Annotated in this window: 53 protein-coding genes (1 of these 53 cut by a window edge); 24 read left to right on the top strand and 29 right to left on the bottom strand. The window is 69.3% G+C overall.

The features are described 5' to 3' along the window. On the bottom strand, positions 1-626 hold the 5' portion of the coding sequence (locus ACT3SQ_RS11455) for a GNAT family N-acetyltransferase (protein ID WP_444601143.1). Its footprint begins 4 nt before the window's first position; the window shows 626 of its 630 coding nt (coding positions 1-626); the start codon lies at positions 624-626; its stop codon lies beyond the left edge, outside the window. 167 nt (positions 627-793) lie between these two features. Here ACT3SQ_RS11455 and ACT3SQ_RS11450 point away from each other — a divergent pair, with 167 nt between their 5' ends. From ACT3SQ_RS11450 to ACT3SQ_RS11430, 5 genes are all read left to right on the top strand, one after another. Next, complete coding sequence (locus ACT3SQ_RS11450) at positions 794-1,459, top strand: 5-formyltetrahydrofolate cyclo-ligase (protein ID WP_444601142.1); 666 nt, start codon at positions 794-796, stop codon at positions 1,457-1,459. Positions 1,460-1,537: 78 nt separating this feature from the next. Further along, positions 1,538-1,876 (top strand): FmdB family zinc ribbon protein, encoded by a 339-nt coding sequence (locus ACT3SQ_RS11445; protein ID WP_441445450.1) that lies wholly within the window; start codon positions 1,538-1,540, stop codon positions 1,874-1,876. Between the two features lie 140 nt (positions 1,877-2,016). Next, positions 2,017-2,649 carry an SAF domain-containing protein gene (locus ACT3SQ_RS11440; protein ID WP_444601141.1) on the top strand — a complete coding sequence of 211 codons (633 nt, stop codon included), beginning with the start codon at positions 2,017-2,019 and terminating at the stop codon, positions 2,647-2,649. A gap of 60 nt (positions 2,650-2,709) precedes the next feature. Then, on the top strand, positions 2,710-3,147 hold the full coding sequence (gene mscL, locus ACT3SQ_RS11435; RefSeq protein WP_441445452.1) for a large conductance mechanosensitive channel protein MscL: 438 nt from the start codon (positions 2,710-2,712) through the stop codon (positions 3,145-3,147). Between the two features lie 128 nt (positions 3,148-3,275). Next, positions 3,276-4,157 (top strand): A/G-specific adenine glycosylase, encoded by an 882-nt coding sequence (locus ACT3SQ_RS11430; RefSeq protein ID WP_441445453.1) that lies wholly within the window; start codon positions 3,276-3,278, stop codon positions 4,155-4,157. Between the two features lie 82 nt (positions 4,158-4,239). On the opposite strand, the gene ACT3SQ_RS11425 is transcribed toward ACT3SQ_RS11430, so the two are convergent. From ACT3SQ_RS11425 to ACT3SQ_RS11415, 3 genes are all read right to left on the bottom strand, one after another. Then, positions 4,240-4,749 (bottom strand): amino-acid N-acetyltransferase, encoded by a 510-nt coding sequence (locus tag ACT3SQ_RS11425; RefSeq protein ID WP_441445454.1) that lies wholly within the window; start codon positions 4,747-4,749, stop codon positions 4,240-4,242. Beyond that, entirely contained in the window at positions 4,746-5,690 is a 945-nt protein-coding gene (locus tag ACT3SQ_RS11420; protein ID WP_441445455.1) for a VTT domain-containing protein, read from the bottom strand. The genes ACT3SQ_RS11425 and ACT3SQ_RS11420 overlap by 4 nt, the downstream gene beginning before the upstream one ends. 218 nt (positions 5,691-5,908) lie before the next feature. Then, positions 5,909-8,488 carry an ATP-dependent Clp protease ATP-binding subunit gene (locus tag ACT3SQ_RS11415; protein ID WP_441445456.1) on the bottom strand — a complete coding sequence of 860 codons (2,580 nt, stop codon included), beginning with the start codon at positions 8,486-8,488 and terminating at the stop codon, positions 5,909-5,911. A 278-nt stretch (positions 8,489-8,766) separates the two neighbouring features. Between ACT3SQ_RS11415 and ACT3SQ_RS11410 the strand changes: the two genes are divergently transcribed. The 9 genes from ACT3SQ_RS11410 to ACT3SQ_RS11370 all read left to right on the top strand — a co-directional run bounded on the left by ACT3SQ_RS11410 (position 8,767) and on the right by ACT3SQ_RS11370 (position 19,026). After that, the gene (locus ACT3SQ_RS11410; protein WP_441445457.1) at positions 8,767-9,009 is read left to right on the top strand and encodes a DUF6458 family protein; all 243 of its coding nucleotides are present in this window, start codon (positions 8,767-8,769) and stop codon (positions 9,007-9,009) included. 330 nt (positions 9,010-9,339) lie between these two features. Beyond that, a complete protein-coding gene (locus ACT3SQ_RS11405) occupies positions 9,340-10,824 on the top strand; it encodes a malate:quinone oxidoreductase (RefSeq protein WP_442332121.1) in 1,485 nt (494 codons plus the stop codon). Between the two features lie 77 nt (positions 10,825-10,901). Further along, positions 10,902-11,687, top strand: coding sequence for a (Fe-S)-binding protein (locus ACT3SQ_RS11400; RefSeq protein ID WP_441445459.1), 786 nt, complete (start codon positions 10,902-10,904; stop codon positions 11,685-11,687). Next, on the top strand, positions 11,684-13,354 hold the full coding sequence (locus ACT3SQ_RS11395) for a lactate utilization protein B (RefSeq protein WP_444601140.1): 1,671 nt from the start codon (positions 11,684-11,686) through the stop codon (positions 13,352-13,354). Before ACT3SQ_RS11400 ends, ACT3SQ_RS11395 begins: the two co-directional genes overlap by 4 nt. Beyond that, positions 13,351-14,124, top strand: a complete 774-nt coding sequence (locus tag ACT3SQ_RS11390; protein ID WP_442332119.1) for a LutC/YkgG family protein — start codon at positions 13,351-13,353, stop codon at positions 14,122-14,124. Before ACT3SQ_RS11395 ends, ACT3SQ_RS11390 begins: the two co-directional genes overlap by 4 nt. Then, positions 14,121-15,086 carry an aldose 1-epimerase family protein gene (locus tag ACT3SQ_RS11385; protein WP_444502573.1) on the top strand — a complete coding sequence of 322 codons (966 nt, stop codon included), beginning with the start codon at positions 14,121-14,123 and terminating at the stop codon, positions 15,084-15,086. The genes ACT3SQ_RS11390 and ACT3SQ_RS11385 overlap by 4 nt, the downstream gene beginning before the upstream one ends. Before the next feature lie 155 nt (positions 15,087-15,241). Continuing rightward, positions 15,242-16,762 carry a sugar ABC transporter ATP-binding protein gene (locus tag ACT3SQ_RS11380; protein WP_444601139.1) on the top strand — a complete coding sequence of 507 codons (1,521 nt, stop codon included), beginning with the start codon at positions 15,242-15,244 and terminating at the stop codon, positions 16,760-16,762. Next, positions 16,755-17,834, top strand: a complete 1,080-nt coding sequence (locus tag ACT3SQ_RS11375) for an ABC transporter permease (RefSeq protein ID WP_444502575.1) — start codon at positions 16,755-16,757, stop codon at positions 17,832-17,834. The genes ACT3SQ_RS11380 and ACT3SQ_RS11375 overlap by 8 nt, the downstream gene beginning before the upstream one ends. A 133-nt stretch (positions 17,835-17,967) precedes the next feature. Continuing rightward, a complete protein-coding gene (locus tag ACT3SQ_RS11370) occupies positions 17,968-19,026 on the top strand; it encodes a substrate-binding domain-containing protein (RefSeq protein ID WP_442332116.1) in 1,059 nt (352 codons plus the stop codon). 125 nt (positions 19,027-19,151) lie between these two features. Here the strand turns inward: ACT3SQ_RS11370 and ACT3SQ_RS11365 are convergent, their stop codons facing one another. From ACT3SQ_RS11365 to ACT3SQ_RS11300, 14 genes are all read right to left on the bottom strand, one after another. Continuing rightward, positions 19,152-19,481 carry a histone-like nucleoid-structuring protein Lsr2 gene (locus ACT3SQ_RS11365; protein ID WP_441445465.1) on the bottom strand — a complete coding sequence of 110 codons (330 nt, stop codon included), beginning with the start codon at positions 19,479-19,481 and terminating at the stop codon, positions 19,152-19,154. A gap of 300 nt (positions 19,482-19,781) precedes the next feature. Beyond that, positions 19,782-21,290 (bottom strand): lysine--tRNA ligase, encoded by a 1,509-nt coding sequence (gene lysS, locus ACT3SQ_RS11360; protein ID WP_441445466.1) that lies wholly within the window; start codon positions 21,288-21,290, stop codon positions 19,782-19,784. Positions 21,291-21,333: 43 nt separating this feature from the next. After that, the gene (gene panC / locus ACT3SQ_RS11355) at positions 21,334-22,224 is read right to left on the bottom strand and encodes a pantoate--beta-alanine ligase (protein WP_442332115.1); all 891 of its coding nucleotides are present in this window, start codon (positions 22,222-22,224) and stop codon (positions 21,334-21,336) included. Next, positions 22,221-23,126: a Rossmann-like and DUF2520 domain-containing protein gene (locus ACT3SQ_RS11350; RefSeq protein WP_441445468.1), complete on the bottom strand. Its 906-nt coding sequence runs from the start codon at positions 23,124-23,126 to the stop codon at positions 22,221-22,223. The genes panC and ACT3SQ_RS11350 overlap by 4 nt, the downstream gene beginning before the upstream one ends. Further along, complete coding sequence (locus ACT3SQ_RS11345; RefSeq protein ID WP_441445469.1) at positions 23,123-24,841, bottom strand: PH domain-containing protein; 1,719 nt, start codon at positions 24,839-24,841, stop codon at positions 23,123-23,125. Before ACT3SQ_RS11345 ends, ACT3SQ_RS11350 begins: the two co-directional genes overlap by 4 nt. Further along, positions 24,838-25,539 (bottom strand): PH domain-containing protein, encoded by a 702-nt coding sequence (locus tag ACT3SQ_RS11340; RefSeq protein WP_444502576.1) that lies wholly within the window; start codon positions 25,537-25,539, stop codon positions 24,838-24,840. Before ACT3SQ_RS11340 ends, ACT3SQ_RS11345 begins: the two co-directional genes overlap by 4 nt. A 103-nt stretch (positions 25,540-25,642) precedes the next feature. After that, complete coding sequence (locus ACT3SQ_RS11335; RefSeq protein WP_441445471.1) at positions 25,643-26,152, bottom strand: DUF3180 domain-containing protein; 510 nt, start codon at positions 26,150-26,152, stop codon at positions 25,643-25,645. Then, positions 26,149-27,066, bottom strand: a complete 918-nt coding sequence (folK, locus tag ACT3SQ_RS11330; RefSeq protein WP_442332113.1) for a 2-amino-4-hydroxy-6-hydroxymethyldihydropteridine diphosphokinase — start codon at positions 27,064-27,066, stop codon at positions 26,149-26,151. Before folK ends, ACT3SQ_RS11335 begins: the two co-directional genes overlap by 4 nt. Next, positions 27,063-27,854 carry a dihydropteroate synthase gene (gene folP / locus ACT3SQ_RS11325; protein ID WP_441445482.1) on the bottom strand — a complete coding sequence of 264 codons (792 nt, stop codon included), beginning with the start codon at positions 27,852-27,854 and terminating at the stop codon, positions 27,063-27,065. Before folP ends, folK begins: the two co-directional genes overlap by 4 nt. Before the next feature lie 71 nt (positions 27,855-27,925). Further along, entirely contained in the window at positions 27,926-28,492 is a 567-nt protein-coding gene (gene folE / locus ACT3SQ_RS11320; RefSeq protein ID WP_441445473.1) for a GTP cyclohydrolase I FolE, read from the bottom strand. A 1-nt stretch (position 28,493) separates the two neighbouring features. Then, positions 28,494-30,626: an ATP-dependent zinc metalloprotease FtsH gene (ftsH, locus tag ACT3SQ_RS11315; RefSeq protein ID WP_441445474.1), complete on the bottom strand. Its 2,133-nt coding sequence runs from the start codon at positions 30,624-30,626 to the stop codon at positions 28,494-28,496. 4 nt (positions 30,627-30,630) lie between these two features. Further along, positions 30,631-31,185: a hypoxanthine phosphoribosyltransferase gene (gene hpt / locus ACT3SQ_RS11310; RefSeq protein ID WP_441445475.1), complete on the bottom strand. Its 555-nt coding sequence runs from the start codon at positions 31,183-31,185 to the stop codon at positions 30,631-30,633. Positions 31,186-31,229: 44 nt separating this feature from the next. Then, positions 31,230-32,327 carry a tRNA lysidine(34) synthetase TilS gene (gene tilS / locus ACT3SQ_RS11305; protein ID WP_441445476.1) on the bottom strand — a complete coding sequence of 366 codons (1,098 nt, stop codon included), beginning with the start codon at positions 32,325-32,327 and terminating at the stop codon, positions 31,230-31,232. Beyond that, entirely contained in the window at positions 32,327-33,736 is a 1,410-nt protein-coding gene (locus ACT3SQ_RS11300) for a D-alanyl-D-alanine carboxypeptidase/D-alanyl-D-alanine-endopeptidase (RefSeq protein ID WP_441445477.1), read from the bottom strand. Before ACT3SQ_RS11300 ends, tilS begins: the two co-directional genes overlap by 1 nt. A gap of 67 nt (positions 33,737-33,803) precedes the next feature. On the opposite strand from ACT3SQ_RS11300, the gene ACT3SQ_RS11295 reads away from it, so the two are divergent. Next, positions 33,804-34,316 (top strand): inorganic diphosphatase, encoded by a 513-nt coding sequence (locus tag ACT3SQ_RS11295; RefSeq protein WP_442332112.1) that lies wholly within the window; start codon positions 33,804-33,806, stop codon positions 34,314-34,316. 173 nt (positions 34,317-34,489) lie between these two features. On the opposite strand, the gene ACT3SQ_RS11290 is transcribed toward ACT3SQ_RS11295, so the two are convergent. Both ACT3SQ_RS11290 and ACT3SQ_RS11285 read right to left on the bottom strand, forming a co-directional pair. After that, positions 34,490-35,245, bottom strand: a complete 756-nt coding sequence (locus ACT3SQ_RS11290) for a hypothetical protein (protein WP_441445479.1) — start codon at positions 35,243-35,245, stop codon at positions 34,490-34,492. Between the two features lie 103 nt (positions 35,246-35,348). Then, a complete protein-coding gene (locus ACT3SQ_RS11285; RefSeq protein WP_441445480.1) occupies positions 35,349-36,032 on the bottom strand; it encodes a peptide deformylase in 684 nt (227 codons plus the stop codon). A gap of 338 nt (positions 36,033-36,370) precedes the next feature. On the opposite strand from ACT3SQ_RS11285, the gene ACT3SQ_RS11280 reads away from it, so the two are divergent. Genes ACT3SQ_RS11280 through yczE form a run of 3 tightly spaced genes read left to right on the top strand, consistent with a single transcriptional unit; the run spans position 36,371 to position 39,433 of the window. Beyond that, positions 36,371-37,405 (top strand): ABC transporter ATP-binding protein, encoded by a 1,035-nt coding sequence (locus ACT3SQ_RS11280; protein ID WP_444502577.1) that lies wholly within the window; start codon positions 36,371-36,373, stop codon positions 37,403-37,405. Between the two features lie 58 nt (positions 37,406-37,463). Further along, positions 37,464-38,702: a DUF4032 domain-containing protein gene (locus ACT3SQ_RS11275; protein ID WP_441444396.1), complete on the top strand. Its 1,239-nt coding sequence runs from the start codon at positions 37,464-37,466 to the stop codon at positions 38,700-38,702. Positions 38,703-38,722: 20 nt separating this feature from the next. After that, positions 38,723-39,433, top strand: a complete 711-nt coding sequence (gene yczE, locus ACT3SQ_RS11270; protein WP_441444395.1) for a membrane protein YczE — start codon at positions 38,723-38,725, stop codon at positions 39,431-39,433. A 55-nt stretch (positions 39,434-39,488) separates the two neighbouring features. Here the strand turns inward: yczE and rlmB are convergent, their stop codons facing one another. The 4 genes from rlmB to ACT3SQ_RS11250 all read right to left on the bottom strand — a co-directional run bounded on the left by rlmB (position 39,489) and on the right by ACT3SQ_RS11250 (position 43,745). Then, on the bottom strand, positions 39,489-40,460 hold the full coding sequence (gene rlmB / locus ACT3SQ_RS11265; RefSeq protein WP_441444394.1) for a 23S rRNA (guanosine(2251)-2'-O)-methyltransferase RlmB: 972 nt from the start codon (positions 40,458-40,460) through the stop codon (positions 39,489-39,491). A gap of 19 nt (positions 40,461-40,479) precedes the next feature. Beyond that, complete coding sequence (cysS, locus tag ACT3SQ_RS11260; RefSeq protein ID WP_441444393.1) at positions 40,480-41,919, bottom strand: cysteine--tRNA ligase; 1,440 nt, start codon at positions 41,917-41,919, stop codon at positions 40,480-40,482. Positions 41,920-42,015: 96 nt separating this feature from the next. Next, the gene (locus ACT3SQ_RS11255; RefSeq protein WP_441444392.1) at positions 42,016-42,498 is read right to left on the bottom strand and encodes a phage holin family protein; all 483 of its coding nucleotides are present in this window, start codon (positions 42,496-42,498) and stop codon (positions 42,016-42,018) included. Between the two features lie 59 nt (positions 42,499-42,557). Further along, positions 42,558-43,745: a LacI family DNA-binding transcriptional regulator gene (locus tag ACT3SQ_RS11250; protein WP_441444391.1), complete on the bottom strand. Its 1,188-nt coding sequence runs from the start codon at positions 43,743-43,745 to the stop codon at positions 42,558-42,560. 147 nt (positions 43,746-43,892) lie between these two features. Here ACT3SQ_RS11250 and ACT3SQ_RS11245 point away from each other — a divergent pair, with 147 nt between their 5' ends. From ACT3SQ_RS11245 to ACT3SQ_RS11235, 3 genes are read left to right on the top strand one after another with little or no spacing between them, the layout of a single operon-like run. Next, entirely contained in the window at positions 43,893-45,215 is a 1,323-nt protein-coding gene (locus ACT3SQ_RS11245; RefSeq protein WP_442331740.1) for a sensor histidine kinase, read from the top strand. Further along, a complete protein-coding gene (locus ACT3SQ_RS11240; protein ID WP_441444389.1) occupies positions 45,212-45,865 on the top strand; it encodes a response regulator in 654 nt (217 codons plus the stop codon). Before ACT3SQ_RS11245 ends, ACT3SQ_RS11240 begins: the two co-directional genes overlap by 4 nt. Further along, complete coding sequence (locus ACT3SQ_RS11235; RefSeq protein WP_441444388.1) at positions 45,865-46,851, top strand: hypothetical protein; 987 nt, start codon at positions 45,865-45,867, stop codon at positions 46,849-46,851. The genes ACT3SQ_RS11240 and ACT3SQ_RS11235 overlap by 1 nt, the downstream gene beginning before the upstream one ends. Before the next feature lie 98 nt (positions 46,852-46,949). Here the strand turns inward: ACT3SQ_RS11235 and acs are convergent, their stop codons facing one another. The 3 genes from acs to ACT3SQ_RS11220 form a co-directional block, all read right to left on the bottom strand. Then, the gene (gene acs / locus ACT3SQ_RS11230; protein WP_441444387.1) at positions 46,950-48,929 is read right to left on the bottom strand and encodes an acetate--CoA ligase; all 1,980 of its coding nucleotides are present in this window, start codon (positions 48,927-48,929) and stop codon (positions 46,950-46,952) included. 135 nt (positions 48,930-49,064) lie between these two features. Then, positions 49,065-49,883 carry a hypothetical protein gene (locus ACT3SQ_RS11225; RefSeq protein ID WP_441444386.1) on the bottom strand — a complete coding sequence of 273 codons (819 nt, stop codon included), beginning with the start codon at positions 49,881-49,883 and terminating at the stop codon, positions 49,065-49,067. A 70-nt stretch (positions 49,884-49,953) separates the two neighbouring features. After that, the gene (locus ACT3SQ_RS11220) at positions 49,954-50,130 is read right to left on the bottom strand and encodes a CopG family transcriptional regulator (protein ID WP_441444385.1); all 177 of its coding nucleotides are present in this window, start codon (positions 50,128-50,130) and stop codon (positions 49,954-49,956) included. 143 nt (positions 50,131-50,273) lie between these two features. On the opposite strand from ACT3SQ_RS11220, the gene ACT3SQ_RS11215 reads away from it, so the two are divergent. The 3 genes from ACT3SQ_RS11215 to ACT3SQ_RS11205 are packed head-to-tail and all read left to right on the top strand — an operon-like array spanning position 50,274 to position 53,393. Then, positions 50,274-51,380: an NADH:flavin oxidoreductase/NADH oxidase gene (locus ACT3SQ_RS11215; protein ID WP_441444384.1), complete on the top strand. Its 1,107-nt coding sequence runs from the start codon at positions 50,274-50,276 to the stop codon at positions 51,378-51,380. A 19-nt stretch (positions 51,381-51,399) separates the two neighbouring features. Then, entirely contained in the window at positions 51,400-52,263 is an 864-nt protein-coding gene (locus tag ACT3SQ_RS11210) for an SDR family NAD(P)-dependent oxidoreductase (protein ID WP_441444383.1), read from the top strand. Continuing rightward, the gene (locus tag ACT3SQ_RS11205; protein ID WP_441444382.1) at positions 52,260-53,393 is read left to right on the top strand and encodes an AMP-binding protein; all 1,134 of its coding nucleotides are present in this window, start codon (positions 52,260-52,262) and stop codon (positions 53,391-53,393) included. The genes ACT3SQ_RS11210 and ACT3SQ_RS11205 overlap by 4 nt, the downstream gene beginning before the upstream one ends. Here ACT3SQ_RS11205 and ACT3SQ_RS11200 read toward each other — a convergent pair. Next, positions 53,374-54,768, bottom strand: a complete 1,395-nt coding sequence (locus tag ACT3SQ_RS11200) for an L-serine ammonia-lyase (RefSeq protein ID WP_441444381.1) — start codon at positions 54,766-54,768, stop codon at positions 53,374-53,376. The genes ACT3SQ_RS11205 and ACT3SQ_RS11200 overlap by 20 nt on opposite strands. A gap of 53 nt (positions 54,769-54,821) precedes the next feature. Then, a partial coding sequence (locus tag ACT3SQ_RS11195) for a helicase-related protein (RefSeq protein WP_444601138.1) occupies positions 54,822-55,966 on the bottom strand: 1,145 nt, incomplete at its 5' end.

Raw genomic sequence — 55,966 nt, 5'->3', positions numbered from 1 at the left:
GTCGTGGGCGTGTCGGGAGGAAACTCTCGTTGAAGTCGTCTCAGCACTCCGCGGCCGTCATCACCCGTGACCACTTCCTCCGCGGTGAGGGCGAAGACGAGGTGGTCGCGCCACGCGCCGTCGACATGGATCGCCGCGCGCCGCATCCCCTCCGGCCGCAGGTGAAGCTTCTCGACCACGCGCAGGCTCGCGACGTTCTCAGGGCGCACCGTGACCTCGATGCGATGCAGTCCGAGCTCGGCGAAGAGGTGATCGATGACCAGTGCCACCGACCGCGGCACCAGACCACGCCCCGCCTCCTCGCGGTCGATCCAGTATCCGAGCACCGCGGAGCGCAGTGCGCCGTACTGGATCGGGCCGGCGGTGATCTGCCCGAGGACCGCGCCGCCCCGGCGCGTGATCGCGAGCGGGAGGTGGGTCCCCAGTCGTGCCTGCTCCTCGTTCCAGCGCCGGAGGGTGCGGAAATTGATCGGGGCCCGGCGGCGCTCAGGATCGCTTGCGTCCCACGGACGCAACCAGTCGGCATTGCGCTCTCGCAGCCGGTCGAAGTCGGTGCGGTCCCGCCGCCGCAGGGGTCGTAGGGTCAGCTCCCCGTCGTGCAGGGCCAGCGGCCACACGTGAACCATCGCGTCATCGTAGTCGGCCACGTCCCCACCGACTGTTCCTTCCCCACCGACACGCCATCCCTGGAGTCCAGCTGTCCCTGGAGTCCCAGCCGTCCCTGGAGTCCCAGCTGTCCCTGGAGCCTCAGCTGCTCCTGGAGCTCATATGCCCCATATGGGAGCCTGTCCCCATGGATTCCGAGATGCTGGCCTCGAAGAAGCGGGAGCTGCGCAGGCAGCTGCGAGCCCATCGGGCTGCGGCCTATGGCGGGGAGCACGGTGCGGCCCGACGGGCCAGCGAAGCTCAGCAGCTGCTCGGGCACGCCTCACCCCTGATCACCGCCGTCGAGGCGGCCGTGACCGCGGCGCGGGCTGCAGGGACGGCGCTGCCGCTGGTCGCCGCCTATCACCCCACTCCCTCAGAGGCCGATGTGATGCCGCTGGCCCGCCGGCTCGCGCAGGCGGGGGCCCGCCTGGTGTTCCCCGCCGCCGACGCCGGCACCGAGCTCGAATGGATCGCGTGGGACGGCGACTCCGACTTCCAGGACTCCCCCGGGCGCGGCTTCGGCAAGGAACCGCGCGGTGAGCGCCTGGGCACCGGCGCTCTCCACGAGGTGATGCTCGTGCTCGCCCCCGCCGTGGCCGTGGACCGCTCGGCGACCCGGATCGGTCACGGGGCGGGCTATTACGACCGTGCGCTGACCACGATCCCGCCGAGTGCACAGGTGGTGGCGGTGATCCACCCGAGCGAGCTGCTCGAAGAGGGGGCCCTGGTGCGCGGCGAGCATGATGTGCCGATCCCGCGCGTGCTCACGGCCGACGGTCTGGTCTCGCTGATCACGTCCGAGGGATCCTGAGGGCTCTGCAGTCGTAAGATGGTCGGCGGTCGGCCCTGCGGCGGACCCGTGCCCATCGATCATCCCGGAGGATCCCGCGTGCCCACGTACGTCTATGCCTGCAAGAGCTGCGCGCATCGTTTCGAGCAGTACCAGAGCTTCAGTGAAGATTCCCTGGTGACCTGTCCCGAGTGCGCAGAGGATGCGCTGCGCAAGGTCTTCGACTCGGTCGGCATCGTCTTCAAGGGATCGGGCTTCTACTCGACCGACTCCCAGACCTCGGGCGCGTCCACCTCCTCCACGGGCTCCGCGAGCTCCGCTGGCGGCGAGTCCACGAGCTCCTCCGCGCCTGCCACTGCCACCGAGTCGAGCACCGCCTCCGCCCCGGCCGCCGCATCGACCACCAGCGCCCAGCCGGTCCCCGCCGCAGCCTCCTGATCTCGCGCCCTGCCCGGGCTCTCTCACCGGGTCGGGATGCACAGCTCATCCCTTCCGCGACCGTTCCTCCCCACCGGGAGGTCATCCACCGCGAGGCCTCCAGCGCCCCGCAGCTACGGTCGGCGACCTAGCGTCCAGGCATGCTCTCCCGACTCCGCAGTCATCTTCCCCACTGGCGCCGTGCACTGCGCCGCCGTCGACGCCTGCTGGCACTGCTGGCCCTCGCGGTCGCGGTCACGGCGGTGCTGCCCTCGCTCCTGCCACCTTCGGCCCGGGGTGTTCAGGTGATCGTCGCGGACGAGGACCTGCCCGCCGGGACGGTGTTGGGACCGGAACATCTGCGCACGGTGCGCACGGCGGAACAGCTGCTTCCCGCAGAGGCCCCGACCGCAGCCGAGCACGTGCTCGGTCACGCCACCACCCATCCGGTTCCTGCCGGCGCCCCGCTCCTGGACGTTTTCCTCTCCGGAGAGGGACAGCCATCGCTCCCCGAGGGCGCGGTGCTGATGGTGGTTCCCATCCCCGATCTGCTCGCCCCGCATCTGAGTCCGGGGACCCGTGTCGAGCTGCTTCCCGCGGATCCCGCTCTGGACTCCCCCGGTGCAATCACCGCCCAGGTGGTCGAGGCCGCCCCGACGACTCCCTCCACCGTCGGGCTGGGAGGTGCCGGCTCCGGTTCGACCCAGATCCTGGTGGCCGTGGACCGTGCCAGTTCTGGAGAACTGGCTCACGCTCTCGGCGCGGGCACCGTCATGGTCGCGGTGATCGGCTAGAGTCCGTGCGGAACCGCTAGCGCGGATCCTCCCCATCCCCGACCCGAGAAGGATGACCCCCTGAAGGGTTTCAAGAACTTCGTCATGCAGGGCAACGTCATCGACCTGGCGGTCGGTGTCGTCATCGGCGGCGCCTTCACCGCTCTGATCGGTGCGTTCGTCGCCAATCTGATCCAGCCCGTGATCAACGTCTTCGGCGGCACCAACGTCAACGGACTCTCGTTCAAGATCATCGACGCGAATGAGGCCACCCGGGTGGACCTCGGTGCTGTCCTCTCCGCGGTCATCGCCTTCCTGATCACCGCTGCCGTCGTCTACTTCGTCTTCGTGCTGCCGATCTCCAGCGCACGCAAGCTCGATCGCAAGCGTCGTGGCCTGCCCGAGGAGGAGGAGACTGCGGTGTCCGAGGACATCGTCCTGCTCACCGAGATCCGTGACGCGCTCACGGCGCAGCGTGGTGGCCCCGTCCAGCCCGGCGGCACCACCCCGCAGGTCTGACTCACATGAGCGGTGCTTCGGCACCATCGTCCACCGGCGCGGGTCGGGACCATCGGGTCCCGGCTCGCGCCGTTTGCGATGCCTCCCCCGCCGCGCCCGCCTCACCCGCCTCACCCGCACCGGAGCCGGTGCCCTCCCCCATCGATGAAGACTCAATCGACGCCGTCATCTCCTGGTTCTCGCGCACCGGGCGCGACCTCCCCTGGCGCCATCAGGGGGTCTCCGCCTGGGCCATCCTGGTCTCCGAGGTGATGCTCCAGCAGACCCCGGTGGTCCGGGTGCTGCCACGATGGCGGGAATGGATGAGCTGCTGGCCGACTCCCGCCGATCTCGCCGACGCCCCGACCGCTGAGGTCCTGCGCCGCTGGGATCGGCTGGGCTATCCCCGGCGGGCACTGCGGCTGCAGGAGTGCGCCCGCGCGATAGTGCGTGAGCACGGTGGGGAGGTGCCCATCGGCGAGGAGGTGCTGCGTTCGCTGCCCGGGGTTGGTGAGTACACCGCCGCTGCGGTCACCGCCTTCGCGCATCACCGTCGGGCCGTCGTCGTGGACACCAATATCCGGCGCGTGCTGACCCGCTCCCGTCGAGGTCGAGCGCTCCCGGACCGCTCCTACAGCGCGGCCGAGCGCAGCCTCGCCGCCCGCAGCCTGCCCTCCCAGCCGGAACGCTCCGTCGCCTGGAACCAGGCGGTGATGGAGCTGGGGGCGCTGGTCTGCACGGCACGGTCACCGCGCTGCGAGGAATGCCCGCTGGCCGCCCAGGGCTGTGCATGGCTGGCCGCGGGACGCCCCGCCCCGGAGACGGACACCCGACGGCGCCAGGCCTTCGAGGGTACGGATCGGCAGATGCGGGGCATGATCATGGCGCTGCTGCGCCGAGACGGCACCGCGACCGAGAAGGAGCTGCTCGACCTGGACCGGGACGATACGGCTCGGGTGCAGCGCTGCGCCGAGTCGCTGCTGAGCGACGGCCTCGCCGTCTCACAGGGCACCGGCCTGCGCCTGCCCTGACCCTGCACCTTTGATCCTGCACCTTTCCAGAAGGGCACGATCGCACGCTCGCTCAAGGCTGAGCAGGTGTGCCGAGCGCTGTTCAGCGCTCGCGGTCCAGGAGCTTGATCATTCGCGTGTTCCCGAGGGTGTTGGGCTTGACCCGAGCGAGATCGAGGAATTCCGCGATCCCCTCGTCCAGTGAGCGCAGCAGCTGGTTGTAGAGCTCGGGGTCCACGCTCTCGCTCATCACCTCGAAACCGTGACGGGCGAAGAATTCCACCTCGAAGGTCAGGCAGAACACCCGCTGCAATCCGAGCTGGAGGGCACGCTCGAGCAGGGCCTCCAGCAAACGGTGGCCCAGGCCGGTTCCCCGCTGTTCGTCGTGGACCGCCAGGGTGCGCACCTCGGCGAGGTCCTCCCACATCACGTGGAGGGCACCGCAGCCGATCACCCGGCCGTGTTCGTCGGTCGCGACCAGGAATTCCTGGATCGACTCGTAGTAGGACACGAGGTCCTTGCCCAGCAGCACCCCGGTATGGGTCATGGGCTCGACCAGCGAGTTGATCGCTCGCACGTCGGCGGGCAGGGCGGGGCGGATGCTGATGCTCATGCGGGGCTCTCCTCGCCTCGGGCCGCGCTCGGAGATTCGGCGCTGACAGCGATCGGTTCACCGCCCGGCAGCCCGGGACGGGACTGCGTGCGGAATGGATCTGAGTCAGCGGGAGCCTGGACGTCGGGCTGCTGGGATGGGTCGGGCTCTGCCGTGCTCAGTTCAGCTGAGAGGCTCACTGCGGCGGAGTGCTCGGTGGCGGACTGCTCAGGGGCATCGGGCGTGGCTGCGGACTGCGGGGCAGTGGACTCCTCGAGCGCGGCGTCCCGCTCCGTATCCGCGTTCGTGTCTGCCTCTGCCGCGCGTCGCTCCGCACGCCGGTCCAGCGCACGGTGCACAGCTGTGATCAGCCGTTCGACGAGCAGGGCCATCACCACGGCAGCGATCAGCGCGACCGTGATTCCCAGCAGGTGGTTGTCCTCGAACCAGGCACCGGCGAGGGCACCGATCGCACAGGAGTAGACCGCCCAGACGAAGGTGGACAGCAGGGAGCGGGGCCAGAAGTTCCGGTGGGGATAGTGCACCGCGCCGGCGACGAGGTTGACCGCTGTGCGGCCGAAGGGGATGTAACGAGCGGTCATGAGGAAGACCAGAGCCCGCTTCTGCAGGCCCCGGTCGGCGGCCTCGACGGCGGCGCGCCCCTTGCCCTCGCGCAGGAACTTGAAGCGCTCGTAGCCGATCTTGTTGCCGACCAGGTAGCCGACGTTGTCCCCAGTCCAGGCTCCGAGCCAGGCGGCAAGACCGATCAGGAGGATCGAGGGCCTGCCCGAGCTCGACCAGAGGGAGGAGAGGGTGACGATCGTCGATTCGCTGGGCACCGACGGGAAGAAGCCATCGAACGCAGCGAATCCGTACACCACGAGATAGACCCACCAGGCATCAGCAAGGGTCAGGATCCAGGATTCAAGCTGGCCAGTCAGCGACAGCAACCAGTCGATCACGTGAGCTATCGGTCCTCTCCATGGGAATCCGCGGTCAGCCGCTCCGGAGCAGCAGGTCTCACGGGCCGTCAGCCGCTCCGGAGCAGCAGGTCTCACGGGCCGTCAGCCGCTCCGGAGCAGCAGGTCTCACGGGCCGTTCGTGTGCGCCGCCGAGGTCAGCGCTGCGCAGCACCGGTGCCGGCCTCACCCCGAGAGGGTGGGGCCGGCACCAGCCGAGATCAGGCGCTGGCTTCCGCGCTGTCCGTGCCCGGTGCATCCGAGCCTTCGGTCTGCGTCACGACGTCCGCGCGAGCCTGAGTCATCGACTCGAGGTCGACGACCTCGGAGATCGGTTCCAGGGTGCCGTTCTCGCCACGGCGGGTGAAGGTGAGCTCGCCCAGCAGGCCCTCGCCCTCGGCGTCGACGACGATCTCGTCGCCGACCTGGATCTGACCGAACAGGATCCGCTCGGAGAGCGTGTCCTCGATGTCGCGCTGGATGGTGCGACGCAGCGGTCGCGCACCGAGCACGGGGTCGTACCCCTTCTCGGCCAGCAGGCTCTTGGCCCCCGTGCTGAGGCTGAGCGACATGTCCTTGTCCTGGAGGCGCTTCTGGAGCTTGGCGATCTCCAGATCGACGATCTGGACGATCTCCGCCATCGAGAGCTGCGGGAAGACCACGACATCGTCGACACGGTTGAGGAACTCGGGCTTGAAGTGCTGCTTGAGCTCCTCGTGGACCTTCGACTTCATCCGCTCGTAGTCGGTGGAGAGGTCGCCGCCCGCGGTGAAGCCCAGGGACACGCCCTTGGCGATGTCCCGGGTGCCGAGGTTGGTGGTCATGATGATGATCGTGTTCTTGAAGTCCACGACCCGACCCTGGGAGTCGGTGAGGCGACCGTCCTCGAGGATCTGCAGCAGCGAGTTGAAGATGTCCACATGGGCCTTCTCCACCTCGTCGAAGAGCACCACGGAGAAGGGCTTGCGGCGCACCTTCTCGGTGAGCTGGCCGCCCTCGTCGTACCCGACATAGCCGGGAGGCGAGCCGAACAGCCGCGAGGCGGTGTGCTTCTCGCCGAACTCGGACATGTCGAGCTGGATCAGCGACTCCTCGTCGCCGAAGAGGAACTCGGCCAGCGCCTTGGCCAGCTCGGTCTTGCCGACGCCCGTGGGCCCGGCGAAGATGAACGAGCCGCCCGGACGCTTGGGGTCCTTGAGCCCCGCACGGGTGCGACGGATGGCACGGGAGATGGCCTTGATGGCCTCGTTCTGCCCGATGACCCGCTTGTGCAGCTCGTCCTCCATGTTGAGCAGACGCGAGGACTCCTCCTCCGTCAGCTTCACGATCGGGATGCCCGTCGAAGCTGCCAGCACCTCGGCGATGACCTCTTCGCTGACCGTGGTGACGGCATCGGACTCGCCGTGACGCCAGGCCTTCTCCTTCTCCTCGCGCTCCGTCTTGAGCTTCTGCTCCTCGTCCCGCAGGGAGGCGGCGAGCTCGAAGTCCTGCCCGTCGATCGCCTCCTCCTTCTTCTTGCGGGTCTCCTCGATGCGCGCGTCGAACTCCTTGAGCTCGGGCGGCGCGGTGAGCCGACGGATGCGCAGGCGGGCCCCGGCCTCATCGATCAGGTCGATCGCCTTGTCCGGCAGGAAGCGGTCGTTGACGTAGCGGTCGGCGAGGTTCGCGGCGGCCACCAGGGCGGCATCCGTGATCGTGACCTTGTGGTGCGCCTCGTAGCGATCGCGCAGACCCTTGAGGATCTCCACGGTGTGCGCCACCGACGGCTCCTCGACCTGGATCGGCTGGAAGCGGCGCTCGAGCGCCGCATCCTTCTCGATGTGCTTGCGGTACTCGTCGAGGGTGGTCGCCCCGATGGTCTGCAGCTCGCCACGGGCCAGCATCGGCTTGAGGATGCTGGCCGCATCGATCGCGCCCTCGGCGGCACCTGCACCCACGAGGGTGTGGATCTCGTCGATGAACAGGATGATGTCACCGCGGGTGCGGATCTCCTTGAGCACCTTCTTCAGGCGTTCCTCGAAGTCGCCGCGGTAGCGGGAGCCGGCAACCAGGGAGCCCAGATCCAGGGTGTAGATCTGCTTGTCCTTGAGGGTCTCGGGCACATCGCCGGCGACGACGGACTGCGCGAGCCCCTCGACCACGGCGCTCTTGCCGACACCGGGCTCACCGATCAGCACGGGGTTGTTCTTGGTACGGCGGGAGAGCACCTGCATGACCCGCTCGGCCTCGTGCTCGCGGCCGATGACCGGGTCGAGCTTGCCCTCGCGGGCGGCCTGGGTGAGGTTGCGACCGAACTGATCCAGCACCAGAGATCCGGCGGGCTGACCCTCGGCGGGGCCGCCGGCATTGGCCGGCTCCTTGCCCTGGTAGCCGGAGAGGCGCTCGATGACTTCCTGGCGCACGGCCGACGGCTCTGCCTTGAGGCGGGAGAGGACCTTGACGGCCGTCCCCTCGCCCTCGCGCAGCAGACCGAGCAGGATGTGCTCGGTGCCGATGTAGTTGTGCCCGAGCTGCAGCGCTTCGCGCAGGCTCAGCTCGAGGACCTTCTTCGCACGCGGCGTGAAGGGGATGTGGCCGGAGGGCGTCTGATTGCCCTCGCCGATGATGTCGCGGACCTGCTCGCGCACGGCATCGAGGGTCACGCCGAGAGCCTCGAGGGCCTTGGCCCCGACGCCCTCGTTCTCGTGGATCAGGCCCAGCAGGATGTGCTCGGTGCCGATGTAGTTGTGATTGAGCAGCCGTGCCTCGTCCTGCGCCAGGACGACGACGCGGCGGGCGCGATCGGTGAAGCGTTCGAACATGGTCCTCCCCCGTCCGGTGGTGGTGATGGATCGAGACTACGCGGATCCGAGGAGGATGCATCGCCTGTTCGCCGCTGGCGTGATAGCTGTTCGCCGCAGGCGTGATCGGTCGTCATTCCTGGATGCCGGTGAGCGCTCACCGGACGATTCCACTCACGTTCCCCGCTCCACTCCCAGCGGCCGACATGCACCGCCGACCTGTCGGTCGAGCTGCGTCCCCGGACGGCGGCAGCCCCTAAGATGACCCACGTCATACTTTCTGCGTGAAGGAGCATCCCATGGGCGCCATCGTCGGCGGCATCATCCTGTTCGTGCTCGGAGCCATCTCCCGCTTCGCCCTCGAGTTCGACCTGCCGGGCGTGGACTCCACGATGCTCGGCACCATCCTGATGGTCGCCGGGGCGGTGCTCTTCGTCGTGGGCCTGCTGCTCTCACTGCGCTCGCGCAAGACCGTGGTCAACACCCAGAGCGCACCGGGGCACACGGTCTCGGAGCGTCGGGATCCCCCGCCCACCGTCTGACCGTCCTGTCTGACCGTTCCGCTGTCCTGTCTGACCGTCCCGTCTGACCGTTCCGTCTGACCCTCACCCCTCGTCCGACCAGAGGCGGCGCCCCGATCCGGGGTGCCGCCTCTGTCTGTCGTTGTCGGTGTTGGCGCAGGGACGGAACCGGCCAGGGGAAGGACAAGGGACCGACGGCGCGCACCTGAATGTCCACCGTCAGCCCGGGGGGATGAGGCGGCGGAGGGGCCCGGACACGGGATACGCTGGATGCCACGACCGCCCGGAGCCGCACGACGCGACGTGCCGACCGGCCTCGAGGCGCGTGACGTGCACAGCGAACGGAGAGATATGGCTGACCTGGACGTGACCCGTGCGGATGCGGTGCTGATCGGTGGAGGCATCGCCAGCGCGACCCTCGCCGCGATGCTCACCGAGCTCGAGCCGAGCTGGAACATCGTGGTCCTCGAACGGCTCCACGAGCTGGGTGCGGAGTCGAGCGACGCCTGGAACAACGCCGGCACCGGCCACAGCGCGCTCTGCGAGCTGAACTACACGCCGCAGGACGTCGACGGCTCCGTCAGCCCTGCCAAGGCGATCTCCATCAACGAGCAGTTCCAGGTCTCGAGGCAGTTCTGGGCGCATCTGGTGGAGAACGACCGCATCGGTGATCCGGCCAAGTTCATCCACACCGTCCCCCACATGAGCTTCGTGCATGGCATGGAGAACGTGGACTACCTGCGCCGTCGACATGAGGCGCTCGCCGCGAACCCGCTGTTCGACCGCATGGAGTTCACCACCGAGCACGCTCAGCTGGCCCAGTGGGCACCGCTGGTCTCCGAGGGCCGACCGGTCACCGAGACCATCGCGGCCACCCGTTCCGCCGACGGCACCGATGTCGACTTCGGGGCCCTGACCCGCCAGATGCTCGACTTCGCCTCCCGCACCGGCACCACGGTCTCGACCGGTTCCGAGGTAGTCGATCTGCGCCGCATGGGTGAGGACTGGGGCGTGATGGTCCGCTCCACCAAGGACGACTCGATCCGGGTGGTGCGCGCGCCGTTCGTCTTCGTCGGCGCCGGCGGCTACGCGCTGCCGCTGCTGCAGAAGTCGGGGATCGACGAGATCCGCGGCTTCGGCGGCTTCCCGATCTCCGGCCAGTGGCTGCGCTGCACCGATCCCGAGGTCATCGCCCGTCACGACGCGAAGGTCTACGGCAAGGCGGCGGTGGGTGCACCGCCGATGAGCGTCCCGCACCTCGACACCCGCTTCGTCGATGGAAAGCGTGCCCTGATGTTCGGCCCTTACGCCGGCTGGTCACCGAAGTTCCTCAAGACCGGCAGCTACACCGACCTCTTCGAGTCGATGAAGCCCTCGAACATCACCCAGATGATGGCGGTGGCTCCCCCGAACCTCGACCTCATGGTCTACCTCGGCTCGCAGCTCGCCGCCACCCACCACCAGCGCTTCGAAGCCCTGCGCGAATACATGCCCGCCGCGCACGAGGGCGACTGGGAGGAGATCACCGCCGGCCAGCGCGTCCAGGTGATCGCCCCTGACAGGGCCAAGCACGGCGTGCTGCAGTTCGGCACCCAGCTGATCACCGCAGCCGACGGCTCGATCGGCGGCATGCTCGGCGCCTCCCCCGGCGCTTCGACGGCCACCAGCATCATGCTGGGCCTGCTCGAGAAGATGTTCCCGCAGCGCATCGAGGCCTGGCGTCCCACGCTCACCCAGATGGTCCCGAGCTGGGGCCGATCGCTCTCCGAGGATGCTGACGAGGCGCACCGCACGCTCTCGCGCACCGCCGAGTCGCTGGGGCTGAGCCACGCCTGACCTCTCACCGGCGCGGCCGCTCCCCTGCAGGGCGCGGCCTCGTCCCCGAGCGCACGACTGAGGAAGAAGGACCACGGATGCGCATCTCGCTGATGACCACCTGCCTGGTGGATGTGATGGCGCCGGACGTCGCCCGGGCGACGGTCACGCTGTTGGAGCGGCTAGGGCACCAGGTGGTGTTCGACAAGCGCCAGACCTGCTGCGGCCAGATGCACACCAACTCCGGCTACTACACGGAGGCGGCCCCGGTGGTGCGGTCCTTCGTCGACACCTTCGAGCCTGCACTGGACACGGTCGACGCGATCGTGATGCCGTCCGGTTCCTGCGTCGGCTGCGTGCGCGACCAGCATCAGCTGGTCGCTCGGCATGAGGGCGACAGCGAGCTGGAGGAACGTGCCGCGGCGGTCTCGGCGAAGACGTACGAGCTCTCCGAGCTGCTGGTGGACGTGCTCAAGGTGACCGACGTCGGCGCATATTTCCCGCACTCGGTGACCTACCACCCCACCTGCCACTCGATGCGGTTCCTGAAGGTGGGCGCGCGTCCGCTCAAGCTGCTGCGGGCGGTGGACGGCATCGAGGTGAAGAACCTTCCCGAGTCCGATACCTGCTGCGGGTTCGGCGGCACCTTCTCCGTGAAGAACGACGCGACCAGCGATGCGATGGTGACCGACAAGGCCGCCAACGTGGTGCGCAGCGGTGCGGACTTCGTGGTCGCCGGCGATGCCTCGTGCCTGATGAACATCGGTGGCAAGCTGCGCCGCACCGGCGCCGCGCCGAAGTCGATCCACCTGGCGCAGATCCTCGCCTCGACCAAGGAGGACCCCTTCGTCCCCTCGGAGACCATCCTCGGGAGATCCGCATGAGTTCTACGAGCACAGTCCACCTCGGGATCCCCCAGGTCCGCCCTCAGCACGCCTCCCCCAGCTCGACCCTGCGGGGCGAGCGCGGCTTCCCGGAGGCCGCACGGGACGAGCTCGCGAATCCCACGCTCCGAGAGAACCTGCGCCGGGCCACCTCGACGATCCAGTCCAAGCGTGCGTCAGCAGTCCGTGAGGTGCGGGACTGGCAGAAGCTCCGCAACGCCGGCAGCGCCTTGAAGTGGCAGGTCACAGATCATCTTCCCGAGCTTCTCGAGCAGCTCGAATCCTCCGTGACCGCAGCCGGCGGCGTGGTCCACTGGGCCCGCGATGCCGAGGAGGCCGGAGAGATAGTCACCGCCCTGGCCCTCGAGCGCGGCGCGCGGGAGGTGCTGAAGGTCAAGTCGATGGCGACCCAGGAGATCGGACTGAACGAGGCGCTCGCCCACGCCGGGATCAGGGCGATCGAATCCGATCTCGCCGAGCTGATCGTTCAGCTGGCCGATGACACGCCCAGCCACATCCTGGTGCCTGCGATCCATCGCAACCGTGCGGAGATCCGGGAGATCTTCCTGGCCTCGATGCCGGACCTCGATGAGTCGATCACCGATGAGCCGGCTGAGCTCGCTGAGGCGGCACGTCGTTTCCTGCGGGAGAAGTTCCTGGACATGCCCGGCTCGGTGGCGATATCCGGGGCGAACTTCGCTATCGCGGAGACCGGCACCCTGGTGGTCGTCGAATCCGAGGGGAACGGCCGCATGTGCCTCACGCTCCCGAAGACGCTCATCTCCGTGGTGGGGATCGAGAAGATCGTGCCGACCTTCGAGGACCTCGAGGTCTTCCTGCAGCTGCTGCCCCGCTCCTCCACCGGGGAGCGCATGAACCCGTACACCACGATGTTCACCGGGGTCCATGACGGGGACGGGCCCGAGGAGTTCCATCTGGTGCTGCTGGACAACGGCCGCTCCGCGGTCCTCGAGGACCCCGAAGGCCGCAGCGCACTGCACTGCATCCGATGCTCGGCCTGCCTGAACGTGTGCCCGGTCTATGTCCGTGCCGGCGGCCACGCCTACGGCTCGACCTATCCGGGCCCGATCGGGGCGATCCTCTCCCCCCAGATGACAGGGATGAGCGGGGACGACGATCCCAACTCGACGCTCCCCTATGCCTCGAGCCTGTGCGGCGCCTGCTACGACGTGTGTCCGGTGAAGATCAACATCCCGGAGATCCTGGTCCACCTGCGGGCGAAGGACGTCGACCGCCGCCGGGAGACCCGTGGAGACTTCCACGGCACGTGGGACATGGCACTGAAGGGAGCAGGCAAGCTCATGTCCTCTCCCCGCGCCTACGACCTCGCGGTGCGCTCCGCCGGTCCCCTGACCTCTGTGCTGGGTGGGAAGAACATCGGCAAGCTCCCTGGTGTGCTCCCGCTGATACCCGGCTGGACCGATCACCGTGACCTGCCCAAGCCCGGCACTTCCTTCCGCTCCTGGTGGGACCAGCACGAGAAGGAGCGCGCAGCGGCCGACGGCGCCGCTGACCCCGTTGGCCCCGAGAGCGCCACTGGCACTGGCACTGGCACTGGCACTGGCACTGGCACTGGCACTGGCGAGGCCGCCACGGCGCCACCCGCCGGTCCCGACGCCGCGCCGGACAGCGAGGAGCAGGCATGACCGAGTGGACCGATGCCCGCCCGCAGCGCACCCCGGGGATGAGTGCGAAGGACGAGATCCTCGCCCGACTCCGGACCGCACTGGACGCCCCGCGCCGCGACGAGATCACCGAGGCCGCCGACGTGCCGCGCAGCTATCAGCGGGCCGACGACAAGCAGGAGCTGCGCACAGCACCCGAGAAGGTCCGCGGGGTGCTGGTCCAGCGTCTGGAGGACTACACCGCGGTCGTCCACCGGACCACCCCGTCCGAGGCGCCTGCAGCGGTCGCCGCCGCCCTCGGGGCCGCCCGCACCGTGGTCGTCCCCTCCGGTCTTCCCGATGCGTGGACGACGGCGGTGGAGGCGGAGCTGATCGTCGACGACGGCAGCGCCGACCCGCACCAGCTGGATGCGATCGATGCCGTGCTGACCGGCTGCCACACCGCGATCGCGCTCACCGGCACCATCGTGCTGCGAGGCGACGAGCGGGGCGGCCGCCGCGCGATCTCGCTGGTGCCGGACCATCACGTGATCGTGGTGGACGCCGACCAGGTGGTGCTCGGCGTCCCGAAGGCGATCCAACGCATGGGCGAGGATCCCCGTGCCGCCTGGACCATGATCTCGGGACCCAGCGCCACCAGCGACATCGAGCTGGAACGGGTCGAAGGCGTGCATGGACCGCGCCGCCTCGACGTCGTGCTCATCGAGCCCGCACCGGACCCGACGCCCGAAAGCGAGCCCGAGATCCAGCCCGTGACCCAGCCCGCGACCGACCAGGAGAACACCCGATGAACGATTCCATCCCCACCGAAGGCCTCGAGCTGTCCGTCGGCGACGGCCTTCGTGACCGTGGCGAGCTGTTCACCATCGCGGCCGGGGCATATCGCGCCGAGGTCTCCGCAGTGGGGGCCATCCTCGAGTCGCTCACCCTCAGCGGCCGAGATCTGCTGGTCCGCAATCCCGAGACCGGGCCGATGAAGTTCTACCGCGGCGCGATCGTGGCCCCCTGGCCCAATCGGATCGGGGACGGCCTCTACACCTGGGACGGACAGGAGATCCAGACCCCGCTGACCGAGCCCGAACGGGGCAATGCTCTGCATGGGCTGGTGTCCTTCCAGAGGTTCACCCCGGCGACCGTCTCCGACGACGAGCTGGTGATGATCACGGAGCTGTTCCCCTCTCCTGGCTATCCCTTCCATCTGCTGCTGACGGTGCACTACGCGCTGGACCCTCAGGAGGGCCTGAGCACGACGGTGACCGCCCGCAACCTCGGCGCGCTGGACGCTCCCTATGGGGTCTGCCCGCATCCGTACCTGGTCGCCGGCCCGGAACCGCTCGATGAGTGGTCCCTGGAGTTCGACGCCGGCACCGTGCTCACCGTCACCGAGGATCGGCTCCTGCCCACCGGCACTGCAGCGATCGCGCCCGGGTCGGATTTCGACTTCCGCAGTGCGAAGGTGATCGGCTCGCTGTTCATCGACCATGCCTTCACCGACCTCGGCCGAGATCCGCAGGGACGGCTCACGATCACCGTCAGCGCCCCGGGCGGCACCGGTGTCGAACTCTCCGCAGGTCCGGAGCTGCCGTGGTTGCAGGTGCACACCGGAGACCGACCGGAGCCCGAGAACAATCGGCTCGGACTCGCTGTGGAACCGATGACCTGTCCCCCGGATGCCTTCCGCAGCGGCACGGACGTGGTGCGCCTGAGCCCCGGGGCGGAGCACGCGGCAGCCTGGACCCTGCGCGGCTGGTGAGCGGACCCGCGGAGCACACCCTGCGGCTACGGCGCGAGCCGAGCAGACCGGCGGGTGGCTCCGCGGCATCAGCGCCACAGCATCAGTTCCGCTACGGTGCGGTCGGTGTCGAAATTCTGGTTGACTGTTAAGTATGTTCATCTAACATAGTGGGCATGGTCACAGACGACCCCCCGGCGGCACTGCTGCGAGTCACCCACCTGGTCAAGCACTTCCCCGGCGCGAAAGCGCTCGACGGCGTGGACTTCGACGTCCGTGCGGGCGAGGTGCACTGCCTGCTCGGCCAGAACGGCGCGGGCAAGTCCACGCTCATCAAAGTCCTCGCCGGCGCTCACCAACCCGATGCCGGGCACATCCATTGGCAGGATGAGGCCGTGACGATCGCGTCGCCCACCAAGGCGCTCGACCTCGGCATCGCCACCATGTACCAGGAGCTCGATGTCGTCGACGGCCTGACGGTCGCGGAGAACATCTACCTCGGCCATGAGCTGTCCCACGGTGGAATCCTGCGGCATGCCGAGACCCGCGCCCGCACCCGCGACCTCCTTCGCCGCCTCGGCCACCCGGAGATCCGGCCGTCCCAGGACGTGGGCAGCCTGTCCGCAGCCGGCAAGCAGATCGTCTCCATGGCGCGCGCCCTGTCCCATGACGCCAAGGTGATCGTCATGGACGAGCCTTCTGCGGTGCTCGACCCGGAAGAGGTGGACAACCTCTTCCAGGTGGTCGAGTCGCTCACTGCCGAGGGCCTCGCCGTCATCTACATCTCCCACCGGTTGGAGGAGATCAGGCGCATCGGCGACCGGATCACCGTGCTCAAAGACGGCAGGACCGTCGCCACCGGGCTCGCCGTCGCCGACACCCCGACCGGGGATCTCATCGAGATGATGACGGGCCGCCGGGTCGAGAGCGACTTCGGCGGCGCCGGCGTCGACGAGTTCGGCGACGTGGTGCTGGAGGTCGAAGGGCTGGCGCTCGCGGGAGTGTTCGAGAACGTGAGCTTCGAGGTCCGCTCCGGGCAGATCCTCGGCCTGGCCGGCCTGGTCGGCGCCGGGCGCTCCGAGATCCTCGAGACGCTCTACGGCGCACGACCGGCAGCCGCGGGCACCGTCAGGGTCGCTGGGCGACCGATGCGCACCGGTTCTGTCACTCGCGCCGTCCGCCGTGGCATCGGACTGGCCCCCGAGGAGCGCAAGAGCCAGGGCCTGCTGCTGGATGAACCGATCTATCGCAACATCACGCTCTCCACGTTCGCCCGGTTCGCACGCGGCGGCTTCCTCGACGAGCGTGCTGAGCGTCGGGCCGCCGTGGAGCAGATCTCTGCGCTCCACCTCGCGCCGGAGGATCCGGATCGCTCGATCAGAACCCTCTCCGGAGGCAATCAGCAGAAGGCGATGCTGGCCCGCTGGCTGGTGCACGGATGCAGAGTGCTGCTGCTCGATGAGCCGACCCGCGGGGTCGACGTCGGCGCACGCGCCGAGATCTACGCCCTGATCCGGCGCCTGGCGCGACAGGGCACCGCCGTCGTCGTGGTCTCGAGCGAGATCGATGAGGTCCTGGGACTCGCAGATCAGGTCCTCGTCATCGCGGATGGTGCCGTCGTGCACGACGGCCCTGCGGCACAGATCGATGAGCACGGGGTGCTCGACCTCGTCATGGAAGGAACCGCACATGAGTGATCAGGCATCGCGCAGCGATGGAGGGGCAGCGCTGGACAGCAGCTCCCCGCCCCCGACGACCCGCACGCTGCGGCCTGTGCCGGATCCTGGAGGGCGGGGCGTACGTGCCCGCCTCGGAGGTGGCACCGGACTGGGCCGCAGCCTCGGACTCGTCGTCGCGCTGCTGCTGATCTGTCTCGTGGGCGCCCTGACCAGCGGCGACCGGTTCCTCGATGTCGACAACGTCCTCACCATCGTGCGGGGGGCGGCGGTCATCGGCGTGGTGAGCATCGGCATGACCTTCGTCATCACCGCCGGCGGCATCGACCTGTCTGTCGGCTCGGTGCTGGGCCTCGCGAGCGTCTGGGCGACCACACTCGCCACCCAGGCCATGGCAGAGGACGTGCACTGGCTCGTGATGGTCTTCACCGCAGTCGCGGTCGGCACTGCCGCAGGCATTGTCAACGGAATCGTCGTCTCCTACGGCAAGGTCGTCTCCTTCATCGCCACCTTCGCCATGCTGATCGCCGCCCGCGGCCTCGCCGAGATCATCTCCGGTCGTGGAACCCAGCTGGTCACGAACGACGGCTTCGACGACTTCTTCGGCGGCAGCCTCCTCGGTGTGCCGACCATCGTGTGGATGTTCCTCATCGTCGCGGCAGTCGGCTGGGTGGTGCTGAACCGGACCACCTTCGGCCGCCGGACGGTCGCTGTCGGCGGCAATGCGGAGGCCGCGCGTCTGGCGGGGATCAACATCAGGCGGCACACCGTCTACGTCTTCGCGCTCAGCGGCTTCACCACCGGCCTCGCAGCCGTGATGATGCTCGGGCGCACAGGTGCCGGCAGCTCGACCAACGGGACGCTGTACGAACTCGATGCGATCGCGGCCGTCGTCGTCGGCGGCACCCTCCTCATCGGTGGGCGCGGCACGATCGTCGGCACGGTGATCGGGGTGCTCATCTTCCAGACCCTGACCAACGTCTTCGTGCTGAACAACCTCTCCACCTCGGTGCAGGCGCTGGTGCAGGGCGCGATCATCGTGATCGCGGTCCTCCTCCAGCAGCGATTCGTCGTCCGCGCCAGATCGACCTGAGCCTGCCATCCCAGGCCCCTGATCCCCACTCCGATCCCGATCCCCACTTCAACGCCCACTCCGACGCCCAACCCGCCGCATTTTCGGCCTCTCCCTGCCCGCCACTCCCCCACCACCCCAAGGAGAATCCCCCATGACCGCATCAATGACGTTGCGTCGCCGTGCCACAGCCGTCTTCGCCGTGCTCGCCTCAGCAGCACTGCTCGCCTCGTGCACGGGCAACACCCCGGAGAGCACCGGCGGCGGAGCCGGCGGCAACGAATCAAATGCCGGCAGCAGCAATGACGAGACCGGAGAGACCATCACCATCGGCTTCTCCGCCCCGGCCGCCGACCACGGCTGGATGGCGGCGATGAGCACCCTCACGCAAGAGCTGGCCGCTGAGTACGACGACGTCGAGCTGTTGGTCGCCGAGGGCACGAACGACGTCAACCTGCAGATCAGCCAGATCGAGACCTTCATCAACAATGACGAGGTGGACGCTATCGTCGTGGTCCCCTTCGATGGCGCCGCGCTGACCGGCGTCGCACTGCAGGCGATGGATGCCGGGATCCCCGTCGTCAACGTCGACCGTGAATTCTCCGACCCCAACGCCGCACGTGTGACCGTGATGGGGGACAACTACGGGATGGGCCACAACGCCGGCGAGTACATCTGCGAGCGGGTGGGCGATGATCCCGACGCTGTGATCGCCGAGATCACCGGCATCTCCTCCCTGCCCCTGACCGCGGAGCGCACCCAGGGATTCGAGGATGCGCTCGGCGAATGCGGCCAAGATGTCGACAACCGCGTCGATGCGGACTTCACCGTCCAGGGCGGGGAATCTGCGACCGCCAACCTGCTGCAGGCCGCGCCCGAGATCGACGCCGTCTGGAACCACGACGACGACCAGGGTGTGGGGGTGCTGGCCGCCATCGAGAACGCCGGCCGTGACGAGTTCTTCATGGTCGGCGGTGCCGGCTCGGCGAACATGATGCGTCACATCCAGGACGGTGACTCGGTCGTCGAGGCCACCGTGGTCTACCCCTCCAGCCAGGCAGCCAACGGTGTCGCGCTGGCGCGGCTGCTCGTCCAGGGCAAGTCGCTCTCGGATCTCGTCGAGAACGAGGTCCCCCGCCAGGTCCAGCTCTTCGCCCCGGTGGTGACCAAGGAGAACGTCGACCAGTACATCGACTCGGCCTTCGAGTCCTGAGGCCTGAGGCCTGAGGCCTGAGGCCTGAGGCCTCGTAGCGTGAAGGCCCGCCACCGATGGGTGGCGGGCCTTCATGCTGCTGAGGGGCTCTGCGGTCGCTCACCGCGCCCGCGGAGAAGCAGGGATCACTCCCCGTGCGCCTCTTCGTACGCCGTGCGGATGGTGCCGGAGATGCGGCCGCGGTCCGGGACCTCGTAGCCGGCCTCACGGGCCCACTCGCGGATCCGCGCGGAATCGTTCGAGCCGCTGCGCGCGGAGGAGGTGCCACGAGCGCGGCGGCCGCCAACACGGCGCGCCTTCTCCGTCCAGCTGCTGAGCTCCTCGCGGAGCTTCTTCGCGTTGTCCTCGGAGAGGTCGATCTCGTAGGCGACGCCATCCAGGGCGAAGCTCACCGTCTCATCGGCCTTATCGCCGGTGAGATCGTCGATGAGCTCCACGTACGTCTTCCGTGCCATAGGGGTTCTCCCTCGTTGCTGTGACTTCATACTTCTGCGCAAACTCTGGTGAGTTCGCCGTCAGCACCAAGTATCCAGTTCGGCGACGCAGATATCAATATCATTCAGATTTTCAATCAGGCGGAGTGATTCGGTTCATCCCTATCGTGGCGCTCACGATATTCTCGCTCGACCTGACGTTCGATCTCACGCTCACTGCGATCTGCCCGCATAATCGCTCGAATCGTGAACCAGAACAGCAGGCCCACGCCTATCGATGGGAGCAGCGCCCCGGCCTCAAACCAGAATCCCGAGTCCATCTCAGGCCTCAGGCTTCACAAGGGGGAACAGGATGGTCTCGCGGATCCCGAGGCCGGTCAGGGCCATCAGCAGGCGATCCACGCCCATGCCCATGCCGCCGGTCGGCGGCAGCGCGTACTCCATCGCCTCGAGGAAGTCCTCGTCCAGGCGCATCGCCTCGTCATCGCCCTGGGCCGCCAGCTCTGCCTGCTGAGCGAAGCGCTCGCGCTGGATGACGGGATCCACCAGCTCCGAATAGCCGGTGCCCAGCTCGAATCCGCGCACGTAGAGATCCCACTTCTCGACCACGCCCGGCTGCGAGCGGTGCGCGCGCACCAGGGGGCTGGTCTCGACCGGGAAGTCCCGCACGAAGGTCGGCTCGTACAGGTGATCTCCGACCTGGTGCTCGAACAGCTCCTCGACCAGCTTTCCGTGGCCGTACTTCGGGTGATCCAAGTCCAGATCCAGGGAACGTGCGATCTCGCGCAGACGCTCCGGGGTGGTCTCGGGAGTGATCTCCACGCCGAGGGATTCCGAGAGCGATCCGTAGACCGTGATCTGCGCCCATTCCCCGGAGAAGTCGTATTCAGACCCGTCGATGAGGGTCACGGTCTGCGAACCGGTCGCACGCTCAGCAGCTTCTTGGACAAGTGTCCGGGTGAGGTCGCCGATGGTGTCGTAATCCCCGTACGCCTGATAGGCCTCGAGCATCGCGAACTCCGGAGAATGCGTGGAATCAGCACCCTCGTTACGGAAATTGCGGTTGATCTCGAAGACCCGCTCGAGACCACCCACCGCAGCGCGCTTGAGGTAGAGCTCGGGAGCGATCCGCAGATACAGGTCGAGATCGAAGGCGTTCATGTGGGTCACGAACGGTCGTGCCGCCGCGCCCGAGGGGATCACCTGCAGCATCGGGGTCTCGATCTCGACGTAGTCGCGATCGTGGAAGGAGGTGCGCAGGGAGTGCATGACCTCGGCGCGCTGACGCACGGTGTCACGGGCCTCCTGCCGCACGATGAGGTCGACGTAGCGGTGCCGCACCCGGGATTCCTCGGACAGTCCGGCGTGGAGCACCGGGAGCGGGCGCACTGCCTTGGCCGCCATCTGCCACGACTCGGCGAAGATGCTCAGCTCGCCGCGCCGGGATGCGCCGACCCGGCCCTGGAAGAACACATGATCGCCGAGGTCGACATCGGCTTTGAGATCCGCCAGTCGCTGCTCGCCGATGACGGCCTGCGAGGCCATGATCTGCAGGCGCTCTCCGGCACCATCCTGGAGGGTGATGAAGGCCAGCTTGCCGGTGTTGCGCTGGAAGACGACGCGCCCGGCGACGCCCGCCACGTCCTGGGTCTCCTCGCCGGCGGCGAGGTGGCCGTACTGCGCGCGCACCTCGGCGATGGTGGTGGTCACCGGCACCGAGACGGGGTAGGCCTCCTCCCCGCGCGCCAGCAGGCGCTCCCGCTTGGACTTGCGGACCGCGACCTGGTCGGAGGTGTCCGTCGTCTCGAGGGCAGGGGAATTCTCGCTCATGACGGTGATTGTCTCATCACTGCCGCTGGGAATGCCCGCTGGATCAGGGGGCTGTCGCCACTGCCACAGCTGCATCGAGCAACCGGGTGCCCTCGACGCGCCCCGCGAGGACCACCAGGACCTCACCGCGATGGTCCTGACCGACCTGCTCGAGGGTGCCGGGGTCGAGGGCGAGCGCATAGTCCCACTCGATCTCGGCCCGGTCCACGGCCTGCGCGAGAGCGGCCCTGATCCCCGCGACCGAAGGCGCAGCCGCGAGTGCAGCGGAGATCGTGCGCGAGAGCGCGAGCGCCTGGTCCCGGCCCTCCGGGCTGAGGTAGGCGTTGCGGCTGGAACGGGCCAGTCCCGTCGGCTCGCGCTGGATCTCGACCGGCTCGATCCGCACCGGGAGGTCCAGATCAGCGACCAGCCGCTGGATGATGGCCAGCTGTTGGGCGTCCTTCCGCCCGAACACGCTCAGATCGGGAGCGGTGAGCTGCAGCAGCTTGGCCACCACCGTCACCACCCCGTCGAAGTGTCCCGGGCGCGCAGCGCCTTCGAGGATCGTGCCTGCCCGCCCTGCGGTCACGGAGACGGTGGGTGGCAGCACCGGGTACATCTCCTGGACCGAGGGGGCGAAGACCACGTCGACCAGCCCGTCGACGAGGGCGAGGTCCGCATCGAGGTCGCGCGGGTACGCCTCGAAATCCTCGCCCGGGCCGAACTGGAGGGGGTTGACGAAGTCGGTGAGGATCACGTGATCGGCGAGCCCCCGAGCGCGCTGGACCAGCGCCAGGTGCCCGGCGTGCAGGGAACCCATCGTGAAGACCGCCGCGACGGTCCCCGTCATCGCTGCGCGGTGCTCGCGCAGCTCTGCCTTGGTGCTGATGAGCGTGGTGGCACGGCGCTGGTCCGCACCATGCTGCGGCTCGCGGGAGCCAGAGTCCAGGGTCATGAATCGTCCTTCAGCGGCGGATGGTCCTCGAGCAGGTCCCGGATCAGCGCCCGGGTGCCCTCCGGGAGTCTCGCACGGCGCAGGGCCGCGAGTGCGAGGGCACGGTAGGTGGCGGAGGTGTCCCCGGGATCGCCCGGGGCCCCGGTGGCGTCCAGGTCACGCAGTGCCCCGAGGTGGGCGGTGACGGTGCCCGCGTCCCCGCGCATCACGGGTCCGGTCAGCGCCTTGTCCCCGTGACGCAGAGATTCGTCGAGCGCTGCCTCGAGCAGCGGCCGCAGGTACGCTCCCGGATCCTCGATCCCCAGCCGTGACAGTGCGTCACGGGACTGGTCCACCAGCACCACCAGATGATTCGCGGCGTGGGCCAGGGCTGCGTGGTAGAGGGGGCGATCCCCCTCCGCGACCACGACCGCGTCTCCGCCGAGCTCGACCGCCAGCGCGGCCGCGATCGGCAGCAGCTCAGGCGTGGCGGTGATTCCCATCGGGCAGCCGATCAGCCGGGCGAGATCGGCCTGGGTGCCGGTGAACGTCATCGCCGGGTGGAGGGCCAGGGTCGCGCAGCCGGCCTGGGCGAGCGGCGCCAGCACTTCGATGCCGTAGCGGCCCGAGGTGTGCATCACGAGCTGGCCGCCCGGCACCATCCCGGTCGCTGCGATGCCTGCGGCCAGAGGGGCCAGTTGGTCGTCCGGCACAGCCAGGATCAGCATCTCGCTGCGTTCGACCAGGGCCGGCACATCCAGCAGCGGCACTCCGGGCAGGAGCTGCCGAGCTCTCTCGCGGGAGTCGTCGGAGACGGCGTAGGCGCCGGTGATCGCATGGCCCTCGGCCCGCAGCGCGGCGCCGAGGACCGCACCCACCCGGCCGGCCCCGATCACACCGATGCCCAGGCGGGGCGGCATCATCGCTCCCCCTCGAGCTCCACCGGACGGGGCGGCTGCCCGGCAGGTCCGGCGAAGCTCAGGGCGGGCTGCGGCCAGTGCTGGCGGTCCCGGTAGCGGCGCAGCGTGGCCGCATCGCGCGAGAGCACGCTGTGGAGTCCGAGCACCTCGGCGCGGGGCAGGTTGCTCACGGTCACCGTCTCTCCGGCGATCCCCACCTGCAGATCGAGGACCCCGATCTTCCGGTTCAGAGGGCCGTCGTCGACGGAGAGCTGTTGGATGCGCTCGCGGGGAACGATCTCGACGTGCCTGGTCAGCAGTCCCCCACGTTTCACGAGAGCACCGGGCAGCAGCACGGTCACCTCGGTACGACGGGCGATCCAGTACGGCCGTACCTGCGTGCGGAACCCGTCGATCTCGCGTGCCGGGGCGGTGAGCAGGTGCTCGATGTAGGCCTCGTCATCCGCGGTGCCGAGCGGCACGGCGAGGTGGCCGAGGGTGGCACGCAGCTCCTCATGAGTGCCGACGGGAAGCACGTTCTCGGCGCCGTTCTCGCTGTCGTCATCGATGCCGGCGACGGTGGCGGTGGCGGCGGTCCAGCCGGGACCGCGCCAGAGCAGCGGGCGGCGCAGCTCGATGCGCTGGATCCGACCGGAGGCGATGTTGTCGGTGCGCGTGTTGGCCAGGCCCCGTCGCATCCGGAGCCCGCGGTCGGTGAACCGGGAGACGAATCCCCATCCGGATTCGATGCGGCCGAAGATGTACTTCGGGACGGCGATCGCGGCGGGCGCCAGGGCGATGAACATCGCGATGTTGATCCCGTCCTGCCAGATCGCGAGCGCGACGGCGACGGCCACGCCGATGAGGCTCATCACCACGCCGATGAGGAAGCCGATGTCCCGCGCCAGGGAGCGGATGAGCCGTTCGGTGGGCACCTGCGCGATCAGCTCACCGTCGGTGACCCCGTCGACCAGGAGCTGCTCGAGCCGTCCGGAGGCGCCGTCGGTGCTCTCGTTCTGCGGGTGCAGGTCGGCAGTACCTGCAGTTCCCGTTCCCTCGTATCGGTCGGCGCCGTCCGTGGCAGGTTCGCCCACTGTCTCCGGCGCGGAACGCTCGGCGATGCCGAGGATCCCTCGTCGGAGGTCCTCCGCCGCGGTGGACTTCACGTACTCGATGTCGAGATAGGACTCGCCGCCTCCGGCGACCTCGACGCGCACCTTCGCCAGTCCCAGCAGCCGGGCCAGCAGCGGGCGTTCGACGGAGACTGACTCGATCCGGGCCCGGGGTGCGTACTCGCGGGAGCGGCTGATCATGCCGGTGTGCAGCGAGACGCCGTCCTCATCGACCGCGTAGGTGGTGAACCACCAGCTGAGGGTCGAGAACGCGATCGCGATGATCGCAGCGGCCAGCAGCACGCCGACCCCGATGAGAGCGCGACGGATCGTGAACTCGTCGAGCAGCTGGGCGATGTTCTGCGCCGCGATCACCGCGATCACGCCGACCACGATCTTCCAGCCAGTCACCAGCGGGGTGATCGGGTGGGTGCGGTGACGCGGGGTCGAGGGATCCGGCTCGGTCGCGGCCTGGTGATCAGCCGCGTTCAGCAGTCCGCTGTCTGCGGGTGCCGGGCTGGCCGGAGCGGGCGGACCGGTAGGACTGGCCGGGCTGGTGGGACCGCCCGGGTTGGTGGGATCGTCCGGGTTGGACCGGCTGGACGGGCTGGTCGCTGAGCTGCTCACAATGCCGCCATGAGATCGATGCCGCGGTCGGTGAGCAGGGAGCGCAGGCGCTCTGCCTCGGCCTTCGGCAGACCCGGCAACGTTTCGGTGCCTCCGCCCGCGGCCGTGGTGATCGTGAGCGTCGCGAGCCCGTAGCGCCGCTCCACCGGTCCCTCACCGATCTTCACGGACTGCACGCGGCCGTACGGGATCGTGTGGACGGAGCGGAACATGATGCCGCTGGCGATCGTCAGGTCCTCCTCATCGTCCAGGTACCCGATCGCCCGAACCCTGCGCGGGGTGAACAGCAGGCTCTGGACCATGATCAGCAGAGGCAGCAGGCCGCATGCCGCGATCCACCACCATCCCGTCAGCACCGTGCCCACGATCGCGGCGATGATCAGCACCAGCCAGATGGCGTACCCGATGCTCCCCGCCATGTAACGAGCGGGGATGAGCTTCAGCGAGACGGGGCGCAGAGCCTCGGCACCGAGCAGACCCGCAGGGTCGTCGGACAGCACGCGCCCGGACCCTGCGGGGGCACCGGCAGACGCCGCGGGGTCACCCGCAGACACAGTGGGGGCGCCGGCAGACGCCGCAGAGGTGCCGGCAGACGCCGCGGGCGCGTCAGCGGACGCCGCAGAGGTGCTGGTGGACGCCGCGGGAACGTCAGCGACCGGTGCGTAGAGGTGCTCGTGGGGGTCGTGAGCTGAGGTCATGGGCACCATCGTGTCATCCCGCGGCCACTCGCCGCGCCCACCGTGGGAGGAAGTTGATCCGTCGAAAGTCGACACGGACGGAGCGTCCACGTAGACGCAGGGCTCAGCTGCCAGCGCCTGCGCCTTCCGCTGAGCCCTCGCCGTCCTCCGGCGGCAGCTGGCCCCAGTGCTCGACGATCACGCCCAGCACGCCGAGCACGATCCCGGCGATCGCCGCGGCAGCAGTGGGCAGGACCCCCAGCAGCGGGTCGCCAGTCCCGGTCAGGAGCAGGAACAACGCCTGACCAGCGAAGATCCCCCCGACCACCGTGCCGGTGTATGCGCAGGCACGGGCCAGCAGCACCGTGCGATAGGCGGTGGGCAGATCGATCTGGTGGCGGCGAGGGGCGAAGCTGGGGTGCTCCTTGCGCTGCTGGCTCTCGAGCATGTAGCGACGCAGCGGCAGGCCGTGCACCAGCAGCACCGCCGCCAGCGCCAGCAGCACCAGCGTGGTCAGCCAGCCTGCGATCGGCAGCGAATGGCCACGGGAGGCGAAGGCCTCGAGCATCTGCGCCCCGAAACCCGCACCGATCACGAGGATCAGCACCAGGACCGGCACGTTCAACGGCTTCACGAGATTCCGAACCCCTCGACGACCGGCCCCGGTCGCAGTCCTCCCAGGTCCGCAGCACGGGCCAGCAGAGCGTCAACCGGTCCGTGCCCCGGCAGCTGCGCCTGCGGGCGGGCGGCGTGCCAGGGAGCGAGGACGAAGGCTCGCTCGTGGGCGCGTGGGTGCGGGACCGTCAGCTGCGCGTCCTCGCTCACCCAGTCGCCGTAGGTGATGACGTCCACGTCGAGAGTGCGCGGGCCCCAGCGCACCAGGCGTTCCCGATGAGCGGCATGCTCCGCACGGTGCGCCGCCTCGAGCAGCGCGAAGGGGCCCAGCACCGTGCGCACCCCGATCACCGAGTTCAGGAAGCTGCCCTGCTCCGCGGGCCCGCCGACGGGCGCGGTCTCCAGCACCGGCCCGGTCCAGGCCACGTCGATGCCGTCCGTCGCGGCCAGGTGGGCGAGCGCGCCCTGCAGGTGCTTCTCCCGCTCCCCCAGGTTGGTCCCCAGCGCCAGGACGGCCGAGATCGGCGGGGCGTCCCGCTCGATGCTCACGGTGACGGCGCCGACGGGCAGCCCGACGGGGGCGGATGGCTTATGAACTCGGACTCCGAGACGCCGTACCAGGGGATGTCCGGTGTCCGTCAGGATCCGTGTGGCGATCCGCTCTGCGAGCGTCTCGACCAGGTCGTAGGGGCCGCCGGTCATCTCCTCGTGCACCGCTGCCGCGACCTCGGCGTAGTTCACGGTGCGAGAGAGCGCGTCGGTGGCACCCGCGGGCGCGGTGTCGAGATGGAGCGTCACATCGACCTCGAACTGCTGGCCCAGGCGCTTCTCCTCCTCGAGCACCCCGTGGTGCGCCCAGGCTCTGATTCCAGCCACCTCGATGCGGTCCAGTCGCCCCGGGCCGGTGCCCGGCTGGACGGGCTGCGCCGTCATCGTCGGATGCTCCGACGCAGACGGTCGCCCACTGTCACTGCGGCGACCGAGGATTCGACGTCATGCACGCGTACCGCCCAGGCGCCGTGCTCCGCGCTGTAGGCGCTGATGGCAGCGGTCGCCAGGTCGCGATCCACTCCGAGCGCGCTGAGGAATCGTTTCCGGGACGCCCCGATGAGCAGCGGCAGTCCGTGGGAGCTCAGCGTCGGCCAGTCGGCCAGCACCTCCCAGTTCTGCTCTCCCGTCTTGGAGAAGCCCAGGCCCGGGTCGGCGACCAGGAAGCTGTCCTCCACCCCCGCCTCGCGCAGGGCGGCGAGCCGCTCGGCGAGCTCGGCCGCGCTGTCGCGCGCCACATCGCGGTAGACGGCGAGCTCGTTCATCACGTCGCTGTGCCCGCGCCAGTGCATCGCGATGAAGACCGGCGGGGTGCCCAGGCGGGTGCGGAGCCGGGCCACCTCGCGGCCCATGTCCACGTCGGCACGTCCGGCGGAGACGTCGTTGACGATCAGCGCCCCCTCCTCCACGCTCGCCGCCGCGACGGAGGCCCTCATGGTGTCGACGCTGACCACGACATCCTTCTCCGCGAGAGCTGCGACCACCGGGAGCACCCGGCGCAGCTCCTCGTCCTCGTCCACGCGCGGTGCGCCGGGACGGGTGGACTCCCCGCCGACATCCACGATCGCGGCGCCCTGGTCGACCAGTCGGAGGCCGTGGGCGATCGCGGCGGGCGCATCGTCGTGCGCGCCGCCGTCGGAGAACGAGTCCGGGGTGACGTTCAGGACGCCCATCACCAGGGTGTCGTCGATGTCCAGCCGCTCAGGCAGACCGGAGGGGCGGCGGGGCGTGCTGCTCACTTCGCTCACGCCCTGTTGATCAGGGCCATGGCCTCGCCACGGGTGCTGGGGCTGTCGCGCAGCATTCCTCGCACGGCGCTGGTGACGGTGCGGGCGCCGGCCGCGCGCACTCCTCGCATCGACATGCACATGTGCTCGGCCTCGATCACCACGATCGCCCCGTCGGCGCCGAGCTCGTCCATCAGCGCGTCGGCGATCTGGGTGGTGAGCCGCTCCTGAACCTGGGGCCGGCGGGCGTAGACGTTCACCAGCCGGGCGAGCTTGCTGAGCCCGGTGACCGCGCCGCTGCCGGGGATGTATCCGACGTGGGCTGCGCCATGGAAGGGCAGCAGGTGGTGCTCGCACATCGAGTAGAAGGCGATGTCGCGCACCAGCACGAGCTCCTGGTGCTCGATGTCGAACGTGGTCGAGAGGGGCTCACGGGCATCCTGCGTGAGGCCCGAGAAGACCTCCGAGTACATCCGCGCCACCCGGGCTGGGGTCTCGAGCAGCCCGTCACGGTCGGGATCCTCACCGATCGCGGCGAGGATCTCCCGCACAGCGGCCTCGATCCGGGGCTGGTCCACGCTCATCTCAGCGCTCCGTCCCCTCGGTGCTGCCGTAGTCAGTGCTGCCGTAGCCGTAGCCGGTGCCGCCCTCTCCGGGGGCACCACCCTGCGGGGCGCCCGGGATCTGCGGGCCCTCACCACCGGGGTGCGGCAGCTCGGGGGCGCCCGGCTGCAGTGGCTCCCCGGCGTCGTGCGCCTCGGTACCGGTCGCGGTGATCGTCGCCCCGACGGACGGCGCGGCCAGCGCGGGACGCTCGGCGCTGGAGACCCAGACCTCGCGCGGCGGCTGCTTCTTGACATCGCGGAAGATCACGGCGAGCTCGTGCTCGTTGAGGGTCTCCCGCTCGAGCAGCTCCTCCACCAGGCGGTCCAGCACGTGACGGTTCTCCACGATCACGGCCCAGGCCTCGTCCAGCGCGGTGTCCAGCAGCATCCGGACCTCCTGATCCACGAGGCTCGCGGTCTCTGCGCTGAAGCGGGGGGCCTGCCCCTGCTGCATCCCCACGAACACCTCGTCCTGCTCGCCGGCCAGGGCGACCTGGCCCACGGCGTCGCTCATCCCGAGCTGCATCACCATGGTGCGGGCGATCTTGGTGGCGTTCTGCAGATCCGAGCTGGGACCGGTGGTGACGTCGTGGAAGATGCTCTCCTCCACCGCGTAGCCGCCGAGCGCGTAGGCCAGCCGATCCAGCAGCTCGTTGCGGGACTGGTAGTTGCGGTCCTGGGTGGGGACCACCATCGTGTAGCCGCCGGCGCGGCCGCGCGGCAGGATCGTCACCTTGGTGACGGGGGCGGAGTTGTTCATGGCCGCCGCGACCAGGGCGTGGCCGCCCTCGTGGTACGCGGTCATCTGACGTTCACGCTCGCTCATCACCTTCGAGTAGCGCTGCGGCCCCATGGAGACACGGTCGATCGCCTCATCCAGGGCGCGATTGTCGATGATCTGGTTGCCGGAGCGTGCGGTCAGCAGCGCCGCTTCGTTCAGGACGTTCGCGAGATCGGCACCGGACATGCCGATGGTGCGCTTGGCGACGTGCTCGAGGTCGACGTCGTGCGCGAGCGGCTTGCCCTTGGCATGCACGCCGAGGATCTGCAGGCGGCCCTTCATATCGGGGGCCTCGACAGCGATCTGGCGGTCGAACCGTCCCGGTCGCAGCAGCGCGGGATCCAGGATGTCCACGCGGTTGGTGGCGGCGATGAGGATGACGTTCTGGTTCTCGTCGAACCCGTCCATCTCCACCAGCATCTGGTTCAACGTCTGCTCGCGCTCGTCGTGACCGCCGCCCATGCCAGCACCGCGGTGGCGGCCGACGGCGTCGATCTCGTCGATGAAGATGATCGCCGGAGAGTTCTCCTTGGCGGTGTTGAACAGGTCGCGCACGCGGCTCGCGCCGACGCCCACGAACATCTCCACGAAGTCCGAGCCGGAGATCGAGTAGAAGGGCACGTTCGCCTCGCCTGCCACGGCCTTGGCCAGCAGGGTCTTGCCGGTGCCGGGCGGGCCGTAGAGCAGCACGCCCTTGGGGATCTTCGCGCCGACTGCCTGGTACCGCCCGGGGTCGACGAGGAACTGCTTGATCTCGTCGAGCTCCTCGACGGCCTCCTCGGCGCCTGCCACGTCCGCGAAGGTGACCTTGGGGGCCTCCTTGTTGAACAGCTTGGCCTTGGACTTCCCGAACTGCATCGCCTTGCCGCCGCCCTGGGCGTTCATGATCAGGAACCAGAACAGGCCGATGAAGATCAGCAGCGGGAGGAAGGACAGCAGCAGGGTGGACCACCAGGAGCTGCTGGCGATCTCGTCCGTGTACCCCTTGGCCGGAGCCGCGTCCTCGACGGCCTGCACCACGGCCTCACCGCGCGCGTCGACGTAGGAGAAGCGCACCTCGGTGCCCTTGTTCTCCTCGCCGTCCACGAAGTCCTCGGTCAGGACCAGGTCGACCCGCTGCTGGTTGCCGTCGATGATCTTCGCCTGCTCGACAGTGCCGCCGGCCAGCAGCTCGAGTCCCTGCTGGGTGTCGATCTGCTGATAGCCGTCGCGGCCGAACAGGGAGAACATCGCCATGCCCAGCAGCAGGGCGACGATGATCCACAGCGCCAGCCCGGTGAACGGGCGACGCTTCTTGCCGCCGGAGCTCTTGGACTTGGGGGAATCTGCCATGGGATCAGTCCTCGTAGATCGAGCGCGCGAGGACGCCCACGTAGGGGAGGTTGCGGTAGTTCTCGGCATAGTCGAGCCCGTAGCCGATGACGAATTCGTTGGGGATGTCGAAACCGACGTACTTCACGTCGATCTCCACCCGCGCCGCCTCGGGCTTGCGCAGCAGTGCGGCGATCTCGACGCTCTTGGGACCCCGTGAGCGCAGGTTGGACAGCAGCCACTTCAGGGTGAGCCCGGAATCGATGATGTCCTCGACGATGAGCACGTTGCGCCCGGTGATGTCGCCGGAGAGGTCCTTGAGGATGCGCACGACGCCCGAGGACTTGGTGCCCGAGCCGTAGGAGGAGACGGCCATCCAGTCCATCTCGACCTTGAGGTCGATCTGGCGGGCGAGATCCGCCATCACCATCACCGCGCCGCGCAGAACGCCCACGAGGACCGGCGGTTCATCCGCATAGTCCTCGGCGATCTGCTGACCGAGCTCGGCGAGGCGTTCGCGGATCTGCTGCTCGTCCAGCAGCACGCGGTCGACATCGGGGTGGGGGTGCGTCTGGGGCACGCGGATCTCCTCCATGGAACGTGGTGGGGTGCGTCCGCCGCGGATCACGGATCGAGGCGGCGCCACACCAACAGGCCGTCGCGGCGAGCGACCTCGATCCTACCTGGAACGGGCACCGCTGCCTGACCGTGCCATGAGACCACCAGCGCATCGATCGCGAGCACCTGGCGTCGGAGCAGCGACTTCGAGGATCCGCCGGTGCTGCCGCCCTGCGGCTTTGCGCGGTCAGCGGAACGCGTGGCGTCGCGCAGGACCCGGGTGCGCAAGGGCGCCGGGGCGGCGGCCAGGGCGTGCACATCCAGGAGCAGCAGATCGCCGTCCTCGCGCAGCTCTCCCCCGTCGCGTCGCAGCGAGGGCAGCAGTGCCTGCGCCTCCCGGTCGAGATGATCCACATCAGGGCGCACCAGGTCGGCGCTGCGGGCCAGGTTCTCGTCGAGTTGTTCACCGAGGATCTCCCGCAGCAGCGGGAGTGCCTGATGCCGTACCCGTGAGCGCAGCAGGGTGGGGTCCGCATTCATCGGGTCCTCCCACCACTGGAGGTCGTGGAGGCGGCAGATCTCCTCGGTGTCGCTGCGCCGCAGTGCCGTGCGCTCGTCGCGTCCGGTGCCCAGGAAGGGACGCAGCAGAGCGCCCCGCGTGCGCGGGATCCCTGCCAACGCCCGAGGGCCCGCTCCTCGGGCGATCCCCATCAGCACCTGCTCGGCCTGGTCATCGAGCGTGTGCGCCATCAGCAGGGCGAGCGCTCCTCGCTCCTCCCGCGCAGACTCCAGGGCGTCGTGGCGGGCGGTTCGTGCCGCATTCTCGATTCCGCCGGGTGCGTCGGCATCGACCTGCACGCGCAGCACCTGCCCTTCGGCGCCGAGCTGCTGCGCCTGGATCAGGGCTCGCTCGGCGACCTCCGCCGACCCCTCCTGCAGACCGTGGTCGACGATCGCCGCCTCCGTCTCCAGGCCCATCCGCGAGCCCACCCAGACGGTCGTCGCCAGCAGGGCGAGGGAATCGGCTCCCCCGCTGAGCCCGACCAGCAGTCGAGGGGCGAGATGGCCGACGGCGGTGTCATCGGCGAGCTGTTCGATGCGCGCGGTCAGCGAGGCGCGCACGGCGGTGCGGGCGCGGGCGATCACCGGGGGCGGGCCGGCCATCAGTCGACCTGCACGATCTCGGCGGCGACCTGGTCCACTGCGGCGCGGGCCGCGGCGGCGTCCGCGCCGTCGAAGCCGTGCACCACGATCGAATAGCCGACGGTGCGACCGTCGGGCAGGACGGCCACTCCGGCGAGGGTGGCGGCACCGCCGAGATAGCCGGTCTTGCCGCGCACCAGGCCGCTCGCATCCTCAGTGCCGTCGGCGTGGAAGCGGTCGGCAAGCGTGCCCGAAAGACCCGCGATCGGGACGTCGAAGAGGATCTGCTCGAGCCTGGGCACCTCTCCGGAGGCCACCTCGGCCAGCACCGCCGAGAACAGGGCGGGCGGCACCCGGTTCTGGCGAGAGAGTCCCGAGCCGTCATGCAGCTCGAGCGCGGCGAGGTCCGTGTCCGGCACCCCGATCTCCGCAGCCAGATCTCGGATCTCGGCCTCGACGGCGGCGGCCGCCCCCACCGGCGTGGTCTCCTCGCCACGGGAGAGCGCGACCAGGTGCGCGAGCAGCTCCGCGGTGGTGTTGTCGGAGATCAGCAGGGTGTGGCGCACGATCTCCGCGAGCGGCTCGGAATGGATCTCGACCGATGGCACGTCCTCGGGCGCCACGCCCTCGGAGAGCGTCCCGGTGACCTCGAGACCCGCCTCGACCAGCAGTTCGGCGAAGCGGCGCGCCGCATCCCCGGCAGGGTCGGTGGATTTGGCGCCGTACTGCTGCCCGTCGAGCCAGCCGCCCTCCAGCGCCAGGCTGGCGGTGGGAGTCACCCACCCGCCGGCGGGGCCGTTGTTCCCCCAGGCCTCATTGGCGCCGCCGACGAGATAGGTGTCATCGAGGACCACCGAGACCTGCGTCGTGCCCTGGCTCGTGGCCAGCTCGGCAGTCCGGATCGCGAGATCGCGCAGCTCCTCCTCGCTGAGAGTCATGTCACCGCCGCCGATCAGGGTCACCACGCCGTCCTGCACGGCGGCTCGGGTGGTGAGCACCTCGTCGCCGCTGTATCGGCGCAGCACCGCGGCGGCGGTGAGCATCTTCAGCGTCGAGGCGGGCACGAGCGCGACGTCGGCCTCCCGTTCTGCGAGCACCTCACCGGTCCCGGCATCGACCACGCTGAACGCCAATCCGCTGTCGACCACGGGCAGCAGGGCTCCCGCAGCCATGCGTCCTTCGAGGTCAGCCGGGTCCACCGGGTCACCGCTGCGATCGATGGGGGGAAGCAGTTCGGAGGCTCCGAGACGTTCCCAGTCCTCCGCCACGGCACGCGGTCCGGAGGCCGGGCCCTCGTCGACCGTAGCGACGGTGAGCACCCCGGGAAAGGCGTCGGTGAGGTCCCCGAGCATGTAGAAGCTCGTGGGCACCGCCGCGCACATCACGATCGCGGTGGTGCGCCAGATGCGTTCCGTTGCTCTCAGGGCCATGACCCCACGATATGGTGTCCGGGTCATTACCAGAGGCCCACGGGGCCGGAGCAATGGAGCGGCTGTCGTGGAATTTGATGTGACCATCGAGATCCCTCGCGGGAATCGCAACAAGTACGAGGTGGACCACCACAACGGTCGGATCAGGCTCGATCGGATGCTGTTCACCGCCACGCGTTACCCGGACGACTACGGCTTCATCGAGGGGACCCTCGGCGAGGACGGCGATCCGCTGGACTGCCTGGTGCTGCTCGAGGAGCCCACCTTCCCCGGCTGCCTGATCCGCTGCCGCGCGCTCGGCATGTTCCGCATGCGGGACGAAGCCGGCGGTGACGACAAGATCATCGCGGTGCCGGTCGGCGACCAGCGTCAGGTGCGCCGCCAGGAGCTGACCGACGTCAGCGAGTTCCACCGCCTGGAGATCCAGCACTTCTTCGAGGTCTACAAGGACCTCGAGCCGGGCAAGAGCGTCGAGGGCGCGCACTGGGAGGGCCGCAGCGTTGCGGAGGCGGAGATCCGTCGTTCCTACCGTCGCGCCGTCGGCACTGAGCACGCGAACGCCTTCACGCAGGAGATGTGAGCGTCCGGGGGCGACGCCGCCCCCGTCGCCACCGTCCAGAAGAGGGCCGACCCGAGCGGGTCGGCCCTCTTCTGGTTTCTCGTCCTCGTCCCCTTCGCGGGGCCCAAATTCACTTCGTGCGCATCGTCCGCGCACGAGCACTGAGCTGTGCCCGGCGCGGTACGGCGCGGTGCTCAGGCGTCCAGCGCGCTCTGCTCTCCTGCGAGCTCACCCTCGAGGGTCAGCTCCTGGGAGAAGATCTCGAGCATCGCCTCGACGACCGACTTCGACACCGCCCGGGCGCCGAGCCCCCCGATGACGGCTCCGATGCCGAAGGGCAGCAGCCGCATCAGCCACAGCTTGCCGGTCCGCGCCACCACCCGGCGGCGCACATAGCGCGAGACCTGCTTGCTGATCAGGCCGGGCACGAAGCCACCTCCGCCGTTGAGGACGGAGTGCCACTGCAGCCCCTGCTTGCCCATCGCTTTGGCGATGATCTCGGTGCCGCGCTCGCCGCCGAGCACGCCCATCAGCACCAGGCGGCGGGTGCTCTTGTCGGTCATGTCGACGCCGTGGATCTCCGCCGCGGCAAGGGTGAGGAAGGCGCAGGCCTCGGCGAAGGTGACTCCCTCGCCGACGGTCAGGCCGAGCGCTGCCGCGGTGCCGAGCCCGGGCAGCGCCGCGACGCCGCCGATCCCCGCTCCGGCGGCGGTGGTCAGCGTGGTGAATCGCTTCGTGACGCGCTCGAGCAGCTGCCGATCGGTCTCCTCGGGGTGCTTCTGGCGAAGCTTGTGCACGTAGCTGTGCGCGAGCGGGGCCTGCACCTTCAGCGCGGCATCGATCAGTGCCAGCCAGCGCTCGTCGATCTGCTCGGCGAGCTCGCCATCTGCGGGCAGCGCATCCGGGCCGTTCTGGTCATCGCGCGGGATGCTCGGGTCGCTCTGTGCCACCGTCAGCTCCGTTCTGTGGGGTCATGAACAGGGTCAAGGTACCGCCTCGTGGGGCGCCAGTCTGAAGACTCTTTGGACTGCTGGCTCTTCGGACTGTGCCCGCTCAGCCGATCATGACCTCGCCGTCGCCGAGCTCGGCGATCTCGCCGGTCAGCCCGAGCCGACGCACCGCCTCTCCGAGGTCGGCGTAGTGCGCGGTGTATCCGGCCTCCATGAATGAGCGGGGCACGGAGACGTCATGACACAGGGTGCCGCCCAGGTGGTCGGTCTCGTGCTGGAAGATGCGGGCCGTCCACCCCACGTGCTCTTCGTCGATCTCCTGCAGCCGGCCGTCGGGCAGCAGCTCGGTCGCACGCAGTCGCACCCGTCGTGAGCGCGGCACGATCGACTGCCAGCCGTCTACCGAGAGGCACCCCTCGAAGGCGTAGACCCGCTGCTCTCCGAGCAGCTCGACGACGGGATCCAGCAGGGCGCGCAGAGCGAGCGGGCGCCGCTCCAGCAGATCGTCGTCCGGGTCCTCCCCCTCCTCCGCCGCGAAGGAGTCCTCGACCACGTAGAACCGCAGCGGCAGGCCGACCTGAGGAGCTGCCAGCCCCACGCCCGGCGCCTTGTGCATCGTGATCGTCATCGCCTCGGCGAGCTCGAGCAGGAGCCCGACGTCGATCCGCCCCACAGCGGTCACGGCCTTCCTCCGCAGCGCGGGATGGCCTGCCTGCACTATCCGCAGGGGGTCGCCCTCCTTCGCACGGCGGTCCAGGATCTTCCGAGTCAGCTCAGTGATGTCCACATCGCCAGTATCCCGCAGCCCGAGCGCACTGGGCGCGCTCCAGTCGACGAGGCCGTCCGTGGATTGCGCAGAGTCTCGCACGGGCGTCGGACACGGACGGCGGAGCGGCGGAGGAGCGGGGGCGGAGCGGGGGCGGAGCGGCGGAGAGGCTCCCGCGGGCGACAGAGTCCCGAGACGTGAGACACGCCTCGCCCTGTGCACCCATCCAGATGAGAGCTGGGCTACACTTTATCGAGCCAGTGCGATGAAGCACCCCTCGTGGGAGCGACATCCACTCGGCCACGTATCACTTCACAACGGACCGTCCGGCACGTACCTGCCGGTGAAGGAGAACCACCATGGCAACAGTCACGTTCGATAATTCCTCGCGCGTCTACCCGGGACAGGAACGTCCCGCGGTCGACAACCTCAACATCGAAGTCGGGGATGGCGAATTCCTCGTGCTGGTCGGGCCCTCCGGCTCCGGCAAGTCGACCGCGCTGCGCATGCTCGCAGGCCTCGAGGAGATCGACGCAGGCCGCATCCTGATCGGCGATCGTGACGTCACCGACGTCCCGCCGAAGGACCGCGACATCGCGATGGTGTTCCAGAACTACGCGCTGTACCCGCACATGACGGTCGCCGACAACATGGGCTTCGCCCTGAAGATCGCCGGCAACCCGAAGGCCGAGATCCGCAAGCGCGTCGAGGACGCCGCCGAGATCCTCGACCTCACCGAGTACCTCGACCGTAAGCCCAAGGCGCTCTCCGGTGGTCAGCGCCAGCGTGTGGCCATGGGCCGCGCGATCGTCCGTTCGCCGCAGGTGTTCCTCATGGATGAGCCCCTGTCGAACCTCGATGCGAAGCTGCGTGTGGCGACCCGTACTCAGATCGCGTCGCTGCAGCGCCGCCTCGGCGTCACCACGGTCTACGTCACCCACGACCAGACCGAGGCCATGACCATGGGCGACCGCGTCGCAGTGCTGAACTTCGGCGTTCTGCAGCAGCTCGACACCCCGCGCCGCATGTACGACCACCCGAACAACGTGTTCGTCGCCGGCTTCATCGGCTCCCCCGCCATGAACCTGTTCGACACCAACCTCACCGATCAGGGTGCCGAGTTCGGTGGCGTCGTGGTCCCCGTGGATCGCTCGACCCTCTCGGAGACCGATCAGAGCACGGTCACCATCGGCATCCGTCCCGAGGACCTCGAGATCGCTCCCGACGGCCAGGGCATCGCCGTCGAGGTCGACCTCGTCGAGGAGCTCGGCGCGGACGCCTTCATCTACGGCCGTCGCGCAGGAAGCGAAGAGACGTCCAAGCCGTTCATCGCGCGCGTCGACGCCCGTCGCTGTTGTTTCTGGCACGTCCTCGCGGTGTGCGGTGCGTCCTGACGACGTGACATCATGCCGGGAGTGGTCGAAGCATCCCCGCTCGGGAGAGAATGGAGCAATGGCACCTCTGGAGATCACCGCGTCCCGTGCAGATCCTGCACTGCTGGACCTGCCGTGGGAGGAACCGCTGGAGCAATGGCCCGAGGACATCCTCGCCGCCCTCCCGCGAGGCATCTCCCGTCACGTCGTGCGCTTCGTACGCGTCTCGGGACGAGTCCTCGCCCTCAAGGAGATCTCCAAGAACCTCGCCCAGCGCGAGTACGACATGCTGAGGATCCTGGGACGACTCGGGATCCCCTGCGTGGAGCCCTTCGCCGTGATCTCCGGTCGCACCACTGCCACGGGTGAGCCTCTGGACGCGATGCTGATCACGCGCCATCTCCAGTTCTCCCTGCCATATCGCGCGGTGTTCAGCCAGGTATCCCGCCCGGACACGGCGCACCGCCTGCTCGACGCACTGGCCGTCCTGCTCGTCCACCTCCATCTCGAGGGCTTCTACTGGGGAGACGTCTCCCTGTCCAACACCCTCTTCCGGCGAGACGCCGGCGCCTTCGCCGCGTACCTCGTCGATGTCGAGACCGGCGCGCTCCATGAACGGCTCACCGTGGGCCAGCGCCAGTACGACCTCGACCTCGCCCGCACCAACATCATCGGTGAGCTGATGGACCTCCAGGCCGGGGACATGTTCGACCCCGACGCAGATCCCGTCGCCGTGGGCGACGACCTGGTCTCCCGCTATGAGGACCTGTGGGAGACCCTGACCTCACGGGAGCGGTTCTCCGCCGACGAGCGCTGGCGGGTCTCGGCCCGGATCGAGAAGCTCAACGCGCTCGGCTTCGATGTGGGCGAGCTCGAGATCACCACCGACCTCGACGGCACCACGCTGTCGATCATGCCCAAGGTGGTCGACGCCGGGCACCACTCGCGCCGTCTGCTGAGGCTCACCGGGATCGATGCCCAGGAGAACCAGGCCCGGCGGCTGCTCAACGACCTCGACCAGTTCCGCGCCGATACCGAGCAGCAGCTCGAGGACGAGGAGTTCGTGGCCCACGAGTGGCTGAAGGACCAGTACGAGCCGGTCGTCCGTGCGGTCCCCAGGACGATGCGCTCCAAGCTCGAGCCCCCTGAGTTCTTCCACGAGATCCTCGAGCACAAGTGGTTCCTCTCCGAGCAGGGCGGGCAGGATGTGAGCCTGGACGACACCGTGCGGCACTACATCCTCAACGTCCTGATCCATCGGCCGGACGAGAGATCACTGGTGACCACCGAGACCTCGGCATTGCCGATCTTCGAATGAGGAGAGGAGCACTTCGCCCCATGCGTCGTGAACGAAGCCGGGGACCGGCGCGCCTGGACAACCTCAGCCTGCGCGAGCAGCTGAAGGTCGACCGGCTTCCGCTGCGCCTGCTCCAGATGATGCTGGGCCTGACAGGATTCGGCGTCTCGCTGGCGATGCTGCTCGAATCCGGGCTGGGCGGTGCCCCCTGGGACGTGCTGCACGCCGCGGTCGCGGACCGCATCGGGTTGAGTGTCGGTTCGGTGAGCATCGCCGTGAGCTTCGTGGTGCTGCTGCTGTGGATCCCGCTGCGCGAACGGATCGGGATCGGCACCGTGGCGAACTCGATCTGGGTCGGAGTGAGCATCGACCTGGGCATGATGGTGCTCCCCGAAGCGCCCACGCTGCCGATCGCCGTGGCGATGATGCTCGCCGGCGTGATCCTCAACGGCATCAGCGGCGCCGTCTACATCGGCGCCCAGCTCGGCGCCGGTCCGCGTGACGGGCTGATGACGGGATTGGGGCGCGTGCTGCGTCGACCTGTCGGCCCGGTGCGCATCGCGCTCGAGATCCTGGTGCTGGCGACCGGGTGGGCGCTGGGAGGCCCGCTCGGGGCGGGAACGGTGCTCTATGCGATCGGGCTGGGCCCGATCATCCAGCTCACCCTCCCGTACGTGACCCTACGGGTGCGGACGGACCCCGAGCGGTCAGTCCCAGCTCAGCAGCGTCGCGCGGCGCAGCCCAGTCCCTGAGGCACCCGCACGCCGAAGCTCAGCCCGGTCCCTGAGCGCCCGCACGCCGGAGAGCTCAGCCCAGTCCCTGACGCGCCCGCACGCCGGAGAGCTCGTACAGTGCGATCGCGGCCGCCACCGAGGCGTTCAGCGATTCCGCACGACCGCCCATCGGGATCGACACCACCTGGTCGCTGAGCTCTCGCGTCAGACGTGAGAGGCCCTTGCCCTCCGCGCCGACCACCAGTGCCGTCGGCTGGGTGCCGAGCTCGAGCTCGCGGGAGGTCACATCGCCGTCCGCGTCGAGGCCGAGCACGAAGACGCCCTCCTCCTTGAGCGAGGTCAGGGCGCGGTTGAGGTTGGTGACCTGGGCGACGCGGACCCGGCCTGCGGCACCGGCCGCGACCTTCCAGACGCTGGCGGTCATCGACACGCTGCGCCGCTCGGGCAGGATCACGCCATGCGCACCGAAGGCATCGGCGGAACGCAGGATCGCGCCGAGGTTGCGGGGGTCGGTGATCCCGTCAAGAGCGACCAGCAGCGGCGGCTCGAAGCGGTCAGCGGCGATGCTCAGCAGGTCGTCGAGCTCGGCGTACTCATAGGGCGGAATGGTCAGGGCGACACCCTGATGCACGGCGTGGTCAGTCATCCGGTCCAGGTCGGTGCGCTGAGCCTCCGCGATCGGCAGATTGCGGGCGGTGGCCAGACGCATGATCTCGCCCACCCGCTCGTCGCTGTCCATCCGGACCATGACGGTCAGCTGCGTGGCGGGGACGCCCTCACGCAGCGCCTCGAGCACGGCGTTGCGGCCCGCGACCTGGTCACTGCCCGGCAGCTTCCGGGCGCCCTTGGCGCCGGGACCGCGGCGCCCGGCTGCTCCACCGGATGCCGCAGCACCGCCCTTGTAGGCCTTGTGGTACGTGCGGTCCTCCGCTTTGGGCGTCGGCCCCTTGCCCTCGAGCGCACGGCGGCGCACACCGCCTGAACCGACGGTCGCGCCCTTCTTGCCCTTGCGCATCGCACCGCGTCGCGTGCTGTTCCCTGCCATCAGATGTCTCCTCAGTCCTTCAGTTCTTGGTGTCGAGGGTCCAACGGGCACCCTCGGGCCCGTCCTCGATACGAATGCCTGCAGCGATCAGGGCGTCGCGCAGCGCATCTGCGCGAGCCCAGTCCTTCTCCGCGCGAGCCGCTTCCCGGGCGGCGAGCTGGGCGGTGATCAGCGAGTCCAGTGCCGCATGCTCGGCGCCTTCAGCGCCCGTGCCGCTCCCCCACCGGTCGGAGAGGGGGTCCAGGCCCAGCACGTCCAGCATGGCGCGCAGCTGGCCCAGACCGGAGGCGATCTCTGCCTCTGCAGCGCCGGCGGCGAGCAGGGAGTTCAGGGAGGACTGCTCGCGGTGGATCACTGCGAGCGCCTCGGGGACCGCGAGGTCATCGTCCATCGCGGCCACGAAGTCTGCGGGCAGCTCGAGCGCGTGCAGCTCGGCCTCGGGTGCCGCCAGCGGATGGTCCCCGAGGAGCTGGGCGGCACGACGCGCCGTGGCGCTGAAGCGCTCCCAGACGGTCTCCGCCTCCCGCATCGCCGTCGCGTTGTACTCGACGGTGGCGCGGTAGTGGCCGCTCACCAGGGCGAGCCGTACGGCCGGCGTCGGATGCTCGGCCAGTGCCCGGGCGGCGGTGACGAAGTTGTCGAGGCTCTTGCCCATCTTCAGACCGTCCACCGTGAGCACCCCGGCATGCATCCACTGGCGGGCGAAGCCGAAGCCGGCGGCGTGGGACTGCGCCTGCTCGTTCTCATGGTGCGGGAAGCGCAGGTCCAGGCCCCCGGCGTGGAGGTCGAAGGTCTCCCCGAGATACTTGCGGCTCATGGCCGAGCACTCGAGGTGCCATCCGGGACGGCCTCGCCCGAAGGGGGTGTCCCAGGCGGCGCTGACGGGCTCCGTGTCCTTCGCCGCCTTCCACAGCGCGAAGTCGCGACGGTCCCGTTTGCCGGGCTCCATCGCCTCGCCGGCGTCCTGCATGTCCTCCAGGGACTGGCGGGTGAGCGACCCGTAGGTGGGGTGGGAGGCCACATCGAAATAGACCGAGCCGTGACCGTCGGGATAGGCGTGGCCACGCTCGATGAGCAGCTGCATCAGCTCGATCATCTCGGGCACATGGCCGGTCGCACGCGGCTCGTAGGTGGGCCGACGATTGCCGATCTCATCGAGCACGTCCTGGAATTCGCGCTCGAAGCGCAGGGACCATGCCCACCACTCGGCGCCCACCTCGGCGGACTTCACGAGGATCTTGTCGTCGATGTCGGTGACATTGCGGATATGGGTCACCGCGAGGCCGCTGCGCTCGAGCCAGCGCACCAGCACGTCGAAGGCGAGGAATGTGCGCAGATGGCCGAGGTGCGGGGCTCCCTGGGTCGTCGGGCCGCAGACGTACAACGACACCGCCCCCGCGCGCACCGGGATGAAGGGTGCGGTCGTACGGGTGGCGGTGTCATGCAGGTAGAGGCTCACGCACCCAAGGGTACTGCCCTCAGGAGCGGCCCACGGCCCACGGCTCGCGCGAAGGTCGGGCGCCCAGCCCGGCGGTTCAGTCTGTGCGAGCGCTGATCAGTCCGTGCGAGCGCTGACCTGCTTGCCGTAGAGCTCGTCGAAGGTGTCGTCATAGGACACCGCATTCTGACGACGCTTGCCCTGCACGGCGCTCACGGCGCCCTGGGCCGTCTCGATGGTGGTCTCAGGTGCCTTGAGCTTCTTGTAGACCACGAAGGCGACGGCTCCGACGACCACGCCGAGCACGATGAAGACGCCCGCGACGATCAGGAACGCGGCCCAGAACGGCAGGCCCAGCGCCTCCAGACCGTTGGCGGCGGCGAACAGCAGCATCACCCAGGCCGAGAGCAGGAGGAACAGGATCACCGCGGCGCAGGCGGCGATGATGCCCAGCTTGATCGCGAGAGCGGTGAACTCCTTCTTCGCGATGTCGATCTCATGGTGCACGACACCGAGGAGCTCGTCACGGATGGACTGGACGAGCTCGCCGATGGACCGCTGGGTGGGCGGCGTGCTCGGGTCGTTCGTGGTGTTGATCATGATCTGAGCCTATCGCAGGGGGCAGGTCGTTCGAAGTTCGCGGGATGGGGATCCGTTGATCAGTCCACGGAGATCCGCTTGCGCTTCGTGGTCTCGGGCCGCGGGCCCGCGGAGGTCGTGCGACGCACCACGATGGACGGCGCGACCGCCACGTCCCGGGCCGGGCCCTCATGGCCGGAGACGCGCTCGACCAGGAACTGCGCGGCGAGCGCACCGAGTCGATCGGAGTTGGGATCCACGCTGGTCAGCTGGGACACCCCGGAGGCTGCGAGGGAGGTGTTGCCATATCCGGCCACCGCCAGCTCCTCGGGCACCGCGAAGCCGGCGTCACGTGCCGCGGCGAGCACACCGACCGCGGTGACGTCGTTCGCACAGGTGACAGCCGTGGGGACCCGGCTGCCGCGCAGCAGCATCGATCCGGCGGTCTGGCCGACCTGTTCGGTGAAGTCACCGGGCTCGACCCGCGCGACGTCACCCAGGCCGTGACGGTCCATGGCCTTGCGGAAGGCATCCGCGCGCTCCCGGGCCACGGCCGCACCGACTCCGCCGACGTGCGCGATCTCGCGGTGACCGAGTCCGACCAGATGGTCCACCAGCAGCCCCTGCCCGACCTCGTCGTCGATGCGGACGGTGTCGAACCGGCCGACGAACTCCTGCGAGCAGCCGATCCCGACGAACGGCCGACTGCCGGTGGCCGCGAGCACGCTGTCCATGTCAGCCAGGTCGGAGATCATCAGGAAGCCGTCGACGCCGAGATGGACCAGGTTCTCGATCGCATCCGTGTCGGCGGCGACCGGGTACTCGGGCATGCGGCGACGTGTGGGAACCACCACTGCGGTGCGTCCGGTCGCGGTCAGCTCGATGCGGATCGCCCGCACCAGATCAGAGATCCAGGTGTTGCGCATGGTGTTCACGAGCACTGCGACCACGCCGCGGTGCTCGGTCTCCTCGCTGAGATCCGCGAGCGGGAAGTTCAGCCGTTCGGCCGCCTCCCGGACCCGGCGGATCATCTGCGGCTTGATCTCGTCGGACTCGCGCAGCGCGCGCAGTGCGACCGCGCTGGAGATGCCCAGAGAGTTCGCGACATCGTGAAGGGTGCCGCGGCCCTGATCATCGGCCTCGAGCTCAGCGGCTGTCCGCTCGACGTTCTCGATCACCTGCCCGGTGGAGCCGTCATCGGTGGCGGGTGACCCGGTGTCGGAAGCGGGGTCGATGGTCTCGTCGGAGGAAGTGGCGTCACTGCTCATGGACCCATTGAACCGCATTCTGCGACCCGATCCGGATCAGTCCGCGCGATGGAGTCGCGCGAACCCGTCGGACCGGGGGTTTTCCCCCAGTGAGACGGCGGGTGGGCACCGTGGGCCCGGTCCCCTCGCCGCGCATAGTGTCAGGGCATGGACGACTCCTCTGCCCGGGGCGCAGGGCGCTCGCGCTCCCGGCTCGCCCCCTCCGCCCTCGCCTCCGTGGTCGTGGGCGGGCTGCTGTTCTACAGCTGGTTCTGGGCGAGCCTCACCCTGCTGCTCGGCGGGCTCGCCTCCCTGCCCGCTCTCGGCACCGGCCTGCTGCTGCTGATCCCCTGGCTGCTGGTGATGCAGCTCGCTGTACGGGTGGAACGTCGGCGCGCCGTCGCCATCCACGGCATCCCCGTGATCCTTCCCCCGCGTCGGCGCTCGCGCCGCACCGGCATCTCCGGCTGGCTCAGCAACCGCTGGTTCGAGCTCGGTACCTGGGCGTTCTGGCGGGGAGTGCTGCATCACCACCTCGCGATCCTGGTCGCCGGGGCCTTCTTCACCGCGTTCGCGGTGTTCCTCTGGTTCGGCTGGACTGGGTGGGAGGCGGCTCTCGACCAGGGCACCGTGGAGGTGGGAGGGATCGAGCTCTCCCGCTGGTCGCTCGGAGCCATCGGCACCGCAGGCCTGGTGCTGGCCCTGGTGATGCTGGTGCTCGGGGCCCTCGCCGACCGAGGGCTCGCCCGGGGGCTGATCTCCGGCTCCGAGGACGATCTGCGCGAGCAGGTCGCCGAGCTGGCCGAACGCCGGCAGGGGGCGGTCGATGCCGCCGCGCAGGAGCGCCTGCGCATCGAGCGTGATCTCCATGACGGGGTGCAGCCGCGCCTCGTGAACCTCGCCATGACCCTCGGCATCGCGAAGAACACGGTCCGCACCGATCCCGATCGTGCCGAGCAGCTGGTCGGCGAGGCGCATGCGGAGGCCAAAGCCGTGATGACCGATCTGCGTCAGCTCGCGCGAGGCATCCACCCGGCCGTGCTCACCGACCGCGGGCTGGACGCCGCCCTGTCCGCGCTCGCGGCTCGTTCCCAGGTGCCGGTGGATCTGCAGGTCGACCTCGGCACCGAGAGCATGCCGGCCCTGGATCGGGAGCTCGAGGCGGTGGCCTACTTCGTGGTCGCCGAGGCGCTGACGAACATCGCCAAGCATGCCGAGGCGACGGCGGCGGACGTCTTCGTCCACCGGAACGAGTCCGCGCTGCGGGTGCGGATCCAGGACGACGGCCGAGGCGGTGCGCAGGTGCGCCGAGACGGTCTGTCCACCGGCCTGGCCGGGCTCACCGACCGGGTCCGTGCCACCGGGGGCCTGCTCGAAGTCACAAGCCCCACCGGCGGAGGCACGGCGCTGATCGCCGTGATCCCGCTCGCAGGCCGCACCGCCCCGGTGCCAGAGCTCGCCCACCCCACCACCCAGGAGGACCTCCGATGAGGATCGTGATCGCCGACGACGCCGTGCTGCTGCGCGCAGGACTCGAGCGCCTGCTCACCGAGGCCGGGCATGAGGTGGTCGCCGCAGTCGGCGACGGCAGCGCGCTGCTCAGCGCCATCTCGCAGCATCGTCCCGACCTCGCAGTGATCGATGTGCGGATGCCACCCACCTTCACCGATGAAGGAGTCCGGGCCGCAGTGCTGATCCGGAGCCAGGATCCGGAGGTGTCGCTGCTGGTGCTCTCGCAGTACGTCGAGGAGCGCTATGCGTCCGAGCTGATCGCCGATTCCCCGTTCGGCCTGGGCTACGTGCTCAAGGACCGCGTCGCGGACGTCGACGACTTCCTGGGAGTGGTCGCGGACGTCGGAGCCGGCGGGACCTGGCTCGACCCCGAGGTGGTGCAGCAGATCTTCATCCGCTCCCGGCGCCGCCGCACCCTCGAGGGCATGACCCCGCGTGAGCGCGAGGTGCTCTCGCTGATGGCCCAGGGCCGCTCGAACCAGGCGATCGCCGACACCCTGTTCGTCTCCACCGGGAGCGTCGAGAAGCACATCTCCTCGCTGCTGGGCAAGCTCGACCTCCCTCCAGTCGACGGCGAGAACCGCCGTGTGATGGCGGTCCTGCGCTTTCTGGAATCCGAGGAACGCTGATGACCACCACCCGTCCGCCACTCCCGCCCAGCCCGGCTCCCCCGCCCAGCCCGGCCGCGACGTCCTCCTCCATCGCACCGCCGCAGTCGGCTCAGCCCATGGAGCGCCTCCTGCTCCCCGGGCAGCGACTGACCCCCTCCCCGGACCGGGACCGCCCCTGGCGTGCGCTGACCGTGCTGCTGGGCGCCATCATCGTGCTGCTGATGGTGGGCGGCCTCGCCGTCACGTCCGTCGCGAACTGGGCGTCGGGTCGCGGCTACTCCGAGATCTCCACGACCACTGGACTCGGCACTCCGGCCTCTCTGAACCTGGCCAGCCTGATGGGCACCATCCAGGTGCTGCCCTCAGATGATGTCGACGAGGTGACTCTCGCCCTGGTGGAGCCGGGCACCACGGGGCTCCCCTCACCGCGGGACACCACGCCGGCTCGACTCATCCACGACACCGACCCGACAGGCGCCACGGTGACCGTGCAGCAGCCGCAGAGTCATCTCGGGTGGCCGTGGACGGATCGCACGCGGGATCTGCTGCTGTTGGTCCCCTCCGACCTCGAGCTGTCCCTCGCGATCGACGCCGGCGTGGGCGACGTCGTGGTCGACGGCGATTTCAGCGCCTTGGACGTGCGCACCGATGTGGGCAATGTCGTGCTGGGGCCCCTCGGAGTCACCGACGCGCTGACGGTCTCCTCCGAGGTGGGTGATGTGGACATCGAGCTGGAGTCCCCGGCACCTGCCGACGCCCAGATCACCGCAGCGGTGGGCTACGTCGACCTGCAGCTGCCCACCGATTCCCGCGGCAGCATCAGCATCACCGCTGAACTGGGCGACGTGATGGTCACGGCCCCCGGCACCACCCGCTGGCATATCGACGCCGACTCGGATCTCGGAAGCGTCAGCGTGGATCCGGGCCTCACGGCCGGCTCCGACGCCGGGGACGGCACCCTCATCGTGACCGCAGGCGTCGGCGAGATCACCATCGAACGGTGACCCAGGTCGCCACGAGGCGTGACGAGGACGGGCCCCCGGTCGATGACCGGGAGCCCGTCCTGCACCGTGCTGGGCCCGGCAGGTGCCGGGCCGCAGGCTCAGCCCTTGCTGCTGAGACCCTGCTGGATGAGGTCCATCACCGAGGCATCGGCGAGCGTCTGCGTGTCACCCACCTGGCGGTTCTCGGCGACGTCCCGCAGCAGGCGCCGCATGATCTTGCCGGAGCGGGTCTTGGGCAGCTCCGAGACGATCAGCACCTTCTTCGGCTTCGCGATCGGGCCGATCTCCTTGCCCACATGGGCGCGCAGCATCTCCGGCACGGCATCCTCACCGCCGACCGCAGCGATGGCCTCGTCGTTGCCGGAGCGCAGGATCACGAAGGCGACGGGCACCTGCCCGGTGGTCTCATCGGTCGCCCCGACCACCGCGGCCTCGGCCACCCATTCATGGCTGACCAGGGCGGACTCGATCTCCATGGTGGACAGACGGTGCCCTGAGACGTTCATGACGTCGTCCACCCGGCCCAACAGCCAGATGTCGCCGTCCTCGTCGCGCTTGGCACCGTCACCGGCGAAGTAGAGGCCCTCGAAGCGGGACCAGTAGGTCTCCTTGAACCGCTCGGGATCGCCCCAGATGCCTCGCAGCATGCCGGGCCAGGGCTGATCCAGCACCAGATAGCCGCTCTCCCCGTTCGCGACGGACTCTCCGGCGTCATTGCGCACATCGGCGCTGATCCCGGGAAGGGGCTGCTGCGCGGAGCCCGGCTTCGTCGCGGTCACGCCCGGCAGCGGGGAGATCATGATGCCGCCGGTCTCGGTCTGCCACCAGGTGTCCACGATCGGGCAGCGGTCGCCGCCGATGACCCGGCGGTACCACATCCATGCCTCGGGGTTGATGGCCTCGCCGACGCTTCCGAGCAGCCGCAGCGAGGACAGATCGAACTTGCCGGGGATGTCCTCCCCCCACTTCATCGCCGTGCGGATCGCGGTGGGCGAGGAGTAGAACTGGGTGACCTTGTACTTCTCGATGATCTCCCACCAGCGACCCTGGTGCGGGCTGTCCGGGGTCCCCTCGTAGACGACCTGCGTGGTGCGGTTGGCCATCGGCCCGTAGACCACGTAGGTGTGGCCGGTGACCCAGCCGATGTCCGCGGTGCACCAGTAGACGTCCGAGGCCGGCTTGATGTCGAAGACGTTGCGATGGGTGTACGCGGCCTGGGTGAGATAGCCACCGGTGGTGTGGATGATGCCCTTGGGCTTCCCGGTGGTGCCGGAGGTGTAGAGGATGAACAGCGGGTGCTCCGCCTCGACCGCGACCGGTGCATGCTCGGCCGAGGCGGTCTCGCGGGCCTCGTGCCACCACACGTCGCGTCCCTCGGTCCACTCGACCTCGCCACCGGTGCGGCGCACCACCAGGACGTGCTCGACGCTGGCGCCGCCCCCGGCGAGCGCAGCGTCGACAGCGGGCTTGAGCGGAAGCTGCTTGCCGCGACGGTTCTGGCCGTCGGCGGTGATGACCACCCGGGCCTCGGCATCCTCGATGCGGGAGCGCAGGGCATCGGCGCTGAAGCCGCCGAACACCACGGAGTGCGGGGCGCCGATGCGGGCACAGGCGAGCATCGCGAACACCGCCTCCGGGATCATCGGCAGGTAGATCGCGACCCGGTCGCCGGTCTTCACCCCGAGATCGGACAGCACGTTGGCCATCTTCGAGATCTCGTCCTTGACGTCCGCATAGGTGAAGGAGGCATCGGAGCCGTCCTCGTACTCCGCCAGCAGCGCGACCTGGGAGCCGTGTCCGGACTCGACATGGCGGTCCACGCAGTTGTAGGCGACGTTCAGGGTGCCGTCGGCGAACCAGCGGGCGAACGGCGGGTTGGACCAGTCGAGGGTCTCGGTGAAAGGGGTCTCCCAGCTCAGCAGGCTGGCCCGCGAGCGCCAGAAGGCGAGGTGGTCGCGCTCCGCTTCCTTGTAGAGGGAGGGTCGGCCGACCGCATTCTGTACGAACTCGGTGGGCGGGGAGAAGGTGCGAGTCTCCTGGGAGAGATTCTCGATCCCGGTGGTGGCGTCGTCGGACATCAGCACTCCTGCTACACGGGCCCCGGGTCGCCGGGGCGGATGGACGCGGACACCGTATCGCAGGAGACCCATGTCACGCGCACCGGTCACACTCCTCGAGCAGGATGCTGCCGCTCCCCCTGCCTCGAGGACAGCTCAGCGCAGCGGACGCTGATGGATCTCCAGGTGCTGCCCATCAGGGTCGGTGACGTGAACGCTGCGGAGGGCACCGCTCTCGACGACCTCCGCGGGATGCCCTGCCGTGGTCAGTCGAAGGGAGAGCTCGGCCAGGTCTCCGGTGGTCTCGAAGCCAAGACGCACCTGCAGCACATCACCGAACTCGGTGCCTGTCGACCGAGTCCTGCGATCCAGCGGACCGGGCTTGTGCAGCCCGAGCACACCCGCCCGCCCGGGGCCTCGCAGAGCGAGGAACCATTCATCGTCCGGCCCGTCAGCGCTGAACCCGAGCGGAGCCGCCCAGGTCGCGTCCCGGTGGAAGTCGTCACTGGAGAGCACTGCGGTGACAGTGAGCCGCGGATCCGGGGAGCTCGCGTCGTGGCCGCGGTACCCATAGAGGTCGATCTGTTCCTCGTTGAGCGCCACCTGCTCCCCCGCCGGTCCGGTGACAACCCCCTGCCGACCATAGGTCTCATCCCATACGTCCACCTCGTACCCTGCCGTCTGCAGGGCATGCGCCGCCACGTCGGTCTCTTCCACTGCGAGGCATAGATCGGTGTCCCCACTGCGCGCACCGGTCGCGGCACCAGCTGCCGCGTGCACCATGACCCGGCCTGCCCCGGCGACGAGCTCTCCGAAGCCGTCCTCTCCCGCAGTCACCGTGGGCGTCATCCCTAGCGTGCACAGGAAGTCGATCATCGCGGGCACATCGGCGCTGAATCTCAGCGGGAGCACGGTCATCTCGGGCACCGCGCCGGGCACGGCGGACTGGGGACTCATCTCGGTCTGGGGGCTCATCTCGGTCTCCTCCTCAGGGAACGGTCTGTCAGGGAACGGCGCGGGCGGGGCACCCATGCTCGGCTCGCGCTCAGGCATCGTCGCCACCGGCGGCGAGTTGCATCCGCAGAGCCTGTTCCACGAAGGCGCTGAGGCTCAGCGATTCATCGATCGCCCGATGCTTGACCTCGATCACGAGATCCTTCGGCAGGTACACGTTGAACTGCACCTTGGGGGTTCGGGGCACGTTCGGCTCATCCTCAACCATGCAAGAATGCTAGCATCATAGATCACTCGATTGAAGAGCAGGCGCAAAGTCTCCGCTGTGGCGCCGTCACGTGGGAGGTCATGAGGAGCACCACGATGGGCGGCGACACGGGGCCACAGCAGAGGCGGCTAACGTAGGGGACCATGGTCCCCGATCCTGCCGCCACAGCCCCGGCGCTCCTCGCCCCGGCCCGCCTGCGCTCCCTGGAGATGCGCAACCGGATCTGGCTGGCACCTATGTGCCAGTACATGGTCGAGGCGGAGGACGGCATCCCCACGGACTGGCACCTGGTGCACCTGGGAGCTCGCGCGACCGGCGGTTTCGGGCTGCTGATCACCGAGGCGACCGCGATCAGCCCGGAAGGCCGCATCAGCCCCCAGGACACGGGCCTGTGGAACGACGAGCAGGTCACCGCCTGGCGACGGATCACCAGCTTCTGCCAGGGGCAGGAAGCGAAGATCGCGGTCCAGCTCGCCCACGCCGGCCGCAAGGCCTCCACCTGGCCGGCACTGCCTCGGTTCCGCAGGCGACGCGGCACGGTGCCGGAGTTCGCCTCCGGCTGGCGCGCCGTCGGCCCCACCTCGGATCCCTTCCCCGGGCTCGACGCCCCGGATGCGCTGAGCCGTGAGGACATCTCCCGGGTGGTCGCAGACTTCGTGGCTGCGGCCCGACGTGCGGAACAGGCTGGCTTCGATGCTGTCGAGCTCCACTTCGCTCATGGCTATCTGGTCCATGAGTTCCTCTCCCCGCTCGTGAACACCCGCGACGACGAGTACGGCGGCGACGGTCCGGGACGGCGCCGGCTCGCGCTCGAGATCGCCTCCGCAGTCCGCGAGCAGTGGCCCGCCGAACGTCCTCTGATCGTGCGCATCAGTGCGACCGACTGGATCGACGGCGGCTGGGACATCGAGCAGTCCCTCGACCTCGCCCGCGAGCTCGAGGGCGTGGGAGTCGACGCCCTGCACGTCTCCACCGGCGGCGCCGTGATCGCGGACATCGCGGTCGGACCGGAGTATCAGGTGGGCTTCGCGCGCACCCTGCGCGATGCAGTGTCGATGCCGGTGGCAGCCGTGGGCCTGATCACGGACCCCGCCGGCGCCCAGACCGTGCTCGAACGGGGCGATGCGGACTTCGTCGCCGTGGGTCGTGCCGCACTGCGTGAGCCGAGCTGGCCGCAACGTGCCGCTCATGAGCTGGGGGTGCGCGATGCGGCGCTGTACCCCGGTTCGTACCAGCGGGGTTCCTGGTGAGCCTCCCCGCCAGCCGACGATGATCCTGATCACCGGAGCGACCGGCGGGATCGGCCGTGAAGTCTGCCTCGCACTGGCCGCACGAGGGGAACAGCTGGTGCTCACCGCCCGTGACAGAGACCGGCTGGAGGCCCTGGCCGCCGAGGTGCGGGCCGCCGGAGGAGGCGCCCGGGTGCTCCCCTGCGACCTGCGCGACCAGCAGGCAGTCGCCGGGCTCGCCGAGACGGTCCTGTCGGAACACGGCACACCGGAGGCGGTGGTCTCCATCGCCGGGCACTCCCTCCGCCGCACCCTCGAGGAGAGCTTCGGCAGGCCCCATGACCTGGTCCGGCTGACCGGAACGAATCTGCTGGGGCCGGCCGCCCTGATGCTGGCGATGCTGGAACCGATGTGCGCCACCGGCACTGGCCGCGTCATCGCCGTCACCAGCGCCTCCACCCGGATCCCCACCCCCGGCTGGGCCGCCTACGGGGCCTCGAAGGCGGCGCTGGACACTTGGTTGCGAGCGGTGCGACCCCAGGCCGCGCGCCATGGGGTGCGGATCGCGATCGTGGAGCTGCCGCTGGTCGCCACGGCGATGGCCGCCCCGACCTACGGCAGCTCGCCCCGCGGCGCGCTCGCTCCCGCGGACGCCGCCCGCCGGGTCCTGCACGCCCTCGATGCGCCCCGCACCCTGCTCTCCCCGCCCTGGGCACGCGCCGGCGCGGTCCTCGCCCAGGCGGCGCCCACTCTGTCCGCCGCCGCTGCGGGCCGGGCCGGGGACCTGATCCAGCGTCTCGCCTCACGAGGGCGCATGGGCGTCGGAGCCGGCGGCCCCGGAGGGCTCACGGGTGAAGAGCCCACAGGTGAAGAGCCCACCAGTGGGAGGATCGGTCCACGATGAAGCTCCTGCGTCCTTCGAGCGCCCTGCGCACCCGACTCTCCCTGCGCCCTCGCGCGGTGGTGCTCCTTGACCAACGGGGTGCGCTGACCGCCGGTGAGCTGCTCGATCAGGTGCAGCTGCACCGCCGATCACGCGGGTCCGCGGCCCAGCCGGGACTCGGTGCACTGCCCGCCGCTGCGTCGCTGCGCCAGGTGCTGGTCACCGCGCTGTCCGGGAACGGGATGCTCGAACTGCGTTCGAGCGGCAGCACCGGGCTGCCCCGCACCCAGCGTCGCGGCCCGCTCACCGTGGCCCAGCTGTCCACCCTGGCCGATCTCGGCCGACGGATCGGGATGCGGCCCGGTCAGAGGATCGCCTGCGCGGCGCCGGGGGTCCACGGCCACGGACTGCTGGTCTCCTTGGGCTCACTCGCCCTGGGAGCCACGCTCGTGGATCTGAGTCATCTGCCGGGCCCCGAGCGGGTAGCACTGCTGCACCGGAGCGCACCGGACCTGCTCACCGGCGTCCCCGTGCATCTGGTGGATCTCCTGACCGCGGACCGGGCGCTCAGCCGGGGACAGGCGCTGCGCATCCCCCGGGTGGTCTCCGGCTCCGATCAGCTATCCTCCGAGCTCCGCGCGGATCTGGCCCGGCATTTCCGGGCTCGTGTGCATGACGTCTACGGGACGACGGAGACCGGCTCGCTCACGGTCGACGGCAGGCCGCTGCGCGGGGTGCGGCTGCGCGAGGCTGACGGCCTGCTGCACGCCCGCACCCCGTTCACTGCAGGGCGCGAGCTGATCACCGATCGTGGAGAGATCTCTGAGGAGGGCATCGTCCGAGTGCTCGGACGTGCAGACGGCACGCTCTCCTCAGGCGGGATGGTGCATGACCCCGCTGCCGTGCTGCGCCTGCTGCGGTCCCAGCGCGGGGTGCTCGATGCGCGCCTGCGAGTGGTGCCGGATGAGCGTTTCGGGGTGAGGACCGTGGTCGAGGTGCAGGTCGCAGGAGCTGAGAGGGGGACGGCGCCCCGCGCGGAGGAGCTGCGGGCGCTGGTGCGCGACCGGCTGGGGGCGGCGTCGGTGCCACGTGAGGTGCTGCTCAGGAGTTCGGGACCGCTCCGCTCAGGCCTCAGCAGTCCGGAACGCTGACCGGGACCGCGGTGACCGCGAGCCCGCCCATCGCGGTCTCCTTATAGCGCGAGTTCATGTCCTTCCCCGTCTGGCGCATGGTCTCGATGACCGTGTCCAGGGAGACGAAGTGCTCGCCCGTGCCGCGCAGCGCGAAGCGGGCAGCAGTGATCGCTTTGACCGCAGCCATGGCGTTGCGCTCGATGCACGGGATCTGCACCAGACCCCCGATCGGATCGCAGGTCAGGCCCAGATTGTGCTCCATCGCGATCTCGGCGGCGTTCTCCACCTGGGCGGGTTTGCCGCCCATCGCCTCACAGAGGGCGGCCGCGGCCATCGAGCAGGCTGAGCCCACCTCGCCCTGGCAGCCCACCTCAGCGCCCGAGATCGAGGCATGCTCCTTGTACAGCGAACCGATCGCCCCGGCGGTGAGCAGGAAGCGCACCGCGATCTCGTCGGGGTCCACCCCTTCGATGTAGGTGGTGGCGAAGTACAGCACCGCCGGGACGATGCCGGCCGCGCCGTTGGTGGGCGCGGTGACCACACGTCCCCCGGCGGCATTCTCCTCGTTCACCGCGAGTGCGGCGAGCGAGACCCATTCGAAGGCGTTCATCGGCAGCCGTACCGGGTCTTCGGCCGAGAGCGAGTCGTACCAGGACGAGGCACGACGCTTGACCTCGAGACCGCCGGGCAGGATGCCTCCGGTGCGGGTGCCCCGCTCGATGCAGTCGTGCATGGCGCGCCAGATGGTGAGCAGCCCGGCGCGGATCTCCCCGTCGCTGCGCCACTGGCGCTCCCTCAGCAGCATCGCCTCGGAGACGGAGATCCCGCGCTCCTCGCACACCCGCAGCAGCTCGTCGCCGGTGGTGAAGATGGTGAGTCCCTCGTCCTCGGCCGCGACCTCGGCGATCGAGCGGTCCATGTCCGCCTCGTCGACCACGAATCCTCCACCCACGGAGAACATCGGGCGGCGCAGGAGCTCCTGGCCCTCGGCATCCAGCGCGATGAAGGTCATCCCGTTGGAGTGCTGGGGGAGGAACGTCAGCGGGTGCAGCACGATCGAGGAGGGCCGCAGGGCGATCGCGAGGGTGCCGTCCAGCAGCAGCCCGCCCTCGGTCTCGATCTGGGCGACCCGTTCACGACCGGCCACCGGATCCACGGTCTCCGGATCAGCGCCTTCGAGGCCCATCACGACCGCGTCCAAGGTGCCGTGCCCCACTGCGGTGGCGGCGAGAGAGCCGTAGAGATGGACCTCGACATCGGCGACACGTGGGCCGAGCTCCGGATCACCGAGCACCTCGCGCGCGAACGTCCCTGCGGCCCGCATCGGCCCCACGGTGTGCGAGCTCGAGGGCCCGATACCGATCTTGAACATGTCGAAGGTACTGATGCTCATCGCGTGCCTCCTCGGCGCTTCACCTGCTCGTCATCGAGCCATGGTTCCGTCGTTCATCGTCCTCCACGTCGACGCGGGGCGCGAGTCGGCGCGCCGGAGCGTCCACGCCCCTGGCCCTTGCCGGTGCCTTCCGAGCCTCGTCCGGTGCCGGTGGAGCGTCCGCGGGCCTCTCCCCTGCCCGTGCCGGCAGAGCGCCCGCGGTCCCCCGCCTTACCCCTGCCACCAGTACCGCCGGTGGAGCGGGCACCGCTCTGACGGCCCCGTTCCTCCGGGGCGTCGCCATCACGTCCCCGGCCTCCGCCGCGGCGGGCCTGGCTCTGACCCTGGCCCCGGCCCTGGCCCTGGCCCGAACGAGTACTGCTCTGGCCCGAGCGTGCGCCGCGCTGCCCCGAGCGGGCATTGCCCTGGCCCGAACGAGCACCGTCCTCGCCATCCGGATCCTCCCAGGAGGCGCGCCGCTCCTCGTTCGCACGCCGCTCCTCCGCCTTGCCGGCGTCGGCCCCACGGTGGCGGTTGCGCCCCAGGTCGAGCTTGCGCGGCGCGCCCTTGTACTTCACGGTCGCCGGGTCCTCCGCCGGCTCGCCGGCAGGCGTCCTCCCACCGAGCTCAGAGAGGGCAGGAACCTCTGCGGAGTCGACGTCGTCGGCCCAGGTCGGTTCGACCTTGGCTCCCGCGAGGACGTTCCGGGTCTTCGCGATCTGGTGCGGCAGGGCGAGCGTGACCACACTGCCGGTCGCTCCGGCACGTGCGGTGCGCCCGGAGCGGTGCACGTACTCCTTGACGTCATCGGAGGGGTCGACGTGCACCACCATCGTGACGTCGTCGATGTGGAGGCCGCGGGCTGCGACGTCGGTCGCGACCAGCACCGGATAGGCCCCCTCGCGGAAACCGGCCAGCACGTTGGTGCGCAGCCCCTGCTGCTTGTTGCCGTGCAGGGCTGCGGCACCGATGCCGACCTCGACCAGCTCCTGCGCCACCCGCTCGGCACCGAGCTGGGTGCGCGTGAACATCAGCGTGCGTCCCTCACGGGCGCCGAGCTGCGCGGTGACCTCACGCTTGGCGGACGGGGCGATGGCCAGCACGTGGTGATCCATGGTGGCCACCGCGGCGGTCACCGGCGTGGTCTCGTGGCTGACGGGATCGACCAGGAAGTTATCGACGATCTGCTCGACCTGCCCATCCAGGGTGGCGGAGAAGA

It is taken from the genome of Brachybacterium sp. AOP42-C2-15, from assembly GCF_052377065.1.
Classification (GTDB): Bacteria; Actinomycetota; Actinomycetes; order Actinomycetales; family Dermabacteraceae; genus Brachybacterium.
The sequence above is the reverse complement of the archived record's forward strand: the minus strand, read 5'-3'. Positions and strand labels throughout refer to the sequence as shown.

Bases quoted from the DNA above. Each gene is read 5' to 3' on its own strand.
- ACT3SQ_RS11450 (WP_444601142.1), top strand. From the start codon at position 794: ATGGATTCCGAGATGCTGGCCTCGAAGAAGCGGGAGCTGCGCAGGCAG.
- ACT3SQ_RS11440 (WP_444601141.1), top strand. From the start codon at position 2,017: ATGCTCTCCCGACTCCGCAGTCATCTTCCCCACTGGCGCCGTGCACTG.
- ACT3SQ_RS11425 (WP_441445454.1), bottom strand. From the start codon at position 4,749: ATGAGCATCAGCATCCGCCCCGCCCTGCCCGCCGACGTGCGAGCGATC.
- ACT3SQ_RS11415 (WP_441445456.1), bottom strand. From the start codon at position 8,488: ATGTTCGAACGCTTCACCGATCGCGCCCGCCGCGTCGTCGTCCTGGCG.
- ACT3SQ_RS11410 (WP_441445457.1), top strand. From the start codon at position 8,767: ATGGGCGCCATCGTCGGCGGCATCATCCTGTTCGTGCTCGGAGCCATC.
- ACT3SQ_RS11405 (WP_442332121.1), top strand. From the start codon at position 9,340: ATGGCTGACCTGGACGTGACCCGTGCGGATGCGGTGCTGATCGGTGGA.
- ACT3SQ_RS11400 (WP_441445459.1), top strand. From the start codon at position 10,902: ATGCGCATCTCGCTGATGACCACCTGCCTGGTGGATGTGATGGCGCCG.
- ACT3SQ_RS11395 (WP_444601140.1), top strand. From the start codon at position 11,684: ATGAGTTCTACGAGCACAGTCCACCTCGGGATCCCCCAGGTCCGCCCT.
- ACT3SQ_RS11390 (WP_442332119.1), top strand. From the start codon at position 13,351: ATGACCGAGTGGACCGATGCCCGCCCGCAGCGCACCCCGGGGATGAGT.
- ACT3SQ_RS11385 (WP_444502573.1), top strand. From the start codon at position 14,121: ATGAACGATTCCATCCCCACCGAAGGCCTCGAGCTGTCCGTCGGCGAC.
- ACT3SQ_RS11380 (WP_444601139.1), top strand. From the start codon at position 15,242: ATGGTCACAGACGACCCCCCGGCGGCACTGCTGCGAGTCACCCACCTG.
- ACT3SQ_RS11375 (WP_444502575.1), top strand. From the start codon at position 16,755: ATGAGTGATCAGGCATCGCGCAGCGATGGAGGGGCAGCGCTGGACAGC.
- ACT3SQ_RS11370 (WP_442332116.1), top strand. From the start codon at position 17,968: ATGACCGCATCAATGACGTTGCGTCGCCGTGCCACAGCCGTCTTCGCC.
- ACT3SQ_RS11365 (WP_441445465.1), bottom strand. From the start codon at position 19,481: ATGGCACGGAAGACGTACGTGGAGCTCATCGACGATCTCACCGGCGAT.
- lysS (WP_441445466.1), bottom strand. From the start codon at position 21,290: ATGAGCGAGAATTCCCCTGCCCTCGAGACGACGGACACCTCCGACCAG.
- panC (WP_442332115.1), bottom strand. From the start codon at position 22,224: ATGACCCTGGACTCTGGCTCCCGCGAGCCGCAGCATGGTGCGGACCAG.
- ACT3SQ_RS11350 (WP_441445468.1), bottom strand. From the start codon at position 23,126: ATGATGCCGCCCCGCCTGGGCATCGGTGTGATCGGGGCCGGCCGGGTG.
- ACT3SQ_RS11340 (WP_444502576.1), bottom strand. From the start codon at position 25,539: ATGACCTCAGCTCACGACCCCCACGAGCACCTCTACGCACCGGTCGCT.
- folK (WP_442332113.1), bottom strand. From the start codon at position 27,066: ATGACGGCGCAGCCCGTCCAGCCGGGCACCGGCCCGGGGCGACTGGAC.
- folP (WP_441445482.1), bottom strand. From the start codon at position 27,854: ATGGGCGTCCTGAACGTCACCCCGGACTCGTTCTCCGACGGCGGCGCG.
- folE (WP_441445473.1), bottom strand. From the start codon at position 28,492: ATGAGCGTGGACCAGCCCCGGATCGAGGCCGCTGTGCGGGAGATCCTC.
- ftsH (WP_441445474.1), bottom strand. From the start codon at position 30,626: ATGGCAGATTCCCCCAAGTCCAAGAGCTCCGGCGGCAAGAAGCGTCGC.
- tilS (WP_441445476.1), bottom strand. From the start codon at position 32,327: ATGGCCGGCCCGCCCCCGGTGATCGCCCGCGCCCGCACCGCCGTGCGC.
- ACT3SQ_RS11300 (WP_441445477.1), bottom strand. From the start codon at position 33,736: ATGGCCCTGAGAGCAACGGAACGCATCTGGCGCACCACCGCGATCGTG.
- ACT3SQ_RS11280 (WP_444502577.1), top strand. From the start codon at position 36,371: ATGGCAACAGTCACGTTCGATAATTCCTCGCGCGTCTACCCGGGACAG.
- ACT3SQ_RS11275 (WP_441444396.1), top strand. From the start codon at position 37,464: ATGGCACCTCTGGAGATCACCGCGTCCCGTGCAGATCCTGCACTGCTG.
- yczE (WP_441444395.1), top strand. From the start codon at position 38,723: ATGCGTCGTGAACGAAGCCGGGGACCGGCGCGCCTGGACAACCTCAGC.
- rlmB (WP_441444394.1), bottom strand. From the start codon at position 40,460: ATGGCAGGGAACAGCACGCGACGCGGTGCGATGCGCAAGGGCAAGAAG.
- ACT3SQ_RS11255 (WP_441444392.1), bottom strand. From the start codon at position 42,498: ATGATCAACACCACGAACGACCCGAGCACGCCGCCCACCCAGCGGTCC.
- ACT3SQ_RS11250 (WP_441444391.1), bottom strand. From the start codon at position 43,745: ATGAGCAGTGACGCCACTTCCTCCGACGAGACCATCGACCCCGCTTCC.
- ACT3SQ_RS11245 (WP_442331740.1), top strand. From the start codon at position 43,893: ATGGACGACTCCTCTGCCCGGGGCGCAGGGCGCTCGCGCTCCCGGCTC.
- ACT3SQ_RS11240 (WP_441444389.1), top strand. From the start codon at position 45,212: ATGAGGATCGTGATCGCCGACGACGCCGTGCTGCTGCGCGCAGGACTC.
- ACT3SQ_RS11235 (WP_441444388.1), top strand. From the start codon at position 45,865: ATGACCACCACCCGTCCGCCACTCCCGCCCAGCCCGGCTCCCCCGCCC.
- acs (WP_441444387.1), bottom strand. From the start codon at position 48,929: ATGTCCGACGACGCCACCACCGGGATCGAGAATCTCTCCCAGGAGACT.
- ACT3SQ_RS11225 (WP_441444386.1), bottom strand. From the start codon at position 49,883: ATGAGCCCCCAGACCGAGATGAGTCCCCAGTCCGCCGTGCCCGGCGCG.
- ACT3SQ_RS11220 (WP_441444385.1), bottom strand. From the start codon at position 50,130: ATGGTTGAGGATGAGCCGAACGTGCCCCGAACCCCCAAGGTGCAGTTC.
- ACT3SQ_RS11215 (WP_441444384.1), top strand. From the start codon at position 50,274: ATGGTCCCCGATCCTGCCGCCACAGCCCCGGCGCTCCTCGCCCCGGCC.
- ACT3SQ_RS11210 (WP_441444383.1), top strand. From the start codon at position 51,400: ATGATCCTGATCACCGGAGCGACCGGCGGGATCGGCCGTGAAGTCTGC.
- ACT3SQ_RS11205 (WP_441444382.1), top strand. From the start codon at position 52,260: ATGAAGCTCCTGCGTCCTTCGAGCGCCCTGCGCACCCGACTCTCCCTG.
- ACT3SQ_RS11200 (WP_441444381.1), bottom strand. From the start codon at position 54,768: ATGAGCATCAGTACCTTCGACATGTTCAAGATCGGTATCGGGCCCTCG.